Annotated in this window: 45 protein-coding genes and 1 pseudogene (1 of these 46 running past the window's edge); 19 read left to right on the top strand and 27 right to left on the bottom strand. The window is 68.9% G+C overall.

Features of this window, described 5'->3' with window-relative positions; translation table 11 throughout:
• The 5 genes from Q664_RS53310 to Q664_RS39935 form a co-directional block, all read right to left on the bottom strand.
• Nucleotides 1-622 carry the beginning of a PKD domain-containing protein gene (locus Q664_RS53310; protein ID WP_152622610.1) on the bottom strand. It extends 1,340 nt beyond the left edge of the window, so the window shows 622 of its 1,962 coding nt (coding positions 1-622); the start codon lies at nt 620-622; the stop codon falls past the left edge of the window.
• A 321-nt stretch (nt 623-943) separates the two neighbouring features.
• The gene (locus tag Q664_RS53305) at nt 944-1,777 is read right to left on the bottom strand and encodes a hypothetical protein (protein ID WP_152622609.1); all 834 of its coding nucleotides are present in this window, start codon (nt 1,775-1,777) and stop codon (nt 944-946) included.
• A 522-nt stretch (nt 1,778-2,299) separates the two neighbouring features.
• Entirely contained in the window at nt 2,300-3,298 is a 999-nt protein-coding gene (locus Q664_RS39945) for a hypothetical protein (RefSeq protein ID WP_160174606.1), read from the bottom strand.
• Between the two features lie 236 nt (nt 3,299-3,534).
• Nucleotides 3,535-4,938 carry an ELWxxDGT repeat protein gene (locus tag Q664_RS39940; protein WP_160174605.1) on the bottom strand — a complete coding sequence of 468 codons (1,404 nt, stop codon included), beginning with the start codon at nt 4,936-4,938 and terminating at the stop codon, nt 3,535-3,537.
• Between the two features lie 143 nt (nt 4,939-5,081).
• The gene (locus tag Q664_RS39935; protein ID WP_043408607.1) at nt 5,082-7,565 is read right to left on the bottom strand and encodes a GH25 family lysozyme; all 2,484 of its coding nucleotides are present in this window, start codon (nt 7,563-7,565) and stop codon (nt 5,082-5,084) included.
• Nucleotides 7,566-7,664: 99 nt separating this feature from the next.
• Between Q664_RS39935 and Q664_RS39930 the strand changes: the two genes are divergently transcribed.
• Both Q664_RS39930 and Q664_RS39925 read left to right on the top strand, forming a co-directional pair.
• A complete protein-coding gene (locus Q664_RS39930) occupies nt 7,665-8,861 on the top strand; it encodes a hypothetical protein (protein WP_043408606.1) in 1,197 nt (398 codons plus the stop codon).
• Between the two features lie 17 nt (nt 8,862-8,878).
• Nucleotides 8,879-9,433, top strand: coding sequence for a hypothetical protein (locus Q664_RS39925; RefSeq protein WP_043408603.1), 555 nt, complete (start codon nt 8,879-8,881; stop codon nt 9,431-9,433).
• Between the two features lie 59 nt (nt 9,434-9,492).
• Here the strand turns inward: Q664_RS39925 and Q664_RS39920 are convergent, their stop codons facing one another.
• From Q664_RS39920 to Q664_RS39885, 8 genes are all read right to left on the bottom strand, one after another.
• Entirely contained in the window at nt 9,493-10,503 is a 1,011-nt protein-coding gene (locus Q664_RS39920) for a helix-hairpin-helix domain-containing protein (RefSeq protein ID WP_043408601.1), read from the bottom strand.
• Between the two features lie 199 nt (nt 10,504-10,702).
• The gene (locus Q664_RS53300; protein ID WP_084610736.1) at nt 10,703-12,568 is read right to left on the bottom strand and encodes an ATP-binding protein; all 1,866 of its coding nucleotides are present in this window, start codon (nt 12,566-12,568) and stop codon (nt 10,703-10,705) included.
• Nucleotides 12,569-12,570: 2 nt separating this feature from the next.
• Nucleotides 12,571-13,413 carry a phytanoyl-CoA dioxygenase family protein gene (locus Q664_RS39910; RefSeq protein WP_043408810.1) on the bottom strand — a complete coding sequence of 281 codons (843 nt, stop codon included), beginning with the start codon at nt 13,411-13,413 and terminating at the stop codon, nt 12,571-12,573.
• 36 nt (nt 13,414-13,449) lie between these two features.
• Nucleotides 13,450-15,018 carry a protein adenylyltransferase SelO gene (locus Q664_RS39905; RefSeq protein WP_043408597.1) on the bottom strand — a complete coding sequence of 523 codons (1,569 nt, stop codon included), beginning with the start codon at nt 15,016-15,018 and terminating at the stop codon, nt 13,450-13,452.
• Between the two features lie 61 nt (nt 15,019-15,079).
• Nucleotides 15,080-15,844, bottom strand: a complete 765-nt coding sequence (locus Q664_RS39900) for an esterase family protein (protein ID WP_043408595.1) — start codon at nt 15,842-15,844, stop codon at nt 15,080-15,082.
• A gap of 69 nt (nt 15,845-15,913) precedes the next feature.
• Nucleotides 15,914-17,515 carry a PAS domain S-box protein gene (locus Q664_RS39895; protein WP_052519250.1) on the bottom strand — a complete coding sequence of 534 codons (1,602 nt, stop codon included), beginning with the start codon at nt 17,513-17,515 and terminating at the stop codon, nt 15,914-15,916.
• 51 nt (nt 17,516-17,566) lie between these two features.
• Nucleotides 17,567-20,149 (bottom strand): response regulator, encoded by a 2,583-nt coding sequence (locus Q664_RS39890; RefSeq protein ID WP_052519249.1) that lies wholly within the window; start codon nt 20,147-20,149, stop codon nt 17,567-17,569.
• A gap of 163 nt (nt 20,150-20,312) precedes the next feature.
• Nucleotides 20,313-21,569 (bottom strand): threonine aldolase family protein, encoded by a 1,257-nt coding sequence (locus Q664_RS39885; RefSeq protein ID WP_043408592.1) that lies wholly within the window; start codon nt 21,567-21,569, stop codon nt 20,313-20,315.
• Between the two features lie 127 nt (nt 21,570-21,696).
• Between Q664_RS39885 and Q664_RS39880 the strand changes: the two genes are divergently transcribed.
• From Q664_RS39880 to Q664_RS53290, 5 genes are all read left to right on the top strand, one after another.
• Complete coding sequence (locus tag Q664_RS39880; RefSeq protein WP_043408589.1) at nt 21,697-22,968, top strand: OmpA family protein; 1,272 nt, start codon at nt 21,697-21,699, stop codon at nt 22,966-22,968.
• A gap of 165 nt (nt 22,969-23,133) precedes the next feature.
• A complete protein-coding gene (locus Q664_RS39875; protein WP_043408586.1) occupies nt 23,134-24,309 on the top strand; it encodes a cytochrome P450 in 1,176 nt (391 codons plus the stop codon).
• A gap of 21 nt (nt 24,310-24,330) precedes the next feature.
• Nucleotides 24,331-25,743, top strand: a complete 1,413-nt coding sequence (locus Q664_RS53295; RefSeq protein ID WP_160174604.1) for a glycosyltransferase — start codon at nt 24,331-24,333, stop codon at nt 25,741-25,743.
• 35 nt (nt 25,744-25,778) lie between these two features.
• Nucleotides 25,779-26,162 (top strand): hypothetical protein, encoded by a 384-nt coding sequence (locus tag Q664_RS39865; RefSeq protein WP_043408580.1) that lies wholly within the window; start codon nt 25,779-25,781, stop codon nt 26,160-26,162.
• Between the two features lie 93 nt (nt 26,163-26,255).
• On the top strand, nt 26,256-26,930 hold the full coding sequence (locus Q664_RS53290) for a carbohydrate-binding protein (RefSeq protein WP_052519246.1): 675 nt from the start codon (nt 26,256-26,258) through the stop codon (nt 26,928-26,930).
• Here the strand turns inward: Q664_RS53290 and Q664_RS39855 are convergent.
• Entirely contained in the window at nt 26,921-27,868 is a 948-nt protein-coding gene (locus tag Q664_RS39855) for a phosphotransferase family protein (RefSeq protein ID WP_043408577.1), read from the bottom strand. The genes Q664_RS53290 and Q664_RS39855 overlap by 10 nt on opposite strands.
• Before the next feature lie 89 nt (nt 27,869-27,957).
• Between Q664_RS39855 and Q664_RS53285 the strand changes: the two genes are divergently transcribed.
• The 6 genes and pseudogenes from Q664_RS53285 to Q664_RS62770 form a co-directional block, all read left to right on the top strand.
• Nucleotides 27,958-28,467: an SDR family NAD(P)-dependent oxidoreductase gene (locus tag Q664_RS53285; RefSeq protein ID WP_052519245.1), complete on the top strand. Its 510-nt coding sequence runs from the start codon at nt 27,958-27,960 to the stop codon at nt 28,465-28,467.
• 66 nt (nt 28,468-28,533) lie between these two features.
• On the top strand, nt 28,534-28,842 hold the full coding sequence (locus tag Q664_RS39845; RefSeq protein ID WP_043408573.1) for an RICIN domain-containing protein: 309 nt from the start codon (nt 28,534-28,536) through the stop codon (nt 28,840-28,842).
• A 177-nt stretch (nt 28,843-29,019) separates the two neighbouring features.
• Complete coding sequence (locus tag Q664_RS39840) at nt 29,020-30,027, top strand: hypothetical protein (protein WP_043408570.1); 1,008 nt, start codon at nt 29,020-29,022, stop codon at nt 30,025-30,027.
• A 68-nt stretch (nt 30,028-30,095) separates the two neighbouring features.
• Nucleotides 30,096-31,142, top strand: coding sequence for a trigger factor (locus tag Q664_RS39835; protein WP_052519244.1), 1,047 nt, complete (start codon nt 30,096-30,098; stop codon nt 31,140-31,142).
• A gap of 56 nt (nt 31,143-31,198) precedes the next feature.
• Nucleotides 31,199-31,660, top strand: coding sequence for a hypothetical protein (locus tag Q664_RS39830; RefSeq protein ID WP_160174603.1), 462 nt, complete (start codon nt 31,199-31,201; stop codon nt 31,658-31,660).
• 114 nt (nt 31,661-31,774) lie between these two features.
• Nucleotides 31,775-31,891 (top strand): annotated as a pseudogene (locus Q664_RS62770) (ATP-binding protein); the annotation flags it as partial.
• 65 nt (nt 31,892-31,956) lie between these two features.
• Here Q664_RS62770 and Q664_RS39825 read toward each other — a convergent pair.
• From Q664_RS39825 to Q664_RS39815, 3 genes are all read right to left on the bottom strand, one after another.
• Nucleotides 31,957-32,490, bottom strand: a complete 534-nt coding sequence (locus Q664_RS39825) for an OmpA family protein (RefSeq protein WP_235217068.1) — start codon at nt 32,488-32,490, stop codon at nt 31,957-31,959.
• Nucleotides 32,491-32,580: 90 nt separating this feature from the next.
• Nucleotides 32,581-33,954, bottom strand: coding sequence for a sigma-54-dependent transcriptional regulator (locus Q664_RS39820; RefSeq protein WP_043408560.1), 1,374 nt, complete (start codon nt 33,952-33,954; stop codon nt 32,581-32,583).
• Nucleotides 33,944-36,064 carry a two-component system sensor histidine kinase NtrB gene (locus Q664_RS39815; RefSeq protein ID WP_043408556.1) on the bottom strand — a complete coding sequence of 707 codons (2,121 nt, stop codon included), beginning with the start codon at nt 36,062-36,064 and terminating at the stop codon, nt 33,944-33,946. Before Q664_RS39815 ends, Q664_RS39820 begins: the two co-directional genes overlap by 11 nt.
• 224 nt (nt 36,065-36,288) lie before the next feature.
• Here Q664_RS39815 and Q664_RS39810 point away from each other — a divergent pair, with 224 nt between their 5' ends.
• Nucleotides 36,289-36,471, top strand: a complete 183-nt coding sequence (locus tag Q664_RS39810) for a hypothetical protein (RefSeq protein WP_152622607.1) — start codon at nt 36,289-36,291, stop codon at nt 36,469-36,471.
• 9 nt (nt 36,472-36,480) lie between these two features.
• Here the strand turns inward: Q664_RS39810 and Q664_RS39805 are convergent, their stop codons facing one another.
• Complete coding sequence (locus Q664_RS39805) at nt 36,481-37,449, bottom strand: DMT family transporter (RefSeq protein ID WP_043408551.1); 969 nt, start codon at nt 37,447-37,449, stop codon at nt 36,481-36,483.
• A 63-nt stretch (nt 37,450-37,512) separates the two neighbouring features.
• On the opposite strand from Q664_RS39805, the gene Q664_RS39800 reads away from it, so the two are divergent.
• Nucleotides 37,513-37,740, top strand: coding sequence for a hypothetical protein (locus Q664_RS39800; RefSeq protein ID WP_043408548.1), 228 nt, complete (start codon nt 37,513-37,515; stop codon nt 37,738-37,740).
• Nucleotides 37,741-37,761: 21 nt separating this feature from the next.
• On the opposite strand, the gene Q664_RS39795 is transcribed toward Q664_RS39800, so the two are convergent.
• The 3 genes from Q664_RS39795 to Q664_RS39785 form a co-directional block, all read right to left on the bottom strand.
• A complete protein-coding gene (locus Q664_RS39795) occupies nt 37,762-38,460 on the bottom strand; it encodes an esterase/lipase family protein (RefSeq protein ID WP_063934846.1) in 699 nt (232 codons plus the stop codon).
• Nucleotides 38,461-38,543: 83 nt separating this feature from the next.
• On the bottom strand, nt 38,544-39,491 hold the full coding sequence (locus Q664_RS39790; protein WP_084610733.1) for an SGNH/GDSL hydrolase family protein: 948 nt from the start codon (nt 39,489-39,491) through the stop codon (nt 38,544-38,546).
• 90 nt (nt 39,492-39,581) lie between these two features.
• Nucleotides 39,582-39,971, bottom strand: a complete 390-nt coding sequence (locus tag Q664_RS39785) for a GNAT family N-acetyltransferase (protein ID WP_084610731.1) — start codon at nt 39,969-39,971, stop codon at nt 39,582-39,584.
• A 419-nt stretch (nt 39,972-40,390) separates the two neighbouring features.
• On the opposite strand from Q664_RS39785, the gene Q664_RS39780 reads away from it, so the two are divergent.
• Nucleotides 40,391-43,942, top strand: a complete 3,552-nt coding sequence (locus tag Q664_RS39780; protein WP_043408545.1) for a hypothetical protein — start codon at nt 40,391-40,393, stop codon at nt 43,940-43,942.
• A complete protein-coding gene (locus Q664_RS39775) occupies nt 43,939-44,718 on the top strand; it encodes a hypothetical protein (protein ID WP_043408542.1) in 780 nt (259 codons plus the stop codon). The genes Q664_RS39780 and Q664_RS39775 overlap by 4 nt, the downstream gene beginning before the upstream one ends.
• A gap of 10 nt (nt 44,719-44,728) precedes the next feature.
• On the opposite strand, the gene Q664_RS39770 is transcribed toward Q664_RS39775, so the two are convergent.
• The 4 genes from Q664_RS39770 to Q664_RS53280 form a co-directional block, all read right to left on the bottom strand.
• On the bottom strand, nt 44,729-45,577 hold the full coding sequence (locus Q664_RS39770) for a DUF2381 family protein (RefSeq protein WP_268811440.1): 849 nt from the start codon (nt 45,575-45,577) through the stop codon (nt 44,729-44,731).
• Nucleotides 45,578-45,638: 61 nt separating this feature from the next.
• Nucleotides 45,639-47,285 (bottom strand): serine/threonine protein kinase, encoded by a 1,647-nt coding sequence (locus Q664_RS39765; RefSeq protein ID WP_043408536.1) that lies wholly within the window; start codon nt 47,283-47,285, stop codon nt 45,639-45,641.
• A 94-nt stretch (nt 47,286-47,379) separates the two neighbouring features.
• Nucleotides 47,380-49,434, bottom strand: a complete 2,055-nt coding sequence (locus Q664_RS39760; RefSeq protein ID WP_152622606.1) for a M14 family metallopeptidase — start codon at nt 49,432-49,434, stop codon at nt 47,380-47,382.
• Entirely contained in the window at nt 49,431-51,308 is a 1,878-nt protein-coding gene (locus tag Q664_RS53280) for an LIC_10091 family protein (RefSeq protein ID WP_052519242.1), read from the bottom strand. Before Q664_RS53280 ends, Q664_RS39760 begins: the two co-directional genes overlap by 4 nt.
• Nucleotides 51,309-51,532: 224 nt before the next feature.
• Between Q664_RS53280 and Q664_RS39750 the strand changes: the two genes are divergently transcribed.
• Together Q664_RS39750 and Q664_RS39745 are read left to right on the top strand one after the other, a co-directional pair.
• The gene (locus Q664_RS39750) at nt 51,533-53,653 is read left to right on the top strand and encodes a hypothetical protein (RefSeq protein ID WP_043408530.1); all 2,121 of its coding nucleotides are present in this window, start codon (nt 51,533-51,535) and stop codon (nt 53,651-53,653) included.
• A 49-nt stretch (nt 53,654-53,702) separates the two neighbouring features.
• A complete protein-coding gene (locus tag Q664_RS39745; protein WP_043408527.1) occupies nt 53,703-54,962 on the top strand; it encodes a TCR/Tet family MFS transporter in 1,260 nt (419 codons plus the stop codon).
• 54 nt (nt 54,963-55,016) lie between these two features.
• Here Q664_RS39745 and Q664_RS62410 read toward each other — a convergent pair whose 3' ends face one another.
• Together Q664_RS62410 and Q664_RS39735 are read right to left on the bottom strand one after the other, a co-directional pair.
• Entirely contained in the window at nt 55,017-56,681 is a 1,665-nt protein-coding gene (locus Q664_RS62410) for a polysaccharide deacetylase family protein (RefSeq protein WP_084610727.1), read from the bottom strand.
• Between the two features lie 170 nt (nt 56,682-56,851).
• Complete coding sequence (locus Q664_RS39735) at nt 56,852-57,628, bottom strand: SDR family NAD(P)-dependent oxidoreductase (protein ID WP_043408525.1); 777 nt, start codon at nt 57,626-57,628, stop codon at nt 56,852-56,854.
• Nucleotides 57,629-57,671 lie beyond the last annotated feature (43 nt).

Raw genomic sequence — 57,671 nt, 5'->3', positions numbered from 1 at the left:
AGGTGCTGAAGCCCGTCGTCACCTGGGCCGCGCCCTGAGCAGATGCTTGCGTGACACGAACGGTGAAGCTGGTGGTGTTGGTGGCCGTGTGATTGTCGATGACGGACAGTCTCAGGGTGTAGGTACCCACCGTGGTCGGGGCCGTCCAGGTGGTGGAGGTAGAGGAGTACGAGGAAAGGCGCCCCCCCGAGGCTGACCAGCTGTAGGAAATGGTGTTGTCGGCATTGGCATCATGCGCGGCGGCGGCAAGCGAGACGCTGGCCCCCGGCTCCACTTCGTTGCGGCTGGCGGTCAGCCAGTCGATGACGGGAGCGATATTGGTGAAGGGAGTAGGTGCATCCACCTGCTGCAGCAGGACGTAAACAGCCGCCGTCGCCCCTGAGAGGATGTTGATGCCGGAGGCCTGGCCGCGATAGCGCAGGGTACCGCCCCCATCGAACGCCTCGGCGAAAAACGTGCGGTTGTCCCCCGCGGGGATGCCGCCCATCACCGCCTGCCATTGACCTCTCGCGTAGGAGAGGCTGACCAACATGGGCTCCATTCCCGAGCCCGTCACCGTCACCCGCATGCTGGTGATGTCCGCCGCCGAGAGCGCCTGGCTCGCAGTGGCAACGAACTCCACAGAACCCTCCTGCTCATCACCTGTCATACAAGCGGAGGCAAAGAGAACCACTGCCGCCATGCTCATCAGCGCGGCGGAATACCTGAACCATCGAAACATTTGGAAAGATCTCCACTGAGTGTGACAGCGCTTGTGATGGGCGCTTGCCATCCGTCAGCAGCAGCCCACGACACACGCTTCCCCAGGTTGAGACCCGCTCCGAGCGAGCTATGCAGCCGCTATTTTTCTTTCTTTTTTCGTATGGGTTGTATGGCTGAATGGCAGATGAGCCATGAAAGGCATGCCCGCGCCTCCGCTCCACGGCCGAGCAGACGCGCCCCCTCAGTGGTAGATGGGCAGTCCCCCCACGCACAGGGTGGCGTGGAACCTCCCGGTTCCGAAGGCGCTGTACTTGGCGTTGCAGATCTCGAGCTGGCCGGTCAGCGCCGTCGAGCCCGGTGTGATGGCGCCATCCACGGCCATCCTGAAACCCCACCCCACCACGTTGACTTCGTCGAGGAAGGAGAGGTGGCCCGTGGCACTCCCGGCGGGAGAGGTCTGTTCGAAACGGGCCGTGAGGTACGCGTAGCCGTTCCGCTTCCCGAAACAGCCGGGACAGAGCGAGCAGTAGTCATCCGGGCACCGATCCGTCTCCTCGTACTGGTTGGTATTGACCAGCGTGTCGCAGAGCCGGGGATCGTTCGAGACGATGAGTTGAAACTGCGTGGTTCCCCGGATGGGCACGAAGGCCGCGGAGCTCCAATCGATGGTCCTGGGGACCGCGCCCACGGAGACACTGCCCCGGGCGGTACCGGGCTCCAGCCCCGTCGTGGGCGCATCCGGAACAGGCGGGCAGGCGGCCTCGATCAGACAGCTCGAATCGCACAGGTCTCCATCCACGGTGTTGCCATCGTCACACTGCTCCCCCGCCTCGAGCCGGCCATTTCCGCACCGGGGCGGACACGGGCCACAGTCGAGCGTCCCCCCACAGCCATCGGAGATGACGCCACAGGTGGCGCCCGAGGCGGCGCACGTCGTCGGCCTGCAACCACAGACATTCGGCGTACCGCCTCCGCCACAGGTCTCGGGATCCGTGCACGTCCCGCAGAAGATGGGCTCCGCGCAGTCATTCAGCGTCGTTCCGCAGTTGGCGCCCTCGTCTTCACAGGTCGTCAAGTTGCAGCCACAGACGTTGGGGCGCCCGCCCACCCCGCCGCCACACGTGAACGGCGGCGTACAGGAGCCACAATCGAGCACCCCGCCGCAGCCATCCGGGAGCGAACCACAGTTGGCCCCCGCACTCGCACAGCTCACCGGGGTGCAACCGCAGACGTTCGGCCGCCCTCCCCCGCCACACGTCTGGGGCCCGGTGCACGAACCACAATCCAGAGGCTCTCCACAGTTGTCGATGACGCCACAGTCCGCGCCGCGCTCGGCACAGCTCATCGGCGTGCAACCACAGACATTCGGCGTGCCAAAGCCGCCGCACGTCTCCGGTGCCCTGCACGTGCCGCAATCGAGCACGCCTCCACATCCATCCGGCACCTCGCCGCAATTGACCCGGGCCTCGGTGCAGGTCATCGGTGTGCACCGGGGCCAGGGAACGCAGAAGCACCCGGCACACGCGACGGCGAGGACCACCGCGGCAAGGGTCGGCAACACTCGAATCGGCATGTCTCTCCCCCTCGATTTCAAGAACTACGGCGAGCCCGTTCCGCCATCCATGCCCTCCGCGTGGACCACGCGGAAGCGCAGCGCCTGGACGGACAGGGGCTCCACGGCGCGCCGTCCCAGATCATTGGGCACGAACCAGACGCCCCCTTCATCGTTCACGGCCCACAGCTCGTACTCGCCCACGGGGATGGCCCCGAGCGTGGTCACCACCCTGCCCCGCCCCGGCTCCTGGGTGATGGCCTGAGCCAACGGGACGACGAAGAGCTGGAGCGCTCCAGCGGCGATAGTGACGCTCGGATCGCCCTGCAAGCTTCCGAGAAAGGGCGTCACATCGGGCAGGAGCGGCACGATGACCTGCGCGGGCCGGCCCTGGCTGTCGAGGGGCACGGTCTGCCCGGGCCTCGGAACGAAGCGCAGGAAGAACTGGGGCCACACGTCCACCACGCCGTCCCCATTCACGTCATCCGCCGTTCCATCCCCATCCACGTCCGCGAGCCGGACGAAGAACCGGGGCGCATCGCCGCGCAGCAGCCCGAAGCCCTCGCTCCGCACGTTGAGCGAGACGATCGCCGTGGACGAGTCCGTCAGGGTGAACACCCCCTCCGTCCCCTGCTCCACCACCTGGAACGCGGGAAGCGGGCGATTCACCCGGCGAGGCAGCGCGAGCTCCACCGGCAGCGTCTGCCCCGGCTGCACGTTCAGCTCGACGGAGGACTCGGGGACCCAATCCCCCGCGCCGGGTTGCGCGAGCACGTCCACGGTGAGATCCGCGTCGCCATTGGCATCGAGGAAGCCCCACAGCCGGTACACATCGGGGCCCACCGCCGAGAACCCGAAGCGCGCGTCCCCGGCGGCCAGGCGCACCTCGGGGACGGCGGCCACGTACTGGGGCTCGCCCCGCTGCTCGGGAGGCGCCTCATCCGGGGCGAAGAGGAACAGGTACGCATTGCCCACGGGAGGGCCGGCCAGCGTCACCTGGCCCTCGACGCGGGCTTCGCGCCGGGGCTCCGAGGAAGGAGGCACGGAACAACTGGCGAGCACGAGCCCGAGAGCTGGAGCGAGGCCACGAAGAACGAGGGGAGACACGGCGCCACTCTACCCCGGGGGCCACTCCACGGTGGTCCTCCCGGAGCTTCATGTGGCTCGGCGAATCAGTTCCACCTCGCCCATCTCAGAGAACCCCAGAGTTCCCTCGGACCCCACGCGACCTGGAAGAACTGGACCGAGGAGCACCAGGCCGTGCACCCCACGCCAGTGACTCAGCGCTGCGGACAATACGAGCCCGTCTTCATGGACCAGAGCGCGTTGTCCGGAGTCTCGCCGGTCGCCGTGAGGAAATAGACGAAGCCCCCCGCGCGGACGAAGGACGCGGCCGGTGCATCGAAGAGTCCCACGCCGGCTTCTATCGGCGCCGAGCCACTGCCGGGAACGATGTCCGCCACCCGCCGGGGCCGGCCGTCGAACACCTTCCAGGGCTCGCTCCCGTGCACGCCGTCATCCGCCACGAAGTAGAGCTTCCCGTTGCCCGTCGCGAGCCCGTACGGGAACGAGGACGGCGCTCCAGGCTGGATGTCGATGAAGAGCCGGGTGCCCGTGGCCGTGCCATCCGTCTCCCACAACTCGCGGCCGTGCACGCCGTCATCCGCCACGAAGTAGAGCCTGTCCCCCAGGACCGTCATGTTCGTCGGGATCGAGCCCGCATCCCCGGGCCGGATGTCCACGAACAGGTGGGTGCCCGCGGGCGTACCGTCGCTCACCCATGGCTCGAAGCCCCGGGGCTCGTCCTCGGCGCTGGCGGTGAAGAAGAGCCGCCCGTCGAACGCGGTGAGCCCGAAGGGCGGGCCGATCAGCCCGAAGTTCCGCAGCAGCACCGCGCTCCCCGGAGTGCCATCGCTGCTCCACAGGCGGGAGGGATCCCCCGGCGCCAGCTCGTCGGTGAAGAAGAAGACCCGGTCTCCCACCGCGGTCAACTGGGTGATGCCGACACCGCTCCCCGAGGCCCGGAAGAGCTCCACCAGGGCTCCCGAGCGGGTGAGCCGGAACAGCCGGGACGTGTCCGGGTCCGCCACCGTCGCCCCCCTGAAGACGAGATCCCCGCTCGCCGTCTCCACGCTGCTCGAGGGGAAGCTGCTGATGACGAGAGCGGGAGGCGTGCCCAGGATGCGACGGCTCCCCGCGGCAGTGCCGTCGGTGAGCCACAGCTCGTCCCCACTTCCGGGGATGGGCCGGAGGGCGAGCAGCCTGCCCCGGTACTCCCGCAGGGGATGGGCATTCGTGAGCTGCGGAACCTCCACGGGATGCGTGCCGGACGCCGTCCCGTCGCTCCTCCAGAGAACACCGTTGGAGGAGAAGAAGAGGAGCCCCCGGGCCTCCGTGAGCGACCGAGGGCCCATGGGGGCTGTGATGGGCGCGATGACCTCGACCCTGAGCGTGCCGGACTCCGTCCCATCGCTCTTCCAGAGGGACCAGTCCGTGGAGCTCGCGACGATGAAGAAGAGCTGGTCACCCACGGCGACCATTTCCTCCGGCCCCCGGATGCGTGAGATCTCCAGCACCCGCGTGGCCGGAACGCAGTCAGCCGACGCCAGCGCCTCGTCTGCCTCGCACCAGGTGAGGCCCAACGCCAACAACATCATCGGTAGCCGTCTGAATCCCACTCGCATGGTCATCCCTCCGCCGGGGCATGGAATGCCCCGTCCAGCAGGGAAGCTGTAGTCACGCGAGGAGTCCTGGCACCCGCGCCAGAAGAGCAGCACGGCGCCATTCAATGAACAGAAGCCTTGTCCGTTTGGAGAGGGGCTCCAGATCAGTCCAGGAGGTTCGCCAGGCCCGCGTACGTATTGGTCCCGGGGATGCCATCAATCGGACCCACGTAGCCGCCCCGGCTCGCCAGGGACTGAAGCGTCTTGTAGGTGTTGGTTCCCGGTACGCCATCGATGGGCCCCGTGTACCCGGCGCCACTCAAGAAGGTCTGGAGGCCCTTCCACGAGTTCACCCCCAGCGCACCGTCGATGGGGCCCATGTACCCGCCCAGGCGCGCGACCCGCTGGAGCGCCGCGTACGAGTGGGTTCCCATGACGCCATCGATGGGACCCGTGTAGCCAAAGCCTCGCAGCATGGTCTGCACGCCCTTCCAGGAGTTGGTTCCCATGACGCCGTCGATGGGGCCCGTGTAGCCGCCCTTCGCCGCGAAACGCTGGAGCGCCGCGTACGAGTGGGTCCCCATGACGCCATCCACGGGTCCCGAGTAGCCGTAGCCAGCGAGGACCTGCTGCATTCCCTTCCACGTGTTCGTGCCGGGAACGCCGTCCACGGCGCCCGTGTACCCGCCTGCCTTGGCCAACCGCTGCAACGTCACGCCCTGCGCGTTGGTGACGGGAGGCACACCGCCGCCCGACCCGTTCAGGTACGCCTGGATGCCGTTGTACGTATTGGGCCCGGGGATGCCATCGATGGGCCCCGTGTAGCCACCGTCCTGGGCAAGCAGTTGCAATCCCTTGTAGGTATTGATGCCCGGAACGCCGTCGACCGGCCCGTCGTAGTATCCCAACTGGCGAAGGATCTTCTGCACGCCCATCCAGGTATGGGTTCCCGGAACACCATCCACGGGGCCCGTGTAGCCACCGCGCTGGGCCAGCTTCTGCAGGATGATTCCCTGTTCGGTGGTGATGGTGGGCGCACCACCGCCGCCCGAGCCGCCTCCGGGGATGGCCGTCGGCGGAGGAGACGTCGCGCCATCTGGTGGCTGGGACAGTCCGGTGAACGCGGACAGCTTCGCCACGTTCAAATCCAGGGGAATGCCATTCTGGTTGCCGGACGAGGTGTACTGATGAATCTCCCACGCCGGGAAGGCAGACCCGATGTTGGGATTGCCCGGCGTGCCCGTGTAGTGGGCGATCCACAGCTTCGAGCCCACTGCCTTCGTCTGGGTCCAGGTGTTGGACGTGAGCAGGCTCGAGTAGGTGTACAGGAACGGAGCCTTCCCCAGACGGTTCTTGACCGCCTGCATGAAGGTCGCGGTCATCGAGTCGTTCCAGAAGATGCCATCGTCGATGGCCTCGTTGTCGAGCACCAGGAGATCTCCCGGCCGATGGTCATACAGGTGGTCCATGAAGTACTGGGCGTCCGCCGCGGGGTTGGTGGAGCCCGCCACCCAGTAGTGCCCGACGATCAACCCGGCCGCGCGAGCCCGGGCGACCTGCTGGGCATAGTACGGCGCGACGTACGTGGGAGAGACATTGGAGCCACCCGCCTTGACGATCGCGAACTGATAACCAGCGCTGCGAATGGCGTTGAAGTCCAGATCACGCTGGGTCGTGCCGACATCGATTCCATAGACGCCGCTCATCCCCGTCGGCGCGGGGGTCCCGGGGCTCTGGGCCAGCCAGTGGGTGAGGCCCAGGTAGGTGTACTGACCCGGGTAGCCATCCACGGGGCCCGTGTACCCGCCCAGCTGCGCGAGCCGCTGGACTCCCTTCCACGTGTTCTCACCCGGGATGCCGTCGATGGGGCCGGAGTAGTAGCCATGATTCGTGATGACGGTCTGGACGCCCTTCCACGTGTTGACTCCCGGCACGCCGTCCACCACGCCCGTGTAGCCACCTCGCTGGGCCACGCGCTGGAGCGTCTTTCCGTCCTCGATGCTGATCTGGATTCCCCCGGAACCACCACCGGTGCCGGTCCCTCCGCCACTTCCGGTGCCGAGGATGTTCCGGATCAGGGGCGCGGGATCGCTGACGTACTCGCCAAACGCACAGCGATCCGTGGAGCCTCGGGTCATGTGGAGGTGCGGCCCGCTCCACGCCGACCCGTGATCATCCCCGTAGCCGGCCACATAGGCGATGATCTCCCCCTGCTGGACGTAGGCACCCACGGAGACGCGTGTCCGGATGACGTGGGCGTACCCGGAGTAGTCGCCCGGCGCGGATTCCACGGCGATGGTGTGGCCCACCACGGAGGAGTACTGGACGCGGCGGACGTAGCCCGAGCGCAGCGCGGGAATCCCCGTACCGGCACTCGCGGCGATATCGAGGCCGCGATGGCCAGCGGGGCCGTAATAGGGGCCCGTGACTCCGAAACGGCTGGTCCACCGGCTCTCCGCGTAGAACGACTGCACATTGGACGGAGCGGCGAGCGTCTCTTCCGCGGTGGCGGTGTCGGGACTCCCGCCCTGCTGCCCCTCCAGCTCCATCCCCCCACAGCCCGCGAGGACCGCCAGGACCCATACCCACTTCACCGCGGTCGGAAAGAAACACTGCACCAGGCTTCTCGAGGTGAACCTGTCGCTCATACGTCTCCAAGGTGCTCGAACAACGGACCCGGGATTGTCGGGACGTCCGTCGCGGAGTTGCGCCGAAATTCCCAGATTCTTGGGATAAGCTACCGCGCCATGCAGCACACGATGTGGCTCGCGCTCGCGCTCCTCCTCCTCGCCGCGGCTCTCGCCGGGCTCCTCATCGCGTGGCGGCTCCGCCCGAAGCCCGCCCCCTGCGAGCCCCAGCGGTACGACGCCACGCCGCAACCGGGGACGTTCGCGGTGCGGGCGCTCGAGGCCATGCCGCCCATCGTCCGCGACACGCCCGTCCTCGACGCCCAATCCCCCGCCTGGCGCGACGCCATGGCGCAGACGGGCCTCCGGTTGCGCCGCGCCGGGGTGCGCCACGTCGTCTTCGTGCACGGCACCTTCGTGGGCCATGATCCCACCCAGCTGCTCTCCGCGCTCGAGGGGCCCCTCTCGGCACTGGGCCCGGGCCTCATGCCGTCCCTGCAACGCCTCTCCAAGCTCCCGAGCGATCGCGTCCTGCGCGACCTGGGCAACTACACCCCCGAGTACGTCTCGCTCTTCCAGAAGTCGCTGGGCATCGACATCCCCACCACGCGCTTCGTCTGGAGCTCGGCCAACAACCATGTCGCCCGCCTGCGCGCGGCCGTGCAGTTGCTGCGGCTGCTGGCCACCTCGGAGCTCGGCAACAAGCGGGCGCTGCTGCTGGGGCACAGCCACGGCGGCCAGGTGCTCGCCCTGCTCACGCAGCTCGTCTACCCGGCGCGGACCGCCGAGGCGCTCTGGCAGGCCGTGCGCGACGCGGGCGAGCCCACCGAGGCCCTCCAGGACATGGCCCGCACGGTCGCCCGCGCGCGGCTCGACATCGCCACCTTCGGCATGCCGCCGCGCTACGGCTGGGCCACCGGCCGGCAGTGCCGCGTCCTGCACGTCATCAACCACCGGGGCACCGAGCCACGCGGGAGCACCGTCGCCGGAGTCCTCCACACGGAGAACGGCGACTACGTGCACCAGTGGGGCATCGCCGGCTCGGACATTCCTCCGGGCAGCACGAAGGAGCGGGAGCTGGCCGCCCGGCTCGATGCCATCCTCGGCGAGGGCTATGACGTGAAGGCGTGGCTCAACCACGTGCGCCACGGAGCGCGCGTGCCTCGTGACGGGTTCAGCTACCTCGTCGACTACGGAGACCGGGGCACGGGCGCCCTCCCCAACTGCCTGGCGACCTGCTTCGGGCACGGCGTCTACACCAGCTACGACGCCATGCTCTTCAACTCCCGCCTCCTCGCGGACCACTTCTACCGGTAGATGCTATGGAGGGGCCGATGCGAAAGCTTCTCATTCCAGGCCTGGGCCTGCTCGGGCTGGGTCTGCTGGTGCTGGCCCTCCGTTTCGGAGCGCCGGCGAACCAGCAGGCTCCATCGGCTCCACCCAGGCTGGACCACGAAAGAAAGATGGCGGTGATGAACGACGAGGAGTTGTTGGGGAAGGCGCTGCATGTGGCGCGTGAAGCGGGTCTCCTCCTGCTGCGGAAGCACGGCGCCGTGCTCCCGTTCGGGCTGACCCTGGACTCCGCGGGCGACAACCCCAGGACCTTCTTCCCCCGGGATCAACTGCCTCGCGCCTCGTGGGACGAGCTGCTCGAGGCCACCATCGGGCATCTCGAGCGAAGCGCTGGCTCGGCGGACGTCGGGGCCATCGCACTCGTCACCACGCTCGAGTCCGGAAGCGAATCCGGCCTGGGAGTCCAGGTCGAGACACGCACCTCGTCGCTGTTCCTGGTGTACCCCTACAGCGGAAGCGGGCAGAGCTTGCGCCTCGGGGAGCCTCAGAAAGCCGAGGGCGTGCTCGTGGGACCGATCCTGGCCCAGGACGACTGACCAGCGGAGAACCGCCACTCCGGGGGAGGGAACTCCCCTCGCCCCGGAGCGCGGTGCGATCACTCGGCCCAGTAGGTGCCGGTCAGCAGGCTGAAGCCGTTCTGCGTGTCGACGAAGATGGCGACGCTGTGCCCGCTCCAGGGATCGTTCGCGTAACCGTAGTAGCAGCCCTTGAACGTGCGGCCGGTGATCCGCTCCTCGAGGTTCGCCAGACCGGCGGCGCGCTGGGGGAGCTGCTGGTACGGGTCGGCGTAGTTCAGCGTGGACAGGAACTCGGCACGCACCTCGGCGGCGTCAGCCAGGTACGGCCGGACGGTCGCGCCAGACGGGACGCTGGTCGGCTCGAGCCCGAAACACACCGGGGCACTGTAGTTGTAGCTGCCGTTGCCCGTCACCTCCTGCCACCAGTCGAAGTGGCGGGCCATGTACGCACCGCCGTGCCCACGATCGCCCACCGCGTTCGCCGCGGTGATGAGCGCCTCGAGGGGCCGGCTCAGCGTGGCCGAGTTCCGGATGTTGCGCAGGCTCACATCGCCGATGCCCGCGACATTGGCGATGGCCTGCACCGACGTGAACGGGCGCTGGTTGAGCAGGTTCACGGCGCCGTTCCACGCATCCGGCAGCACGTCATGCAGCTCGGAGTCGTGGATGCTGTTCACCAGCGAGACGATCGCGGCCGCGTCATCCGTGGACAGCGCGAGACCGTCCAGGATGCCGATGCAGCTGGAGGGAAGGTACCCCTTGGCCCGGGCTCCGGCCGCGAGCTGATCGAGACGGGTCGGACCGACCAGCCGGACGGAGGAGATGTCCGCCAGGGACACGAACGGAGAGATCGCGCGGCGGGCGACGAGGTTGGAGACGACATCGCTCGGCAGGTACGCATCCAGCGTCGCATAGGACGCCGTGTTCGCGAACTGGAGGATGCCCTGGCACTCCGGGGACACGTCCACGTCCGTGGTGGTGAGCGCCGCCTGCTGCTGCGCGAGGGGCTCGTTGGACTGCTCGAGTTCAGCACCACCGCAAGCAGTGAGCAGGCTCGCGGCGAGAAGGGCGGTACCAAGATGACGCATGGGGGGCTCCTCATGGGGGGGACTGCGAGGGGAAGTACCTCCATACACCACCCGGCTGACAGGTGTCCCCCGGATTGGGCCCAATCCACGGGTCACCCCGATTCCACGAATACGGAACGGAGAGTTCACGGACGTGTTTCATGTGTCCGGTCCGCCACGGAGATGTCTGTAGCGAGGAGCTCGCCGCGCTCGACCGCCGTCAGCCTTCCTGATTCGGGAGCGCGGGGAGCTCGACGAGGAAGGTGGCGCCCTGGCCAGGACCGGGGCTGGTGCAGGTGAGCGCGCCGCCCAGCTCCGCCGCCGCCAGGGCGCTGGTGTGCAGCCCGAAGCCGTGTCCGCTCTTCTTCGTCGTGAAGCCCTGGCTGAACAACCGCGGCAGGTTCTCCGGAGAGATGCCCACCCCGTTGTCCGTCACCTCGATGCGCAGCACCTCCCCATCCGCACTCACGGAGATCCGCACGGTGAGCCGCTTGTCCGGGCGGCCACTCTCCTGGAGCGCATGCCGCGCGTTGCTCAGCAGGTTGAAGAGGATCTGCAACAGCTTGTGCCGATCCACCAGCACCGGAGGCACCTCGGCGTACTCGCGCCGCACCTGGATGCCCTCCTTGTCGAGGGACTGGGCGTGCAACCTCAGCGCGTCATCCAGCAGCCGCGCCACCTGGATCTGCTCCACCACGCCGATGAAGCGCGCGTTCTCCTGCTGCATGCTCACCACGGACTTCATGTGCTCCACGCTCTCGCTCAGCGACTTCACCTCCGTCATCAGGGCCTCGCGCTCCAACACGAGCCGCTCGGAGACGGCGATGATGTAGGGAGGGAGCTGCCGCCCCCGCTCGTCCTCGGTGAGGAAGGAGCCCAAGCGCGGGAGGTGCTCCTTCATCAGCTCCGCGGCGCGGGCCAGCCCTGGCACGCGAGAGGTGCGCAGCCGCTCACCCACCACGCCCACCGACACGTTCACGCTGTTGAGCGTGTTGCCCACGTTGTGCAGCACCCCCGTGGCCACCTCCGCCATGCCCGCATGGCGCGAGACATCCAGCAGGCCGCGGTGCAGCTCGGCCAGCCGCACCTCGGCCTCCCTGCGCGCGGAGATGTCCCGCGCGAAGAACGTCACGCCCACCACCCTCCCCTCCTTGTTCAACAGAGGGCTGGCGATGGTCTCCAGCGTCCGGGACCGGCCCTCCAGCAGGAACTCCACCTCCGTGCGGTCCCGCTGCCCCGTCAACGCCTTCTTGAAGAGCACCAGTAGCTTCGACCAGGGCTCCCGGGGCACGGGCGGAAAGAGCGGTGCTCCCGGGGGCAGCTCACTGCCGGTGAGCGTGGAGATCAGCTGGAGCGCCGGCCGGTTGGCGGCCACCCGGCGGCCCTCCGTGTCCACGGACATCACGAAGTCGTCCGTGCTCTCGATGAGGCTGATCAGCTTGCCCTCGCTCTCGCGCAGCGTCTCCATGGCCCGCGTCAAGGCCGCATGCGCCTGCTCCCGAGAGGAGCTGTGCAGCCAGAACAGGCCCCAGCCGATCAACAGGGCCAGCACCGAGGAGCTGTTGCTTCCCAGGGAGGTCAGGATGGCGAGGAGGGGCGGCTTCGAACCGAAGCCCCAGTGGTAGAGCTGATGGACGGGCCCCACGCCCAGGCAGACGATGGCGGTGAAGATGAAGCCCAGGCGCCCCCCCAACAGGTAGACCGCCAGCAGAGGCACCAACATGACCGTCGCATGCGAGACGACCCCCCGGTCGCTCGTGGAGATCGTCACCAACAGGACGGCGCTCGTCAGGATCCCGCACGTCAGCAGGGCCAGGTTCCGGAATGAGCGCCCCATGCGCACCAGGAGCAACACCAGGGCGTAGCTGGCCACCGCCACGAGCGCCACGGCGGCCACCGCCCGGCGCCCGGCGATGGGGGAGGATCTGAGATTGATTGAAAAGAGGAGGTTGAGCAGCAGCATGCTCAACGCGGTGCCCACCAGCACCCGGTACTGTCTGAGCTCATCGGGCGGCAGTTGGCGCTGCCGGGGTGTCAGGAACACATCCACCCCGGCGATCAATCCTCTCCGCAGGAGGTGAAACATGTTCAGCCGTTCGCGAGGGAACCGAAGCCCCGGGGCGGCATCGTGGGTACGCGGTGCAGCCAGTTGTCCTCGGGGTAGCGGGCCGTGCCATCGATGAGGTGGACCGAATAGGCGTGGCGGCTCTTGGAAGAGGTATTGGCGCCGCTCTTGTGGGGCAGCAGCCCGTGGAGCACCACCAGGGTGCCCTTCTCCACCTCCAACGGCACCATCCCCTCCTCGGGCAGGGGCGTGGGATCCAACACCTGGAACGCCGTGCCACCCCCCGGGACGCGCACGAAGCGCTTCTTCAAGCCCAGCGTGTGCCCGCCCGGCAGTGCCCACAGGCAGCCGTTCTCCAGCGTGGCGTCCTCCAGCGCGAACCAGAAGCCCAGACAGGTGGACGGCTCCGTGTACAGGAACGTCGAGTCCTGGTGGCAGTTGACCTCACCGCCAATGTGGGGCTGCTTGAAGATGTACATGGACTGGAGCAGCAACGGCTGCTTCAGGCCCAGCTCCGAGGCCAGTCCCGCCAGCTCCGGCGTGCGGGAGAAGCGCTCGAAGAGCGGATCCAGGTCATGCAACGCATGGCCAATCTTGTTGATGGACAGCGTCTTGTCCTGGCGCAGCGAGCCATCCGGCCGGAAGGCGTTCTCCTCGAAGAAGAAGCGGATGCTGTCCCCCGAGGAGAGGAAGTACTCGTCCGAGGTGCGCGTCTGATCGTTCGTGGTGAAGATGGAGACCGTCTCCGGTTGGAAGCCGGCCACCAGTTGCTCGGCCCGGGCCTTCAAGGCGTCACAGGCCGCCGCCGGCACGAAACCGGGAAGCACGAGGTAACCCTGCCGCGCGAAGTCTCTGGCTCGATCCATGTCCACTCCCATGGACGGAAACCTACCAGAACGTGCTCAGGAGCTACACGAGAGCGCCGAGCAGCCCGGCTTCGAGCGCGCCCACTCGGGCCGCTTCGCCGCGTAGGCCTCGCGGCCCGGTTGCTCCTCGTACGGCCGGCGCATCACCTCGAGCAACGCGTGCACCTTGCTGTCGTCGCCCTCGTGCGCGGCGTCGATGGCCTCCTGGGCGAGCCAGTTGCGCATCACGTACTTCGGATTCACCGCGTCCATCCGCCGCGCCAGCTCCGCGGGCGGTGCCTCTTCACTCCTCGTGCGCTTCCACCACGCGGACAGCCACTCGAGCACCCGGGCCCCATGCGCCTCCGGGACAGGCCCGTAGAAGGCGTCGCGCACCGGCCGCGGCAACTCGCGAGGAGCCTCCGGCAGGGTGGCCACCTGGGACAGGCCGCGGAAGAAGATCGTCATGTCCGTCTCGTGCGCGGCGAGCCAGGCGAAGCACTCGTTCACCAGCGCGACATCCCCCTCGCGCTCCAGCGAGGACAGCCCGAGCTTCGCCGCGAACCGCCGCGCCAGCTCGGCCGAGAAGGTGCGCTGGTACTCGACCAGCCCCTCCTCGACCAGCGACTCCTGGTTCTCGAGCAGCGGCAGGATCGCGACACCCAGCCGCTCGACGTTCCACATGCCGATGTTGGGCTGGTTGCCGTAGCGGTAGCGGTGCTCCATGGCGTCGGTGGTGTTGGGCGTCCAGCCGGGATCGAAGTCCTCCAACCACCCGTAGGGCCCGTAGTCGATGGTGAGGCCGAGGATGGACATGTTGTCGGTGTTCATCACCCCGTGCACGAACCCCACCGCCTGCCAGTGGGCGATGAGCCGGGCGGTGCGCCGCGCCACCTCGCGGAAGAAGGCGGCGTAGGTGTCCTTGCCGGGCGCGCCGAGCTCGGGGAAGAAGTGCTTCAGGGTGTAGCCGGCCAGTTGCGCGAGCAGCCCCAGGTCCTCGCGGCTGGTGCAGAGCTCGAAGTTGCCGAAGCGCAGGAAGCTCGGAGCGACCCGGCAGACGATGGCACCGGGCTCGGCCTCGGGATGGCCGTCGTAGAACATGTCCCGGATGACCGCGTCACCGGTGGCCACCAGCGACAACGCGCGGGTGGTGGGCACCCCCAGGTGGTGCATGGCCTCGCTGCAGAGGAACTCGCGGATGGAGGAGCGCAGCACCGCGCGTCCGTCCCCCCTGCGGGAATAGGGCGTCCGGCCCGCGCCCTTCAGTTGCAGCTCGTACCGCTGGCCGTCCGGGGCGAGCAGCTCCCCCAGCACGATGGCGCGGCCGTCTCCGAGCTGCCCCGCCCAGTTGCCGAACTGATGCCCCCCGTAGTTGGCCGCGTACGGCACCATGCCCGGCCACAGCGCGTTGCCCGCGAGCACCCGCACGAACTCGGGGGCCCGCAGCGTCTCCTCGTCCAGCCCGAGCAGTTGCACGACCTCCTTCGAGTCCGCCACCAGGCGGGGCGCCGACACGGGCGTCGGCTGCACCTTCGACCAGAGGGCGCCCTGAACCTGGCGCGGCCGCGCATCCTGGAGCGGATCTCCGGGGGTCGACTCGATGAATCGGGACGTGAAATGAGGCATCCCAGATGCATGCCTTCCCTCATCCACCGATGCAACGAATAGTTTCCAGGCGAGGGAGGGCTCAGTACCCGAGCCGCTCCGCCATGTAGTGGTCCAACTGCCGGTACCACGTGGGCCAGTCGTGGGGCATGTCGTGGCCCCAGATGTCCAGGTTGTGGGGGATGTCCCGCTGGTGCAGCAGGTGGCTGAGGTGCTCGGAGTACCCGGGGTTCTCCCACGCGCCGCGGCTCGTCACCAGGTGGATGCGGCTGTGGTGCCGGAGCAGCTCCAGGCCATGGCCCTCGGGCAGGTTCGGCACGTAGGAAGCGGGGTTGTTGAAGTAGACGTCGTCGCTCCAGTAGCCGTGGAGGAAATCCGACTGGAGATCGTAGAAGCCACCCAGCCCGAGCAGCAGCTCGAACTGATCCGGGCGCCGGAAGAAGGCATTGGCGGCATGGAAGGCGCCGAAGCTGGCACCCGCCGCGCCGATGCGCGCGTGCTCGTTCCCCAGGCACCGGCGGATGTGCGGGACGACCTCCTCCTCGACGTACTCCGAGAAGCGCGCCTGGTTGTGCGCCTTCTGGTGGAGGGGTATGCCCTCGTTCATCCACGCCCAGGGGTTGATGCTGTTGATGCTGAAGATCTGGACCCGGCCGGCGAACAGGTGGTGGGCCACGCTCTGGATGAGCCCCATGCGCTCGGCCTCGAGGAAATCCCCTCCGGCGGTGGGGAAGAGCAGCAGGGCCGGGCCCCAGTGCCCGTAGCGGGCAACGGGCATGTCCATGCCCAGCCGGTGGCTGTACCAACCGAAGAGCTCTCGGCGCAGGTTCGGATCAACGTTTGACATGGAGGGGCTGATTCCAGAAGAACCTCCCGCAGTAAAGCCGTTTCCCCTGGACGTGGAGTCTTCGCCTGATCAGCGGAAGGCGGGCGGGGTGCCGGTGAGCTCGTGGAGGGTGAAGTAGAAGGTGGCGCCCTCCCCCACCCGGCCCTCGCCCCACACCCGTCCCTTGTGGCGGCGGATGATGCGCTGCACGGTGGCCAGCCCCACCCCGTGGCCCTCGAACTCCTGCTGCGTGTGCAGCCGCTGGAACACACCAAAGAGCTTCTTCTGGTACTCCATGTCGAAGCCCGCCCCGTTGTCCCGGACGAAGTAGACGCGCCCGTGCCCCGTCCCCGGGAAGATGCCGAACTCGATCTCCGCCACCGGCTTGTCGCGGGTGAACTTCCAGGCGTTGCCCATCAGGTTCTCCAACACCAGGCGCAGCAACTGGGCGTCCCCGCGATCCACCAGCCCGTCCCGGATCCGGAAGCGCACGGTGCGCTCGGGCACCCAGCGCTGGAGCTGCTCGGCGACGGTGTGCGCCAGGCCGGACAGGTCGACGTCCGTCTCCACGAGCTCCGCGCTGTTGACGCGGGAGATCGCCAGGATGCCGTCGATGAGCTCGGCCATGCGCTGGGACGAGGCGCGGATGCGCTGCAGGTAGTCCAGGCCGGTGGTGTCGAGCGTGGCGGAGCAGTCCTCGGACAGCGCCTGGGTGAAGTTCGAGATGCTGCGCAGCGGAACGCGCAGGTCATGGGCCACCGAGTAGGCGAAGGACTCCAGCTCCCGGTTGGAGAACTCGAGCTGGGCCGTGCGCTCCCCGATGCGCTGCTCCAGCTCCGCGTTGAGCCGGCGCACCTTCTCCTCGTCCTCGCGCCGCTGGGAGATGTCGGTGATCATGGCCAGCGAGCCCAGATATCCGCCGCTCTCGTCCTGGACGGGGCAGGCGGCGACCAGGGTCCAGACGGGCGTCCCATCCTTGCGCACGAGCCTGAAGTCGTCGAGGAGGACGGCCTGTCCCTCGTTCTCCTGCGTCATGAGCTCCCGGACGGTGCGGGAGAGCTCCGGCTGGTAGACGAACTCGAGGAGGTGTCTGCCCAGCATCTCCTCCGGCGTGTAGCCGAGCAGCGAGGCCGCGTACTGGTTGACGTAGGTGGTGCGCCTGTCGGCGTCGATCATCCAGACACCCTCCTGGGCGGTCTCCAGCATGAGCTGGAAGCGCAGCTTGGTGCGGAGCTGGCCGGCCTCGGCCTGGCGTTGATCGTGGGTGTCCTTCAGGTTGGTGATGGCCCCCAGGAGCCTGCCCTGGCTGTCGCGCACGGGCATGGACCTCACGCGGAAGTGCCGGCCCTCCGGGTGGGCGGCATTGCGGATGAAGAGGTCCACCTCGGGCGGTTCCTCGCCCTGGAGGCTGCGGTAGAGCGGAAGCTGCTCGGCGGGGTAATGCGTCCGGGTGTCCGGGTAGAAGAGACCGTACCGCTCGCTCCAGATCCTCGGGTCGTAGTGCGTGAACCCGGGGCCGAGGATCCTGCGGGCCATGTCATTGGCGTAGAGGTTGCGGCCCTGGGCGTCCACCACGAACAGGCCATCGGTGGAGTTGCCGAGGATGGCGCGCAACAGGGTCTCGTGCTCGGACTGGAAGAGGCGCTCGGCGACCTCGTCGGGCGGCAGGTCCGGGTTGGAACGGGCGGTCATGGGATGGGGCGAGCATAACGAGCCCCTCTCGGGGATGTCATCCACCGCACATCACCGCCCGCCTGCCCCTCCATCCGCCGCTCGATGCGAGGCGCCCACCTGTGCCAGCGCTCCCTTGAGCTCGGGGAGCGCGTAGGGCTTGGGCAGCAGCACGGCGCCCGTCACCTCCCCGCCCGAGCTGACCACCGAGGCGCCATGGCCCGAGGCGATGATGACCCGCAGTCCGGGGTGATGGAGGACGGCCTCGCGGGCCAGCTCCACGCCAGACCTGCCGGGCAGGCTCACATCCGTGAACAACACGTCGAAGCCACTGGAGCCGAGCGCCTCCTGGGCCGCTTCCGCGCTCGCCACGGCCCGCACATGGTGGCCGAGCACCTCCAACAGCTCGCAGGCGGACTCCCGGATGTCCGCGTCGTCCTCCACGAGGAGGATGCGCAGCCCGTCCGTCTTCGTGGGAGCGGTCCCCGCCTGGACCTGGGAGGCCAGGGCCGTCCGTGAGGCGATCCGCTGCTGGCGGTTGCGGAGCATGTGGCGCAGCTTCCGGGCGAGATCCTCCCGGCGGTAGGGCTTGCTCAGCAGGCTGACGCCGGGATCCAACCGCCCCCCATGGACGATGGCGTTCTCCGTGTAGCCCGAGGTGAACAGCACCTCGAGGTCCGGGAGGAGCGCCTTGGCCTGCCGGGCGAGCTCCGGGCTGCGGACCGGGCCGGGCATGACCACGTCGGTGAACAGCAGATCCACGGGCATGCCGCTCTGGATGACCGCCAGCGCGCTCTGGCCATCGGACGCCTTGAGCACGCGGTAGCCGAGCTCCGTCAGCAGCTCCACCACCGTGGCGCGCACCTCGGGATCGTCCTCCACCACCAGGATGGTCTCGGTGCCTCCCTCGATGGGACCCGTCACGGGCTCGGAGACCGCCACCTCCGCCTGGATCGAGCGGGGCAGGTAGATCTTGATGGTCGTCCCGTGCCCGACCTCGCTGTAGAGCTTGATGTGGCCACCCGTCTGCTTGACGAAGCCATACACCATGCTCAGGCCCAGCCCGGTGCCGCGGCCCTCGGGCTTGGTCGTGAAGAACGGCTCGAAGGCCCGCTCCATGACCTCCGGTGTCATACCGCTGCCGGTGTCGGAGATGGCCAGCATCACGTACTGCCCGGCCACGACGTCCTGGTGCAGCAGGGCGTAATGGTCATCGAGCATGGCATTGCCGGCCTCGATGGTCAGCCGGCCCTCCCCGTCCATCGCGTCGCGGGCGTTGATGGCCAGGTTCAGGATGACGTTCTCGAGCTGGTGGGGATCCGCGAGCGTGTTCCACAGACCGCCGGCGATGACGGTCTCGATCTCGATGCCCTCGCCCAGGGCACGCCGCAGCAGATCTCCCATGCCCCGCACCAGCCGGCCCAGGCTGATGACCACCGGATCCAACGGCTGCCGCCGGGCGAACGCGAGCAGCTGGGCCGCGAGCCGGGCGCCGCGCTCCACGGCGCTGACGGCCGTCTCCAGGCGTTTCTGCGCCCGCTCATTGTCGGCGATGTCCCGCTGCAGGAGCTGCAGGTTGCCGCCGATGACCTGGAGCAGGTTGTTGAAGTCGTGCGCCACACCACCGGTGAGCTTGCCCACCGCCTCCATCTTCTGGGACTGCCGCAGCGCGACCTCGGTCTGCCGCCGCTCGGCCTCGCTCTCGCGCAGGGCCCGGGTGCGCTCGCGCACCAGCTCCTCCAGGTGCTCCCGGTGCTTGCGCAGCTCGTCCTGGGCTCGCTTCTGCTCGGTGACATCGTGGCCCTGGCAGAAGATGCCCGAGACCGTCCCGTCGGGCTCGAGCACGGGCTGGTACACGAAATCCACATACGCTTCCGAGGGCGGCGCGCCGGGCTCCTGCTGGATGAAGAGCTTCTCGCCGCGGCCGACGACCGGCTCCCCCGTCGTGAAGACGCGATCGAGCAGCTCGAAGAAGCCCTGCCCCTCCACCTCGGGAAGGGCCTCGCGCACGGATCTGCCGAGGACCTCCCGGTGGCCGATGAGCTGATCGTAGGCGGGGTTGGTCAGCTCGAAGACGTGCTCGCGCCCCCGCATGAACGCCATGAAGCCGGGCGCCTGCTCGAACAGCCGGCGCAGGAGGCGGCGCTCGTTGTCCAGGAGGGTGTTCGTCTCCTGGACGATTCGCGCGCGTTGGAGGACGCCCGCCTCCATCTGCTCCAGGGGAGCGGCGCTCACGGCCTGCTTGAGCCGCTGCAGTTCCGTCACGTCCACCGTGTGCTGGAGGATGAAGGCCACCTCCCCCCGCTTGTCGAGGATGGGGGTGTGGGTGGCACTCCAGTAGCGATCCTCGACGACCACGCCCTCCGCCGTCTCGCGGGGCACCCGGTAGAGGATCAGCGCCAGGGTATCCGCCATCCGCCGGGCCAGGACCCGCTCGAACGACGCCTGCAGCATGCGCGCGTTGGCGTTGTGGGGGTCCTGGGGATCATGGGGGAACGCATCGATGACATGGCGCCCCACGAGATTCTCGAACCGGCTCGCCGTCACCCGGAGGTAGGCCTCGTTGGCCGCGACGTACCGGAGCTCGCGGTCCAACACCATGTAGGGATTGGGAGAGTGGTTGAAGAGCGCCTTGAAATCGAGGGTGTCGGACATGGTGGGGGGGGCGACTCGGCCGCGAGACGATGGATACACAAACAATCGTCGGGACGCGATTCCAACTTCTAGGGTGCACGAGAAGCATCAGGAAAGTTCACAAAAGAACCCCCGCTCCGCGAGCGGCCTTGCATCCGGGCACTCGGCATCATGCCGGTGGGGCTCACGCCGGTTCGAGCAGCCGGAGGAAGGCCCGCGTGGCCTCCGCGTCGTCGAGCCCCGCGAGCTCCTCACCCACCTGCAGCTCCGTCTCGGCAACCCCGGGCACCCGCGTCTGGCTGAAGGCGTTGGCCACCCAGATGCCATTCTCCCGGGCGATGCGATCGCGCTGGCGGCTCAGCGCCCTCGGGTCGCCGCTCAGGAAGACGCGGAACATGTTCGTCTGCACGGGCCGGGGCAGCACGGTGAGCCGGGAGTCCGCCGCGAGCGCCTCGGTGAGGGACTTCGCGCGCTGCACGTAGCCGGGGATGCGGGCCAGCGCGTCGTCCAGGCGCATGGCCGCCGAGGCGGCGTAGGGCCACATCTGGAAGATGTTGCCGCCGTGCCGGTGCCGCCACAGGCGCGCGGTGCGGATGAAGTCACGGTTGCCCGCCACCATGGCCCCGCCCAGCGCGCCCACCATCTTGTAGAAGGACACGTAGACGGAGTCGAAGCCGCGGCAGATGTCCGCGTAGGAGCGCCCGTAGAAGGGCTGGCTCTCCCACAGGCGCGCGCCGTCCATGTGGAGCTTCACGCCCTGCTCGCGGCAGGTGCGCTTGAGCTCCTCCAACTGCTCCCACGTCTGGAGCTGTCCTCCCAGCCAGCGCACCGGCAGCTCCACGCTGACGACGTCCAGCGGCTCGCGCGCCTCGCGCACGTCGCTGGCGAGCACCGGCCGCGTCCAGGGCGAGAGCAGCACCGCCCGCAGCCCGTGCAGCACGGCGTAGCTGTCGTTCTCGTGCAGCACGTGGTGGGACGAGGGGTGCACGCCCACGGTGCGCCTGCCCCCGGCGTCCGCGTACATGCGCAGCGCGATGAGCTGGCCCATGGTGCCCGTGGGCATGAAGCACGCGTCCTCGAAGCCGAGCAGGCCCGCCACGCGCTTCTCCAGGGACTGGACGGCGCCACCATTGCCGTACACGTCCCCCGAGAGGCCCTGGCGCTGCACCCACTCACCGATGCGCACCAGCTCGGCGCCCTCGTTGCCGGGGGCGGAGCCGGCCGCGAGCGAGGCGCGGCACCCGCGGCGCAGGCGCTCGAACTCCTCCCGTGTGGGGCCGGGCGGCGTGGCGGGGGCCGCGCTGGCCGCCGGAGCCTCCTTCTTCGGAGCGGGGGGAGTCTTGGGCGCGGCGGCGTGTGCCGTGCCCTTGAGGAGCGTGGAGCCGGCCAACAGGCCGGAGAGGGCGAGGAACTCGCCCCGGCTGAGATCGCGGTGGGCCATGGGGAAACACCTCGGGGTGTTCCCCTACCCTACACGAGATTCCCGGCCGCCAACCGGGCAAGCCTGGGAAGTGGGGAGGAGCCGTTTTGCGTGAGATGCTACGCGGCAAAGGTTCGACCCCCCCTCCTTGGACTCCCTGCTGAAACCCGCTGTGGTCGCGTTGGTGCTCTCTGTCGGCGTGGTGCACGCCGCGGAGCCGCCATCCGTCGACCAGGTGCGCGCGGAGCTCGACCGGCAGCTGAGTGAGATGGTCAACACGCCGCCAGCGGAGATGCGGCTGCTCTTCGTGGGGTTGGATCCGGCGCAGTACCGGCTCGACGAGGTCCACTTCACGCTGGATGGAGAGCCGCTCCCCACGCCGCCGGTGGAGCGGATCGGCTCTCCCGGACCGCACGTGCTGGTGGCGCGGCAGCTCGCGGATGGGCCGCACACGCTGGTGTCCAACGTCGTCTACATGGACGCCTCGTGGAACATGTTCAGCCAGACGTCCGGCCTGCTGTGGAACCTCACCTCCACGCTCAACTTCCAGACGCAGAACGGGCTGCGCGTGGACGTGACGGCCACCGCCGCCGTGGTGCCGGAGGCGAAGGATCCGCGGCGGAAGGTCAAGCTGGCGCACGGCGTGAACATGGAGATGATCGCGAAGCTCGAGGACGTCGCGCTTCCCGAGATGCCTCCGCCCCCGGCGAAGAAGGCCGAGGCACCGCGGCCGGAGCCGCCGAAGGCCGCACGCGATCCGGTGCCCACGCCAGCGGCTCCGGCCCCCACGGCGCCACAGCAGAAGGCGAAGCTGCTGGTGCGGGTGCTCTCGAGCCTGAAACCCGTGGCGGCCACGGTCTCGCTGCGCGGGGCCACGACGCAGCAGGTGTCCTTGAAGAAGGGAGCCCAGGCTCCCGTGCAGGTGGAAGTGGCGCCGGGCGACTACGTGGCGGACGTCCTCGCGCCCGGCCTCCTCGCACAGACGCGCCGGGTGCGGCTCGAGGGAGGCGCCGCGCAGCCCCTGGACTTCGCGCTGGTGCGCGCGCCGAAGAAGGCGCTGAAAAAGGACGAGAACGGCCGGGTGGAGCTGCCCAAGCCCCTGCGCTTCCCCGAGGGAAAGCCGGTCCCCCTGCCGGACAGCGCCAGCCTCTCGCAACTGGTGGATCTGCTCGTGCGCAACCCCACCTGGAAGCTCCGCATCGAGGGCCATACCCACAACCAGGAAGGCGACGAGGGCGCGCGCGAACAGCTCTCCGAGGCGCGGGCCCGCGCGGTGATGGAGCTGCTCGTGAACGCGGGACTGGAGCCATCGCGCCTCGAGACGGAGGGCTTCGCCGACTCACGGCCCAAGGCGCCCAACTTCACCGCTCGCGGCCGGGGACTCAATCAGCGCGTGGAGCTGCTCGTTCTCGAGCGTTAGCCCGATCTTCCATTTTGGAAGACCGGCCCGGTCGATTCGACCGATGACGCCAGGACGTCATCCACCTCCGTGGGCGCGCGCTCCTCTGAAATATCGAGGCGATGAGCACTGGCCCGTCATTTGCCCTCTTCCGTTCCCACAACCCGTCACACGAGGAACGGAACCATGGGCCAGCCGCTGAACCTGATGACCCCCGAGGTGAGAGCCAATCCCTATCCGCTGTACGCGGAGCTCCGGCGCGGACCGGTGCGTCAGGTCGAGCCGGGCGGCATGTGGGCCGTCAGCCGCTACGACGACGTGGTGACCGTCCTCAAGGATCCCCGGCGCTTCTCGTCCGAGGGCCTGGGCCGGAGCTTCCGGCCTCCCTGGTTGGAGCGGAACCCCACGGCGGACTCACTCGTCATGAAGGATCCGCCGGAGCACACGCGCCTGCGGGCCCTGGTCAGCCGGGCGTTCAACGGCGCGGCGCTGAGCCGCCTGGAGCCCAGCATCCGCGCCATCGCCGAGGAGCTCGCCGACTCCGCCGTGCGCCGCCAGGAGGTGGACTTCATCGCGGAGTTCGCCCTGCCCCTCCCGGCCCGCGTGTTGAACCTCTTCTTCGGCCTGGAACCCGCCATGGCGCTGCGCTTGAAGCAGTGGGCGGATGATCTGGTCAGCATCCCCGCCAGCCAGCCCTCGCCCCAGCGCCAGGAGCAGATCCGCCACAGCCTCCAGGAGATGGAGCGCTGCTTCAACGCCCTCATCGAGCAGCGACGCGCCCGGCCTGGAGACGATCTCGTGAGCGAATTGCTCCGGGGTGAGCTGACCCACGAAGAGGTCTTGAGCTTCCTCTTCGGCTTGGTGCCGGCGGGCGTCGAGACCACCGTGTACCTGCTCGCCAACACGATGGTGGTGCTCTCGGAGCATCCGCGAGAACTCGAGCGGGTGCGCGAGAATCCCGCACTCATTCCCCAGCTCATCGAGGAAGTCCTCCGCTTCGAGCCCCCGGGGCAGAGCAGCCTGCGGCTGACGACAGAGGACGTGGAGCTCTCCGGCGTCACGATTCCCCGGGGCTCCATCGTCGTGGCCCTGGTGGGCGCGGCCCTGCGCGACGAGAGCCGCTTCCCCCAGGCGGACCGGTTCCTCCTCGATCGCGAGAGCCAGAGCGCCCTCGCCTTCGGCCACGGGCCCCACTACTGCCTGGGGGCGATGCTCGCCCGGCTGGAGGCACGCCTCGGCCTGGAGGCACTCTTCTCCCGTATCCGCGGCTTCTCCCTCGAGCGGAAGGAACTCGACTGGTCCCAGTCGATCATCGCCCGGGGGCCTCGTGCCCTGCCGCTCCACCTGGAGCCCCTCCGGTAGATGCGCCAGGATACGGCACACATGAGCGACATCGCCTTTCTGTGCCACCCCACCGTGGGCCACCTGAACACGCTGTTGTCCACGGCACTGCGGATGAAGGAAGACGGGCACCCCACCCGCTTCTTCATCCCCGGAGGGCCGTCGCTCGGCTTCCGGTTACGGCCGGACATCCTCAACAACGTGGTGGACGTGCCCGCGAGGGTGGAGCGCGCGGGCCTGCCACTGGAGCGGCTCCGCCCGGCGCTCGGCGTCATCTTCCACGCCATCCGTCTGGCCCGGAGCAGTGGCTACGAGGAGAGCCGGATCGCCCTGAAGCTGTTCACCGCCGGGGTGGAGGCGACCACGCGAGACATCCTCCGGCGGCTGGAGCGGCGGCCCGCGGACGTGCTCGTGGCGGACTTCGCCTTCTACCCGGCCCTGCTCGCCGCCGAGACACTGGGCATGCCCTGGGTGGCCGTCTACCACAGCGGTCTCCCGTTCCGGGGGCCGGGCATCCCTCCCTGGGGCAGTGGCCTGCCGATCGGCACGCAGGACGGTCCCGAGCTGCGGAGCGCCGAAGCGGCCGAGGCGGAGCTGCTCGCCGAGCTGACCCGGCGGGTGGGCAAGGCCCGGCGCGCGTTCGGTCTGGGACCAGCGCCGGAGGATGTCCTGCGCGCCCCCGCCTCGCCCTGGCTCAACCTGGTGGTGAGCCACGAGGCCATCGAGGCGCCTCGCACCAACCTGGGGCCGAGCACCTTCTACATCGGTCCCTGCTTCTCCACGCGGCGAGGCACCGACGAAGAGGGCTTCCCGTTCGACAAGCTGCGTGCGGACGCCTTCAAGGTCTACGTGTCGCTCGGCACCGTCTTCAACGACAAGCCCGAGGTGTTCCGCACCATCCTCCGGGGGCTCGACGTGCCGGGCGTCCAGGTGGTGGTGAGTGGAGGAGCCGCGTACCCGGCGCTCGCTTCCGGTCCCCTGCCCTCCAACGTGCTGCTCTTCCGCCGCGTGCCCCAGGTGGATCTGCTCCCGAAGGTGGACCTCGTCATCGGCCATGGAGGCAACAACACCACCAACGAGACGCTGGCCGCGGGCAGGCCCCTGCTGGTGGTGCCCGTGGGCGGCGAGCAGCACGACAACGCGCGACGGGTGGAGTACCTCGGCGCCGGACTGTTCCTGCCCATGGGCTCGCTGTCCGAGAACGGGGTCCGCCGGGCGATGACGCGGCTGCGCGAGGAGCCGGGCTTCCGCACCCGGGCCGAGGCCCTGCGCCAACAGCTGGCGGACACCGAGGGCACGGGAACGGCCTCCGCCCTCATCGCCCTGTTGGCCAGGCGGCGCGCTCCGGTGCGCCTCCCCGAGGGAGCACCGCGCACCCTCACGCGCGAGGGGCTGGTGTCACTGCTCACGTTACTCGAGAACACCTCGGCCGGCGCCACCTCACGTTCCGCCTGAGGCCCGGGGGCCGGTGGGGTTAGGCTGCACGCCCCATGAACCAGGATCCCGTCACGCTCGTCGCCGCGCTCCGCAACGCCCTCGAGGACACGGGGCGCGACTTCTCGTCGATGCCGTTCTTCGTCAGGCCGATGGTGCGCGGTGGCTTCGCGAAGCGCACCGGGCAGAGCCTCGAGGATTGGCAGCGCCTCGCCTCGGCACTCCTCTCGGAGGTGAAGCCAGACACCGAACCCGCCCGCGTGCGCGAGCGCCACCCGCGGCTACGTGAGCAATTGGCGCAACTCGCCGAGAACTACCGCACCGCTCCCGAGCGGGCCTCGAAGGGAATGGGAGCGCTCGCGGGAACACTCCAGCGCGTCCAGGAGAGCTCCCGGCGCCGCGAGGAGGCGGTCCGCGCCCTCATCTCCTGGCTCGGATGAAGGCGACGGAACCTGGATGCACATCACACTTTTTCAGGATAAGATGGATTTCCAGAATCCGTTGTTCTACTCGAGTTCTGGAGAGTCCCCCCGATGCCGCTCAATCCGATACGTTCTTCCCTCTGTGCCTTGCTGACGGGGTTGGTGCTGGCGGCCTGCGGGCCCGTGCCCGAGTCACCGGAGGTGCCGGAAACCCTCGGCGTGGCCGAGGCCGCCATGTGCTCCAGCTCGGCCGTCACCAGCCTGACCCTCTCGGGCATCAGCACGTATCAGGGGGAGATGGCGGGTGCTGGAACCTATGCGGTGTCCTACCCGGCCAACGCCGTGTGGTTGGTGTTCTCCATCGATGGCGTCGAGCAATCGCAGTCGAGGGTGGACGGTGGCACGGGCACCTGGTCCTTCAGCAAGGCACCTGTCTCCTGCGGCACGCACACCTTCACGGTGACGGCCAGGCCCATGGTCGTCTCCAGCAACGGGACCTGGACCATCTGCTCGGGCAATCCGGGCCAGACGATTTCCCGGAGCGTTACCGAGCCCTGCCCTGCTGGAAAGAAATGTCTGATCGAAGCCCATTCCTGGGAATGCGGAGCCTGGTGCCAGGCGGGCTGCATGGACAACTACTCCTACTATTTCACGACGGATTGCAACTCCATCTCCGACTGTGCGGGTCAGGAATACCATTCGTCGGGAAGCAATGACTACCGGCCCGGCGGAGGCATCTGCGACTACACCTACGATCAAGTCCCTATCGCCTGTGACTATCCGTAGCCGGCATCCAAGGCATCCCCGAGCGCGCTGAGCGTGCGCGATGCGGCCCGGGTGTAGGCCTCGCGGCCCGCCGTCACGCCGTACTCGAGCTCGTCGGCGGCATGGAGGACGGAGAAGAAGCGCGCCCGGGCGGCGAGCCGGGCGACGGCGGCGTCATCGAGCGCGCGGCCCTTCCGGTAGGCGGCGAGGCCCGCGGCGAGCAACGGCTCGCCCCGCCAGGCGAACAGGCCCGCCAGGTCGGCCCCAGGGTCTCCCAGCGCGACATCCCCCCAGTCGATGACGCCCGTGAGCCGGCCGCCCTCGACGAGCAGGTGCTCGGGGAAGAAGTCGTTGTGCAGCAGGACGGGCGCGGTGCTCGGAGGCGGCGGATGCCGGAGCAGCTCGAGCGCCCGCTCGCGCGTCCGCGCGTCGAGAATGGCACCGAATTCCAGAAGGCGCGCCTCGCACTGCCCGGCCCATTCCACGAGTCCCCCTTTTTCGTCGGCCTCGACGCCGAGCCGGCAGGCCTCCTGTGACGGGAAGGCGTGGAGCACCGCCAGGAAGGTGCCGAGGGTCTCGCCGTATGAGGACACCTCGAAGGCGTCCTCCAGACGTTCCAGGCCCGTCTGGCCCGGCAGGCGGGGATAGCCGACGAAGCGGTGCGGATAGCCCTCGCCCGGCTGGCCCAGGAGCCCGAACCGGGGGACCGCGAGGGGAAGTCGCGGTGCGAGCAGCGGAAGGAGGGCGACTTCCCGGTCGAGTTGCTCGACGACCTCGGCGCGTTTGGGGAAGCGGAGGATCCACTCGCGCCCCTGGCGGTCGCGCGCCGTGTAGACCCAGCTGTCCCAGCCTTCGTTGAGGTAGCGGATCGAGTCCAGCTCCGCGCCTTGCGCGCGGACGAGCCGCAGGACGAGTTCGGGCGTCAGCTGGAGGTCACCTTGCTCCCAGGGGGTATCCATGTGGAGCCGATATCAGGGCAGAGGAAGGCCGCCCCTATACTCACCCGGAACACGAGAACCCGCGGTCCGGGAACCGGAGGAAGCGCGTCATGTTGGCGGAATCGCTCAAGGGGAAATCAGTCATCGTCACCGGCGCCAGCAAGGGCATTGGAAAGGGGATCGGCCGGGTCTTCGCGCGGCACGGCGCCAAGGTGCTGGTGGTCGCGCGAGATCTCCAGGCGGCTGAGGCGACAGCGCGGGAATTCGTCGCGGCCGGTGGCACCGCCAGTGGCTTCTCCGCGGACGTGACCCGGCTCGAGGACATGGAGAAGATGGCCCGGACGGCGGCCGAGCGTCATGGCGGGCTCGACGTGCTGTGCGCCAATGCCGGCATCTTTCCGCAGGTGAAGATGGAGGACATCCGGCCAGACGCTCATCGTGGATGGCGGTCAGGTCCTCCCCGAATCGCCGGACGCGTTGAAGCAGATGTAGGGCCTCGGCCTGCTGAATTTCCACCTCCTCGTCCCGGGCACACGGGAGGTGACCGCGAGATGCCCCCGGGCAAGAATCGGCTCGGGAGTGCCTTCTCCCTGAATGAAATCCACGCGCCCCCGTCATGAAGGGCACAGGGTGAGCGGGCGGCGAGCGCCTCCCTCTCCTGGAAACCTCAAACAGGGAGAAGTCCCATGCTGGCACTGGTGCCCACGCGGGGCGGCTACCTCATCCGCAGCCGGCTCAACGGGCTCGTGCTCGACGTGCAGGGAGCCAACAAGGCCGCGGGCACCCCCGTCATCACCTGGGAGGCCACCGGCCAGCCCAATCAGGTGTGGCAACTCGTGCCTGGCCGCGGCCGCGGCACCTACTACATCCAGAGCCAGCTCAACGGCCTCGTGCTCGACATCGAGGGCGGCAAGACGGATGGCTCGGGGCGGATCATCACCTACCCCATGAAGCGCGACGGGGCGGACAACCAGCTCTGGCAGCTGGACCTCTGACCAGGCTTCCCCGGCTGGCGATCAGCCTCCCCGAAGAAGCGGGGCGGCTGACCCCCGGGCAGGCATCCATCCCACAATGCAGCACAAGACGGGGAGTTCGCGGACCAGCAACATTCTCCACGGGCTCGCGATAATCTGGGGTGACGGTTTTTCTCTTCGATTTCCCTGGAGTTCTCCATGGCCCCCCGCATCGGTGATCCGCGGCCAGTTCCCCAGCAGCCCCAGCCCACGAGCACCCGGCCGGCCACCCCGGCGGTGACCCCTCCCGCGGCGAGGCCCGCCGCGCAGCCGCAGACCGCCGCTGGCAACGCGCAGGCGCAGCAGCAGGATCGGTTCGATGGGCCCATCAACCTGATCGGCCGGGCCGCCAACGCCGTGAAGAGCGTCACGGACACGGTCCTCGGGCTCGCGACGAAGACCACCAACGGACAGCGGACGTTCGGTCCCTTCAACCTCGGCAGCCAGCCCCGCTCGACGGTGGAGCCGCTGAACACGCGCGGGAGCCGCGCCGCGAGCGTGCTGGGCACGGCGGCCAGCGTCGCGCAGCTTCCGGGTGCCGCCTACACGGCCGTCCGGGACGCCCGCAACTTCATCCAGAACGCCACCGCGGAGAACGGCATCAAGGCGGCGGGCTCCGGGGCGAGCCTCGTCTCGACGGCCGCCAACGTGGCCAAGGGCGCCATCGAGACGGGCAACCTGATCCGCAACTTCCGGGGCATCCGCGACGCGGCCGCCCAGACCATCCTCCAGAGGGCGCCGGATGCCGCGCGCTCGGTGGTCAACCGCGTGGCCGGCGAGGCCGCGCAGCAGGTGCTCGATGGAGCCTCGCGCCAGGTAGCGCGCGGCGCGGCGGCTCGCGTGGCCACCGAGGGCCTGGAGGCCGCGGCCCGGGCGGGAGCCTCCGCCGCGCGTGGGGCCGCTCCTCACGTCCTGGCCGCCACCGCCGGCAGGGCCGCGTCCCGGTTCGTGCCGGGCCTCAACGTGGCGATCGCCGCGGCGGACACCGCCGCGTTCGGGGCGGAGGTGGCCAACGCCTTCCGCACCGGCGATCCGAACTGGGGCAAGCTCGCCACCGGCGGCATCACCGCGCTGGGCTCCATCGCCGCCGCGACGAACATCCCCGTGGTCAGCCAGGTGGGCGCGGCCGTGTCGACGGTCTCCAGCCTCGTCGGCTCGTTCTTCTAGCCGCCCCGGCACTCTGGACCTTCGGCCCCCGCCTCGGGTGTGTTATCGAAGGTCCAGAGCGAGGCACCATGGACGAAATCAAGGGGCTGCTGAACAAGATCCCCGCGGCGCTGGCGCTGGACAACGCGCCCGTGAAGCTACCGGAAGTGCAGGCCCCCTCCCTCGAGGGACTCACCGCGGAGTTGTCCCCCCGGCCCATCACCCAGGACGATCTCCTCGAGCGTCTGGCGGAGCTGGTGCGCGGGCAGGCGCGGCGGCGTGACCGCACCGGGGAAGAAACCGTGGCCCTGGGTGACGAGGTTCTGCTCGACACCATCGGCTATGCCCAGGGGCGCATCCTCCCGTTCTCCGTCCGGGAGAATGGGTGGGCCCTGGTGAATCCGGATCCCCTGTTGCCCGGCTTCTACGAAGCGCTGGTGGGCCGTCAGGTCGGGCTCTCCGTGGACATCGCGCTCACCCTCCCCCCGGACCATCCGGTCGAGGCGCTGCGCGGCGTTCCGGCGCGTTTCCTCGTGGATGTGAAGCAGGCGCGCGAGCTGACGCTGCCGGACCCCGGGTCTCCGGAGTTCATCGCGTCGCTCGGGCGTGGCGGCACGCTCCCGGAGGTCATGCGCCACCTGGGCGAGGAGCTCGCCAAAGAGCGCCTGGATGAGGCCGAGCGCGAGGCCCGGGAGCAGGTGCTCGACGTGCTGGTCGAGCGCGCCAGGGTGGAGGTGCCCACGGCGCTGGTGGATGAGGAGATCCGCCGCCGCTGGGTCGAGGCCGAGCGTCCGCTCCTCCAGCGCAAGGCCTTCGAGCCCGACGAGCTCCAGCAGGCGCTGGACGCCTGGCTCCAGGATCCGCTCACCCGGGCCGATGCCGCGCGGCGCCTGGGGATCGCCCTCGTGCTGGCCGCCATCGCCCGGCGGGATCGGATCCAGCCCCAACGCGAGGCGCTGGATTCGATCGCGGAGCTGCTGACGGGGCCGGCGAAGATCCCCCGCGAGGAGCTGAAGCGGGTGCTGCGAAGCGATGCGGCGGTGCAGGAGCGGCTCGCCAACGTGATGATGCAGCTGGCGGCCCTCGATCACGTCATGTCGAAGGTGAAGCTCACCGCGCCTGGCTCTGGCGCCTGACACCTCCAGCCATGGGCCTTCTGGAATCCTGGATGTTCCGCGGCTGGCCACGCCCCGTGCAGCCAGCCTCGCTCACGCTGGACCTGGGCTCGGCGCGCATGGGGACCATCGCCCTGGGGGCGCCCGCCCGCCTCCTGGCGGAGAACCTGGGGCCTCCCGTCTCCTACTGGCTGATGCGTCAGCGGGGGTGGTGGCTCTATCCGGAGCGTGGCCTGTCTTTCGAGGTGAAGAACGATCGCATCATCTCCATGGCCATCGTCGTTGCCCAGCCGGAGACGTCCCTGCTCCAGCGCTTCGTGGACCGGTTCCAGCCCTTCTCCGGGCTCGTGCGCCTCGGGCATGGCACGGAGCGCACGTCCAATCTCCAGGAGCGGACGTTCCGCGAGGCCCTGGGAACACCCGTGGAGACCGAGCGCGATCGGGAGGCGCTCGCGCTGACGTTCCGCGTGGGTGGGGTGCACGTGGAGACGGAGTTCCTCCCCAACGGACGTCTCAAGCACCTGGCGCTCTTCCCATGATGCATGCTCCACTACCCGCCCCCAGGTCGAGATGTACCTTCGTGCTCCAGCCCGGGAGCGGTTGTCCAAGCTGAGGGGGGGCCGTCGAGGCGACCGAAGCCGTGTCCGCCTCGACTCTCCGTTTCCCGCCGCATCGTGCGGGCCCATGGCGGAAACATCGAGGTGGTGAGTCAGGAAGGTGTCGGCTCGACCTTCCGCGTCCGGCTGCCGCCCCAGCGTTCCTCCGCGTAGTCCACGGGGCCCGCCCGCGCGCCTCCTGGCTCAGGGCTGCTTCGCCTGCTGGGAGCCGGGCGGTGCTAGCGCGCACCCACCTGGGCCTGCTCGGACAGACGGAAGGAGAACTCGGCACGGCGGTTCTTCTCCACGGCGCCCTCGTTCGCCGGACGCTCCTCACCGTAGGACACCACGGCGATACGCTGAGGCTCGACGCCCAGGCGCACGAGGTAGCTCCGCACGATGCCGGCACGGCGATGGCCCAGTGCCAGGTTGTACTCGGTGGTCCCCAGCTCGCACGTATGTCCCGACACCGTCAGCCGGACGCCCGGACGCTGGCGCAACGCCTGCGCGAGGCGCTCCAGCCTGTCCTGGTCCTCGGTCGCGAGGGTGGCGGAGTCGAGCGAGAAGTAGACCGGCGCGGCCTCGAGCGCCTCCGACGCCTCGTCGGCGTTGGAATGGCCATCCCGCCCGTTGTTCGCGGTCGTCGTGGACGGCGTGGACGCGACCGGCGGACCCGAGGGGGTGGGCGTGGGCTGGGTGGTGAGGGATTTGGCCGCGCAGCCCGAGAGGCCGAGCACCAGAACGACAGACAGGAGAGAGCGATTCAGGGTCATACCCAGACACATGAGCAAGGCCCATGCCGTCCAGGATGTCCCTGGGAAGCATGCGTGCCCATGCTTCCGGGACTGGCAAAGCGCAACGTTTCAGCGTTGCGAAATGCCGCCGTCGGCGCGCTCACGCCTGTGGATGGTGGAGACATCGATCCCCAACAACTCCGCCGCGCGCGTCTTGTTGCCTCCGCACCGGGCAACCACCCAGGCGATGTAATCACCCTCCAATTGCCGGAGTGGCACCACCTGCTCCTGCGCCGCCGCCAGCGGATGCATGTCTGGCACACCCGGAGAGGCATGGAGGCGCAGCAGGGAGAGGTCCACGGTGGGCTGGCTGCCGAGCACCACGAGGCGCTCGACGAGGTTCTCCAGCTCGCGCACGTTTCCTGGCCACGGCATGCGCGCCAGCTCCGCCACCACTTCCGGAGCCAGCGAAGTAACGGGGGAGCGTGGGTTGCGCGCACGCGCCTGGGCCAGGAAATGCTCGGCCAACATGGGAATGTCCTCCCGGCGCTCGCGCAGCGGGGGAATCCGGAGCGACACGACGTTGAGCCGATAGAACAGGTCCGCCCGGAAACGGCCCTCCTTCACCCGGGCCTCCAGGTCCTGGTGGGTGGCGGCGATGATCCGCACATCCACGCTGCGCGCTCCATCCGCCCCCACGGCCCGCAGCTCACCATCCTCGAGCACCCGCAGGAGCTTCGCCTGGAGCTCGGGAGGCATGTCTCCAATCTCATCGAGGAACAGGGTGCCGCCATCCGCCTCGACGAACAGGCCCCGGCGCGCCGTGGTGGCACCCGTGAAGGCGCCCTTCACGTGGCCGAAGAGCTCGCTCTCCAGCAGGGCATGCGGCAAGGCGGTGCAGTTGACCGCCACGAAGGGCCCCTGCCGCCGCGCGCCTTCCGAGTGGAGCGCCTGGGCCACCAACTCCTTTCCGCTCCCGCTCTCGCCGCGCACCAGCACCGGTGCGTCCGACTGCGCCACGCGCTCGACGAGCCCGTAGAGGGTCCGCATGGCCGCGCTGCGGCCGATCAGCGAACCAAGTCCACTGCGGTCCGCCGCCTGACGCTTGAGCGTCTGGTGCTCGACGCGCAGGCGCCGCTCCTCCAACGCCCGCTCCACGTAGAGCAGCACCTCATCCAGCCGGAAGGGCTTGGTGAGATAGTGGTAGGCGCCCCGCTTCATCGCCTCCACCGCGCTCTCCACCGCGCCAAAGGCGGTCATCAGCAACACCGGGAGGCAGGGATCCACCTTCCGCGCCTCGGCGAGCACATCCAGCCCGTCGACGTCCTTCATGCGCAGGTCGCACAACACGACGTCGTACAGGCGGGTCCGGAGCCAGGTGATGGCCTCCTCGCCGCTGGCCGCCACGTCCACGGCATGGCCGGCGTCCGTGAGCGGATCCTTCAACATCTCTCCCATCTCCACGTGGTCATCCACCACGAGGATCCGAGCGCTAGACGGCATGGTGTTCCTCCCAACGCGGGGCAGCCACCGGCCACCGCAGCGTGACGCAGGTGCCCCGGCCCGGCTCACTGTCGATCTCCACCTGCCCCCCATGATTGCGGACGATCTGCGCCACCATGGTCAGGCCCAGGCCCGTGCCCTGCCCCCGCTTCTTGGTGGTGAAGAAGGGATCGAAGACCTGGTGCAGGTGCTCCGGAGCGATGCCGCAGCCGTCGTCCTCCACCCGCAGCTCGAGCAGGCCCGGGGCCTCCGAGGCATTCCCGGACACCCGCGAGGCGCTCAGCCGCACCTGGCCTCCGGCGCCGCACGCGTCACAGGCGTTGAGGACGAGGTTGAGGAGCACCTGTTGGAGCTGATCGGCGTCGGCCGCGAGCGGGGGCAGGTGCTCGGACACCTCGACGTGAAGCTTCACGCGCCGGCGCTCCGCTTCGATGTGCATCAACTCCCGCAGCCCGTGCACGAGCGGGGCCAGGAAGACAGCACGTGCCTCCGCGGGCTGGAAGCGCGAGAAGTCGAGCAGCTGCCGGATGGTCCGGCTGACCCGGTCGATCTGCTCGATGATGGCGCTGAGGCCACGGCCCTGGGGGTGCGCCGCGCCGCCGAGCTTCCCCAACATGTACTCGGCGCGGCCCCGGATGATGCCCAGGGGCGTGCCAATCTCGTGGGCCACGCCCGCGGCGAGCACGCCCACCGTGGCGAGCTTCTCGGCCCGCAGCAGCTGGTCCTCCAGCATGCGCACGTTGCTCAGGTCCTCGAGCACCAGCAGGGTGCGCACGTCTTCATCCCCATGCTCCAACGGGACCGCATGGACGTTGTAGTGCCCCTTCTCGTTGAAGAGGCTGAGCGGCTCGGCATGCAGGCTGCGCACATGTCCGTCCCCGAGTGTGGCCGCCACCAGGGAGACGAGCCGCTGCACCACGTGCGCGGGCGCCGCGGGAAAAGCCTCGACGAGCGTGCTGCCCAGGGCGGTGGAAGGCAGCCGGGCCCTCAGGGCCTGGTTCACGGCGCTGATGCGTCCCTCCGCGTTCAGCGCGAGAACACCCGTGGGGATGTGATCGAGGATCTTCTGCGTCTTCTCGTGGAGGTGCGCCAGGCGGGCGGCGTGGCGGCGGCTCTCGTGCAGCGCCACGGCCCGGCGGTTGGCGAGCACGACGTAGGCCCCGAAGGTCAGGAGGAAGACGGCCACCAGGAGCGCGGCGAGCGACAAGCGCAGCACCAGCATGCGCTCATGGGTGCGCAGCGCTCGCGTGGAGGAGAGCGTGGCGACCGACCAGGAGGCCTCGCTCCGCATGCGGATGGGCTCGAAGGTGGCCACCACGTCGGCCTGTCCCATGCCGAGGCGTTTCGCCTCCGCCTCGCCGATCCGCAGCGTCCCGGCCTCCCCCGCGCGCATGCGGGAGACGAGCGTGTGCAGGCCGGGCACGAGGCCCTCGCCCCCCTGCCCCAACCGTTGGTGCCAGTCCGCCAGCTCCGGGTCGCTCAAGGGCGCGGGGTGCCCATGGAACCCGAGCAGCAACAACCGGGTGTTCTCGTCCGTCGTCACCAGGCGCAGCGGCGCGAAGAAGGGCTCGGTGTCCACCAGGAAGGCCACGGCTCCCCCGCCCCCGGGAGCCTCGCCGGGAATCGGGGTGGCGAAGACGCGCATCCACTTCGAGGCGCCATCCGCCAGGGGCCTCGAGGGGGTGATGCGCTCCAGTGGACCCGCGAGCGCCAGGCGCGCCGTGTCCGCCAGGGCGGCGGCCTGGGCCGGATCACGTGGCATGCGCTGCGCCCGGCGATCCACCAGGTGCAGCAGCTCCCGGCCATCCGGCGCATGGACGGCGATGGCCCTGTACTGCCCCACCGCCTCCAGCAGGGCCCGGAGCTCGCGGCGATGCTCCTCGGCGGAGCCCGGCTGGGCGAGCAGCTCGCCCGCGAACCGCAGATCATCTCCGAGATCCTCGAGCGCCTCGGCGACACCACGCGTGGCCTCCTCGAGCTGGGCTTGCCGCTCGCGCCCGAACTGCTCCACCAGCGCCTGACGGTCGCGTTGGATGAACCAGACAGCGCCCCCGGCGACGCTGGCCAGGGCCGACAGCAGGAGGAGCAGGGGGAGAAATGAGCGAGGCATGACAGGAGAGGGAGGCACCAGCCGGAGTCCGCGGATGATGGCAACGCAAGTCCGATGCCAGTCGTTCCCGGCTGTGGAGCCTCCCGCCCCTACCGGGGAACCGCCGCACAGCGCCATGCCGGGCTGGCACTTTGCCAGGGGGAAGGGAATGGGAGGCTGCCCGGAGACCGGGCACACAAGGGAGGCGTCCTCGGGTAAAGGAATTTCCAGGAGTGGAGGAAGAGATGACGCCAAGCCTGAGAGGACAACGCGCCGCGAGCGCCGCACTGCTGGGACTGGTGACGCTCGTCACGGCGGGCGCGCTCGTCGCCGTCACCACCTGGATGGGGCGCGACAGCGAGCCAGGCCAGGGCTCGACGTTCTCCGTGAGGCTGCCCGCCACGGATGCCCCCCGGTCCTCCCGATGAATCGGCCGCTCACGTCTGCACCGCGGCGGGCTCCAGTTCGGCGGCCACGCTGACGCGGCTGTAGAGCACCATGCCCACCACGATGAGCCCTGCCCCCACGAAGCTGAACGCGGAAGGCCACGACTCGCCCAGGAAGAGCACGCCCAGCAGCAGCGCGAAGAGCAGCTCGGTGGCCTGCGTGGCCTCCACGGCGGACAATCCCACCGGGTTGTTCGCCGTCATCTGGGCGGCTCGGAAGAACAGCGTGGTGGCGATCACTCCCGAGGAGAGCGAGACCCCCGCCGACTGCACCACCTGCCCCACCGGAGGCCACCCCACCCGCTCGTATCCGTAGGCCGCCACGCCCAGCCAGAAGGGCAGGCTCCCCAGCGTCATCCCCAGCACCCGCTGGCTGGCATCCAGGGAGACGCCCTCTCGCTCCAGGTGCAGCATCACCCGGCGGTTGCCCAGCGGGTACGCGACGGCGGAGATCACCACGAAGAGCAGCGCCAGCCAGGCGCTCGCGGGCATGGCGAGCTGGAAGTGCCCCAACTGCATGACGAGCACGCCCAGGACGATCAACGAGCCCATGCCCACGGCCTTGAGGGGGATGCGCCGGCGCGCGTCGGTGTAGATGAATGGCGACAACAGCGGACCGGCGAGCACCGTGAGCTGGAAGGTGCCGGCAATCAGCCACGAGGGCCCGTAGTCCGCCGACACGGTGAGGAACGCGTAGAAGACGCCGAAGCCCACGCTGCTCCAGAGCAACCACTCGCCCGGGTGCCTCCTCAGCTCGGCCCCCAACGGCCGCAAGCCTCCATGGGCCGCCACCAGCACCGCCATGAGGGGCAACATGATGAAGTAGCGCAGCGACGCGCTCCAGGCCCAGAACCCACCCTCCGCCGCCATGTTGCGGTTGAGCACGTAGGTCATGGTGAAGAACAGCGCCGAGGCCAGTCCGAGCAGGATCGCCAACAGGGCCGAGGAGGACTTTTTCATGGGGTGACGTGCACGCGGAAAAACCCTGGTTATCATGGGTTGCCCCGTTCCAAGGAACCCCCCGTGAGCTCCATCCTCATCCGCGTGGTCTGTGGTCTGCTCTTCGCCGCGATGGCCCTCGGGGCCCTGGTCCACCCCCCCGCCAACCTCAACCAGGGTCTGGGCATGCTCCTGCCGGGGGCCATGCTGCTGAACTACGCCATCAAGGGCCCGCGCCGCTCGACGATTCCGAAGAAGCCCGCGCCGGCCCCCGCCCACACGCCTGGCGACTCCGGGACCACCCAGGTGTGAGACACCACCCGGGCGGAGGGCTCAGGGACCGCCGGGCGGCAACACGACCGGCAGGGCCTGGAAGTCCTCCGGACGCTCCACCGTGAGGGCCTCCTCCACCGAGCGGAGGACCCGCCCGTCGCGCAGCATCAGCGGGTGGAGGATGACGGGGAAGGTCCGCTCCCGCGCTCCGGCCAGTTGGGAGGAGCGGGCCGGGATGATCATCAGATCCAGCGGTGTCCAGAGGGTGAAGACCTGGACGTCCCCGAAGGGCGCCTCATCCGCGGCGAGCCCCCGCAGCAGCTCGCTGTTCGGCCGCATGTCGCGTGCGCCGGGGTTGGCCCGCAACCAGCCCATGAGCGTTCCCGCGTGGGGACCGGAGATGGACACGAAGCGGCGCACGTGGTTCCGCCCCTCCAGCCGCTGCAGGTAGTAGCGGCTGACGAGCGCTCCCATGCTGAAGGCCACCACGTCGATCCGCGCATGGCCCGTCCGCGCGCGCAGGCTCTCGGCCGCCCCGGCCACCTGCTCGGCCATGACGGAGATGGGAGCGTCCCCGTTGTTGGGCTTCAGCTCGATGATCCGCACGTCCTGGAAACCGGCTCGGGCCAGCGCGTCCGCGAGCGGCGCCAGGGTCCTCGCGTCGTCGTCGATGCCGTGCACCAGGAGCACGGGCACCCGCTCGGAGGCAACGGCGGGGGATGGCGCGGTGGCTGGGACACGTGCGGAGGCGGAGGTCATGGAGATGGCTCCGCACGAGCATGTCGCCATCGCCAGCAGACACGCAACCAGGCGCGTCACCGGAGTGTTTCCGTTCCCGTTCCTCATGGATAGCAGAGGGCCATGGGTATCGAGGTCATCGGCGCTTCCGATACGGCGTCGAACTCGCGGCAGACCGCCGGCTCCCGGGTACGGGTCTCCGTCTCCACGGGAGGGGCAGCCGAAGGAGTCTCGGAGGGCGGCGAGGCCGCGGAGACAACCGGGACCTCGGCCACGGTCGCCGGCTTCGGGGTGCCGGGTTTCGGCTCTCCGCCCCCGGGCCCGAGCAGTCCGATGACCGCGGGGTGGACCCTGGTGGCGAAGTACCGGCCGCCCGCCAACGTGAAGTGGACCCCATCCTCCATCTTCAGCCGCATCGGCTTGCGGAAGCCCTCGACCCGGGCCTCCTTCAGGAGGCCGCCCTTCGCGTCGGTGAAGAACGGCTTCGTCTCGAGGTACTTCGAGGCCTCATGGGCCGACACCGCCTCGCGCAGGATGCGCCGGATGATGCCCAGCTTGCGCTCGAACTTCGGCAGCCCGGTGTACGGCAGCTCGACCCAGAGGATCTTCCGGCCGGGCGCATGGAGGACGCCCAGGAAGTCCACGACGCGCTGACGGTACGCGTCCTCCCAGCCCGTGGCGCCCCACTGGACCTTCGCCTTGCCCTTCTCGTCCGTGAGCCCCTGCCCGTCATTGCCGCCCATGATGACGACGACGACATCCGGCCGGTGGCGCTCGACCTCCTCGCGCCCCACCGCCATCCAGTCGAAGAAGTCCGGGCGGGCGAGCCCGGTGGAGGACTTCGCCCGCCGCATGGCGCGGGTGCCCGGGTGCTCGTTCAGCGACTTCTCGAGGTACTCGCCGAAGCTGGTGACGATGAGGCTGTCCCCGAGCAGCAGCACCGTCCGGGCCGGAGGGGCTTCCGGCTTTCCGTCCGGCGCCGGGTCCGCCCGCACCACTCCGGTGGACAGGACGGCGAGGCACACGAGCACACGAGCGAGGTGGGTCTCCATCTCGCGCGCAAACTACCGCGCCCGTGCGCGACTGAGAACAAATCGGCCTGGCCCTTCCCCGCCCGCCCGGTGGAGGAGAGACCGGGCATCTCAACCCGGGACACTCATGAAGAGCATCCGCGTCAGGAACCGGAAACCCACCCGCTCATAGATACGTCCGGCCTCCTCGGTGATGGTGCTCAGGAACAGCACGTCCACGCCCCGCGCGAAGGCCTCCTGAGCCACGAGGGACGTCACCGCGGTACCGAGTCCCCGCTTGCGGAAGCGCTCGAGCGTCGCCACGCCGCCGAGCTCGGCGATGCCTTCCCACGGTGGGGTGAACGTGCCGACCACGGCGGGCTGCCCCTCCACATCCCCCACCACCGCCCTGCCCTCCCGGAGTTCCTCCAGCGTCTCGGAGACATCCTCCTCCGAGGCCTCATAGGGCTCGCCCGGCGCGAAGGCCCGCCGCGAGGTATGGTCCTCTCCAAGCTCGGCCAGTACCCCGAGCTCTCATGGGCGCTATGGGAAGGTGACCTCTGGGATGTTGAAACCTCCATTCCAGAGGGTTGGCATCACGGGCTATCTTCCCGGGTGGTTGCCGTTTCAAGGGGCCCCGCATGGCGAAGGACCACGCACTCGTCGCCCGGAAGCGCCCTGACGGGGACAGCCTCAGCACATTCCTGATGGCGCTGGCGCCCTGGGAACACAGCGGGTGGGCGCCGAAGGAAGGATGGGGAGGGAACGGGCGTCGGCCACATTGGGCTGGAGGGCTCCAGACCCTCCTGCTCGCAAGCTGCCTCGTGGCCAGCATGAGCGCGGCCGGCGAGGAGTCGAGACGCGTGAGGGTGACGCTCTCGGCCGACGCACCTGCGCGGGCCAAAACCCCCAGTCCCCGCCTGGAAGACTGGAAAGGCGGCGTGCTCTCCCTCCGGGTGATGGACCCCGGCACCCTCGTGGTGAAGGCAGGCGATGAGGTTGTCGCCGCAGGTGGGCTGCTCTGGGGGGAGGGCACGCGGCTGCGGGTGGAGCCGCTCATGGGCCACCCGCCCGCACCGCTGCCCCGGCTGGTGAGCCCCGAGCCGGGCCGGGAGGAGGTGGAGGTGGACGTCCCGGAGGCAGTGGGCGCCGGAGAGTTGCTCACCCTCACTTATGACTGGGGTTGGAACCACAAGGCACCCTTGGAGCGCACCTGGCGCCTTCCCCCCATGGAGGACATTCCACCCGAGTGGCTGGAGGACGAGCAGGTTGAATCGGAGCGGGAGGACACGCCCGAGGACGGGGAGGATGGCGCGCTCACCTTCCTTCCGGCCCAGGAGGCTTCCTTCCCCGTGCAGATGGACCCGGAGCGGCCCGAGCTGCTCTGGGTGGCCGGGTACGCCTCGCGTGAGGACATCGCCTCGCGTCTCTTCGGGGATGGCGCGGCGGCGGGCGCTTTCGACCTCGTGCCCCGTTCACCTCCCTCCAGCGCCGCTGAAGGACTCCAGGTCTGCGTGCGCGTGCGCCACCCGCCAGCGCTCGTGCCACAGGTGCTCGCCCCCCTGCGCAGTACCCTGGAGGCGCAACTGGAGACGGATGTCGCCTGGAGCCGCTCCCAGCTCTCGGCGGGCGCCCTGGACAGGGCCGCGGCCGCCGCGCTGGTGGAACGCGGCCTGCGCTGGGCCCAGCGCTCGGACATTCCTGATGAGGCCGGGCGGAGCTACTTCGACCGCTACCTCCAGGCGCTCGGCCCCTGGCGGGACGAGGACTGGCCTTCCCTGGGCGAAGCCGCCGAGCCCCTGCGCAAGGCCGTCGCCCTGCGCTCCCAGCGCTTCCAGACGAGCTACCGCGTCACGGATGGCTCGCCCGTCCTGGCTCCGGGCAGCGTGGTGGGCCGCTTCTATTCGTCCGACGGCTCCAGCGTCCAGGTGCGCGCCCTGCTGCTGCTCACCGAGGAGACGTCGCTGGAGCGGGCGGAGCTGCGGGTGCGCAACGCTCCCCGCGGAACCCCGCGCGTCATCCTCCCCGGGAAGGACGGGCTCTGGCGGGGCTACAGCGCCGAATTCAACACCACCCCCGGAGCTTCCGAGCCGCTCGAGAGTCCCGAGGGCAACATCTACTGGTACTACCCGGGCACGCTCCTCATCCGCCCGGGGGACTGGCGGCCGGGGCTGGGGGCCGGTACGGGCGGGTTGGCCGCCCTGCGGCGGGAGCTTCTCCAGACAGCCCTCGCCACGGCGACACCGCAAGCGCCCCAGCCGCTGCTCGCCCTCGACCATGACGTGCTCTCCCTGCTCACCCCGGACGAGCGACTGGGCGTCTTCGACACCCTCCTCACGGGCCCCGCGCTCATCTCGGACATGAGGGAGGACGCGGTGCACCTGCTCACGCGGGTGCTGCTGTCCACGCCGGACGGAGAGTTCCCCCCTCTGGAGCGCAAGCTCACCTCGAGTGGGGCGCTGGAGAAACTGCTCGGCAGCAGTGCACCGGACAACAAGTTATCGCTGGGACAGGCCTTCACCCAGAAGGCGCTCGCCTCCTTTCCCCTCACCCTGGACGTCCTCGAGTCCCTGCCTGGCTTCCACCTGGGACGAGAGGGCGAGACGACGCACCTGCTCAACGTCCCCCATGGGCGGGTGTCCACGGTGTTGGTGGCGCCGGAGGACTGGGAGCCACAGCAGGGCGTGCGTCTGGGAGCCGAACCCGCTCTGCCCGGAGAAGCGGTGGGACCCTCCAAACGCACGGCCCTGTACTTCCAACCGGTGCAGCAGGAATTCCAGGCGCGCTACTTCTCCTCCGTGGACGAGCTGCCCCGCAGCCGCGCCCTGCACCCGCTGGAGTGGGTCCGGGTGGAAGTCCATGGGCCGCGGCCTCGCACGCACCTGATGACGGCCATGGAGCTGGCCCTGCTCGCCTCCTCGCCGGACGCGTCGCTTGTCTGGTCGGCGGTGAGCCGCGTCAGCGAGTTGCACCTGGTGTACGGCGCTGTGTCCGCCCTGACGACGGCGCCCCTGTGGACAGGCGTGCCAGCCTCCGCCGCGCGGGGCGGCACGCTGGCGGGGGCGCGCACAGCGGCGGTGCGCCTGTTCGTGGGCCGCATCTCACTGGTGGCGGTACTGGCTGGAGTGGACACGTACCGGGACGAGCTGTCGCGGACGCCCGAGGGACGGGCATTCCTCGCGGTGCACGACCTGGCCCTGGTGGTGATGGCTGGCCGGGACATCCACCAGCTGGCCACCTCGGGCATCGGACGCGAGCTGGTACACCGCAGCAGGCTGGCGTTGAGCGCGGCGGGTGCCCGGGCCTCGTCCGGCCTGCGTGAGTCGGTGGAGTCCGTCCAGGCCCTGGTGAAGACGCTGGAGCGGATGCTCGCCGAGGGCAAGGTCGTTGCGACACCGGACGGACTGCGGTTTTCCCTGCCCGGCGGTGCCGAGGCCTTCAAGCAGGCCTTCTTCGCCATCCGCGGGGAGATGGCCGCCGTACGGGCCCTCGGCGGCATTCGCGGCGCGGGGCTCGCGGCAGACGGGGCCGAGAAGACGCTGGAGGCGCTCAAATTGCTGGCGGCGGAGAGCCAGGAGATGGCGCTCGCCTACGGCGCGGTGGCACGGCGTGCAGCGGCGCTGCCGGCCGACAAGGCCCAGGCCTACCTCGCTGCCGTGGAATCGCTGCGCGCCTCCTCCCGCAGCAACGTAAGACCGGCACTGGCGCAACTACTCAAGCGTTCAGGCTCACGAAGCTTGACGGATCCACATGTCTTTCTGAGGGAGGCGGAGTGGCTCGTCAGTCACCCGGAACTGGAAGCCGAGGCAGTGGCTACACTGGCGGGGAAGGCGTGTAGGGACAAAGTGGACCTGGGCTGGCTGCGCTCAACGGGGCTGGCCCTGGAGTACCTCAACTTCATGGGCAGAAACGAGAAGACGGCTTGGAAACTGTTCCAGCAAGCGGCAGCGGAACCGTGGAACTTAGCGGTGCAACGGCGGGCGCGTGAGCAACTCCGGGGCATTGCAATGGAGATGCTCACAGAGCGCAATGCTCAGAAGCTATTCCCGGGCTTCCGGCTCACGGGACGACAGGTGCCATTGGAAGGGGGGCACGTCATCGACAATGAGCTAACGGCGATGCTTGGCTTGCGGCTTCAGCATGGAGTGGAAGCAAAGGGCTGGAACAAGGAAAGGTGGCGCATGGCGCTCAATGCGTGGGATGCCAAGCAAGGTACGGAACCGATCAGCGAACAGCAGGCTGCACTAGCAGATCAATTGAAACACCTGCTCGAACAACTCGCTGATGCGGCGAAGGCGCCTCGAGGGTTGCCGTTCCTCGTCATCACAGACAAGCTCAGCGGGCCGACCAAAACCAAGCTGGACATTTTCCTCGGCAAACATGCACGAGGCACCAAGCTCATTCAAATAGAGGAGACTCAAATTCTGGAGCAGACGAAGCAGTTGCGCGCCGCATTCAAGCTGCCCGAGGCTCTGACCGGGGGTGCACCATGAGCCGGTGGCCTCTCTGGGCGGTTCTGGCTCCAGGCGAGCCCGCACAGCTGGAGAGCCGCGCCCTGGCCATCGCGATGCCGGACTGGGAAGAGGAGGATGGAGACGAGCCGCCCTTCGAGGTCATCCCCGGCAGTGGCCGTTACCACGCTATCGTGGGGGTTGACCCCATCGACATCGGCGCCGAGATGCAAATCGCCAAAGCCCTGTCGCTCGAATGTGATGAGCCCGTGTACTCGATTGAGCGCGCCAACGACCCCTGGACCGTCATGTCCTGGCGAAGCGGTGCACCTGATGTGTTGGAGGTGAGCCCAGACGGCTTGGCGAAGTCTCTCGGCTCACCACTGCCCGGCGGCGGGAAACCACTGAACCACGCCGCGGCAACGCCGTTGCGGCATGTCGCCTTGGTGGAAGGCGTCCGGGCCTACGAGGCACATCGGGCGCTGGAGGATGATTACGGGAGACCACTCCCTCCGGGGCGATACCACCTGGAGGACACACCACGAGGTCTCCGTGTCTCTAGCGGAACGGGCGACATAGGATTCGCTGATGTGAACCTGTCCGAGCGGCTCCCCAATGCAACTGTCTATGGAGTGATGGCCTCCCCAGGACTGGACGTCTTCGTTGTCAACAGACTTGAAGGAGGCGAGTGCATCGGGCAATTTGCGCAGCCGCCTCGGGAGGATTCATTCATGCCAGTTGTCAGCGACATCAAAGGCGAGAGTTCGCCCGAGCGGATCCTCGCGGCGCTGGGCATCCCAGCGGAGTGGTTCCGGTGAGCATGAGCGCTTATGGGAAGGTGATGTCTGGAATGTTGATGGCGCGAGGCCCTGCCTCCCACAGGCGCAGCGTGACGTTGCCTTGCGGCTCTCCTCGCAGGGCCGGCGCCTCCACCACCACCCGAGCTGTCTTGCCTGGCGGAATCGTCGTGGCCTCCCAGGAGAGCCCTTCCATCGGCACGCCGTTCACGGACAGAGCGGCCCCAACAACCGTCCACGGCGTCGTGCCAGCGTTCTCCAACCAAACATCCAGCGCGACGGTCGTGTTCGAGCGGTAGCTCGCTCCGCGCCTCACGGTGAGCTCGCTTTCCGCGTAGCCTATCGGGCTCTGGAGAAATTCGCGGGACTGGATGGCCTCTCGCCCCAATGCTCGGCTGATGATGAGCCGCCGGAGTGCACTGGACCGATTGAGAATGGCCTCTGCTCGCGCAAGTGCCTCGCGCAGTTGCGCCGTCCTGGCACGCTCCTGGAGCAATTCCCGCCGAAGGGATTCCCGAGTGCGCTCGTCGCGGGACACCTCCACCTGGTGCGTCGCCTGCCCCGAATGGCCCACCAGCATCAACGTGATGCCGCTCGAGGAAGGCTCCCCCTCGAAGTGCACCGTGAGCCGCAGCCGTTCCCCCGCGACCATGTCTGGCGGCGGCATCAACGTGAGGAGCCGACGGTCACGGAGGACCTGCTCGAAGCGAACCTCGTCCTGCAGTTCCACGATCGCGGGAGCGTCGAAGCGCAGGTTCGTTGCCAGGCCAGGGCTGACACAGATCTCCCGGGCCCCTACCGGGGCGGCCAGCTCAACACGCTCCACGGTCTCACACGCCCCGGCGCCAGGCGGTGTCCGCGGTGAACCCTGGAGCAGCACGAAGACCAGGAGCGATGGGGACGGTAGTAGCACGGTACGAAGCCTCCAGATGAAGATCTGATCACTCGAAGCGGCGGACCGGAACGACGCTCACGGAGGAGAAGATGAGCGCCACATCGCCCTTGCTGCCGGGCTCCTTCGGAAGGCCCAGGTCCGCATTCCGCACCATCTCGAGACAGATCGGCAGCACCTCTCCAGTCGGGAGACGCACCTGGGTGAAGCGTGCATAGACTCGGTCCTTCCCGAAGAAGACGCGTCCGGTGAAAAGCGATTCATCAGGGAGCGTCCCCCAGTCACCGATGCTCTCGGTGGTGATGGGCCCTTCGCGCACCGGGTGAACCCCAATCTTGTCGAAGGGCGGGAACGCGGCCCCGTGCCACCCGAACATGTCGAAGCGCTTGTGAGTCTCGGCAGCTCCAGGAGGACACTCCGCCGGAGGGGGCGGGCGCGACTGCGGCCCACTGACGCAGCCGGGTGAGCCGGCAACACAACCGGCGGCAACCAGGGTACGGATCGTCTTCTTCATCTTGGGCTCCTCACTGCTCGTCGCGGCGGCGACAGGCGCGGGCGGGAGTGCCGCGCCGGGCACAACTTCCGTCTTCTTGGCCGGGGCCACGACTTCCTGGCCGGAGGTGCCCCGGGGCGTTGCGGAAGAGGTGGGTGACGCCTTGCGTGGGGTGAGCCCGGTTACAAGCAGCAGGAGGGCCACGGTGAGAACGAGCCCGCCAGCAACCCACCACCACCGGGGCCACTGGCGTCGGGGCTCTCCCGGAGCGGGGGATGGGGAACTCTTTTCCTGGCCGCTTCTCGGAAACATCGGCGTGCGCCAGGAGGAGTCCGCCTCGGTGCACACCACCACCAGGTCCTCCGCGAGTGCCTTCGCATCCGGGTAGCGGTCCTCGAGCTTCTTCTCCAACAGCCCCATGCACACGTCGCTCAAGACCTGGGGCACACGCGGGTTGAGCTCATGCGGGGAAGGCGGCGTCTCCTCGAGGATGGCCCGATTCAACCCGGGGTTGCTCCGGTCTCCGAAGGGGAGCGTGCGCGTCAGCAAGCCGTAGATGACGACCCCCATGGCCCACAGGTCATCTCCCGGTGAGAAGGGGTAGTGCTCCCCCTCCCACTGCTTCGCGAAGCGCAACACCTCGGGGCTGCGGTACTCGGCGGTGCCCGGTGGTAGCCGCATCGTCAGACGGAGTGCCCCCTCCTTGAGGCCCGCCGCGCCAAAGTCCACCAGCACCGGTTGCCCGTCCGACTCGCGCACGACGATGTTGGCCTCCTTGATGTCGCGGTGCACCACGCCCGAGGCATGTACATCCGCCAGCGTGAGCGCCAGGGGCAACAACACCCGCATCACCAGCTCGAGCGCGGAGGGATTCTCCTCTGCCGCCCAGACGTCGAGCGTGCGGCCCTCGACGAGCTCCAGGGCCAGGACGAGGAAGCGCGGCTCCTCCTCGGGCCAGAGGCCATAGCCGTGGAAGGTCACCACGTTGGGGTGCCGCACCAGGCGCAGCGCGGCGGCTTCCCGGTCACCTCGAGGGTGGATGGCCACCAGCTTGACGGCGTAGGGATTCCCGCTCCGCCTCGCGCGGTACACGGTGCCGAAGCTGCCGGAGGCGATCGTCCCCTCGATGGTGAAGCCAGCCACCTCCGTGCCAGGGGGGAGCTCAGGCACCGCCCCCCACAACTGACCGTCTTCGTCCAGCATGTCGCGTCCCTCCGCAAGCGGCGGACGCTACCAGAGAGAGGAGTGGGCGGGCCCTGACCTCTGGGGTTGGGCATGGGATGGGGGAGGTTCGGCTTCAGGACGACTCGGTGAGGGCGAGCACCACTCGCCCCGTGCCCACGTCGACGGGTTGCGACACCGTCCTGCCCGACGCGCTCGTGGCCTTCACCGTGTAACGCCCGGCCGCCGGCAGGTACGTGTGGAACACTCCGGACTCCGGGTGCGCCGTGAAGCGCTCCCCGTTCGGCCAGCTCATCTCCTCCACCGCCACCGTGACCGGCCCCTCCTCCCGGAAGGACTCCGGCACCCTCACCGTGAGCGCCGGTCCATCCAGGAAGCGATCCATCAACACCTGCCAGAAGCCTCGCGCTCCCTCCACCATCGGCGCGAGCGGCCGCTTCGGCCCCGGTGACACGAACGGCAACTCCACCAGGTACGCCAGCGTCCCGAAGCTCCAGTAGAACCAGTCCTGATCCGTCCCCGCCACCGGATAGAGGTGACGCACCGCCTCGTAACGCCTGCCTCTTGGCAACGGCGCCACCGCGTCGATCATCCCCGGCGCCACCGCCCACGCCGCCGAGGGCTTGGGCTCGCGGGCTCCTTCCACCGTGTATGGCACGAGCAGCCGGCTCGCCGCCGCGTGGTACGACACCATCGCGACGAAGCGCCACGCCTCGCCCAGCTTCATCATCGCCCGCACCTCGGGCTCCGAGCCCGCCGCCGGCCCTCGATAGAACGGGGTGCGCGGATCCTGGCTGTTGAAACGGTCCTCCACGCTCCCCCACTGGAAGGGGTAGTTGCGGTTGAGATCCACGCCGTACTCGAACAGCCCCAGCTCCACCGCCTGCTCGTCCTTGTACCGGTTGGTGCGCCCGCGCTCGGTGGACACGTGCCAGTACCCGTGGCTCCCATCGGGATTCACCAGCGGAACGATGACCACATGGAAGGTGCGCAACCAGCGTGCGACCCGAGGGTCCTTCGCGTTGTCCAACAGCCAGCGGGCCGCGTCGAGCGGCAGCTCGGGCGTCACCACCTCGTTGGCGTGGGTTCCGCCACACAACAGCACCGCCGGACGGGAGTGGTCATCCAACGCGTCGCCGATGAGCAACGCGAGCATCGGCCGGTCCTCGTGCGTACGGCCGATCTCGATGATGCGCGTGCGCTCCGGAGCCCGTGCGGCGAGCGCCCTCATCGCGCGCTCGATGAGCTCGGGATCCTTGATGCCCTCGACGAAGCCCTCGCGCACGGGCGCCCTGCGGGCCCGCGCCAGGCGCGCCCCGAAGGTGGCTTCCATGAACCGGTACGGAACCCCGGGATGCAGCTCGCGCACGCGGACCTGGCTCGCGCGCAGCAGGTGCACACCGAGCTCGCTCGCGATGTACACATCCGCGTCCGCCTCTCGCGCGACACGGCGCAGGTGACGGCGCACATCTGGCTCGAACTGGAAGCCCCGCTCGACACGCACGAGCCACTCGAGCGTCAGGCCATCACGTGCCGAGGCCTCCTGCGGCGGAGGATCCGGCACGAACACGGACACCCGCACGTCCGCGGCCTGATTCCGGTGCGCGTACACGCCGAGCGAGCCCCCGGCGAACGCCGCATCCGACCAGACAAGGCTCGCGAGCTCCGCCTTGGTGCGGGCGTCGTATACGTGGACCGCGAACACCGGCCCGGCGAGGAACAGCACGACCTCGAGCTCCGGCGCCTTCGCGAGTCCAGGCACCTTCGCGCGCACACCACTGTCATCCGAGCGCGTCCCGTCATAGCGCACGAACCCCACCGTCTCCTTGCGCCCATCCACGTAGAGGCCGTAACCCGTGAGCGCGAACAGGGGTTGGGTCGCGCGCACCTTCGCGCGGAAGAGGATGGCCAGATCGGCCCGGGCCGGGTTCAGGATCCTCGCGCGTACGAAGGGGGCCGGGGACGCGGCCTCTTCCTCCTGGATGAAGTAGTTGCGGAGCGCCCGCGGAGTGGTGAGCGCGAGCGCTTCGCCCTCCGCCTTCCATTCTCCGATGCTCTCCGCCGACTTCCACGCGACCGGGTGCTCACCCCGGGGGATGGGGTAGCCCGCCCCTCGCGCGAGGCCCGCGGCGAGCAGCACGGCGAGGACGAGCGCCCCACCGGACCTCAAGGACTCGCCCCCGCGACCACGGAGCGCATGGACGAGGGCACGCCGATGTAGCTCAGGAAGTCGATGTACCGATCGCGCCGGGGCGTCTTCTCCGTGTCTTCGGCGGCGGCGGTGGTGGTGGTGGCGAAGAACGCGCCCACCTGATGGCGGTCCTCCATGAAGCTCCAGACGTTCGCGTACCCCGGAAGCGCCAGGTGCTCCTGCGCATGCAGCCCGCCGTGGACGATGTAGTGCCAGTACGAGTCCGACTTGTGGAACTTGCGGGAGATCAACGTCCGGAGAATCACGCTGCGCTCGTCGAAGGGCAGCTGGCGCACGTTCTCCCGGTACTGGGGAGGCAGTTGCTTCCACTGCTCCTCGGCGTTGGACGGGTAGTAGACGCGGATGGGCACCCCCAGGGAACGGGCGGCGCGAGCAATGGACGGCAGCGCCTTGTCCGTGAGCATGTTGCCCTTGACGGCGATGATGCGCCCCTGCTCGAACAGCAGGCGCACGTAGCGGTAGTTCTCGTCCGTCTGGAGCCAGCCGAACCCCTGCGTCCAACGCGCGGGCTTCAACTGGCGCGCGTAGTTGGCCCACAACTGCCTCCGCGCGCGCTCGAACACCCCGGTGATGGCGGCGCGCTCCTCCTTCGGCAGGGACGCCCACTCCTCCTCGATGGCGGCACGCGTCGCCTTCGCCTGCTTGTCCGTGAAGGCCTCGACGAAGTCCTCGCGGGTCGGCGCCCGCTTCACCACGGCCCTCAGCACGTGGTGGAGCCGCACCACCGTCGGGTCATAGTCGAAGAGCCACGCCCACTGGCTCCGCGCATGCGCGATGTACGAGTAGCCCTGATCGGCCCCGAGCCCGACGTAGCCTCCCCCCACGTTCTTGATGGCATCGCCGAAGAGGTATTGGAGCACCTCGTTCGACTTGATGTAGCTCATGGGGTCGCGGCAATCGACGCGCGCCTTGCCCACGCGGCCACAGAGGGGAATCTCGAAGACCTCCGTGTCCTCGACGACGGCGAGCGCCTTGGCCCGCTCCTCCTCGCTCGGCGGCTTGGGGTCCGCCGGCCGGGCCAGGGGCTCCGTCATGAACCGGGGCGGCCACGCGGACAACTGGGGCTTCGTCGACGCGCAGCGGAAGCTCAGGCGATGGAGCCCGCTCGTGGGGCGCTCGCCCCGCCGCCAGGAACCGCGCAGCATCTCCTCGGGCCAGTACCAGGAGCCGCCCTTGAGCACACGCTGGGTGTAGCCCTTGCACGGACGCGCGCCATCGCACGGACCTTTCGGGTTGGCGCGCAGGCACGCCTCCCCACACGCCTTGTCGCAGCCGTTGTAGCAGGGGGTCCACCAGTCCTTCACCCACTCGTACCCGTTGCCCGCCATGTCGTAGAGGCCATAGGCGCCGGGCGGGTAGCTGCCGGGCCGCCGCGTGGCGTCTCCCGGGCAGCCCTTGTAGTTCGCCTTGTCGCACGAGGGTGCTTCATTCCCCCACGGGTATGTCTTCCCCTCGGGCCCGCGCGCGGCCTTCTCCCACTCGGCCTCCGTGGGCAACCGCTTGCCCGCGAACACGCAGTACTGGTGCGCCAGCTCCCAGGTGACCGGCACCGCGGGCAGCTCGGGCCGCTGGAAGCGCGCGTAGTACGGCGGGCGCTTCAGCTTCGGGCACGCCCCCGCTCGCTCGCACCGGTTGTAGTCGGAGATCGTCACCTCCTTCGCATCCAGGTAGAACGTCTCGACGAACACCGGGTGCCGGGGCTTCTCCGCGGCCGTGTGATCGTCGGCGCCCACGATCGCCTCGCCTCCCTCGATGCACACCATGCCGGGGGGCGGCGTCTTCTCGCACGGCACCGCCGTCACGAGCCACAACAGAACCAGTTCGAATCCCATCGCGGGCGATGCTACCCGCTGCCCTCCCCCCTCCGCGAGATCTCTTCCCCACAGGTGGGGCTCCCACCCCACTCCCGAAAGACAGACAGGGCATGCTGTATGGTTTGGCGGAAGGGCGCTCGCTCCCCCGCTCGCCGCTTGTCAGCCATTGCGCGAGGCAGATGATTTGGCCTCAAACAATGTCGAGAATAAAACAGACCCATTCCACCCTCCTGTCCTGCCTCATGGGCGTCACGTTGTTGCTCACGGGTTGCCTCGCGGCCCCCGATGAGCTGGAGCAGACGGAGCAGCCAGAACCCTTCCAGGAGTCGGACCGGGAGCTCGCCCCGGCCATCACCCTGCCCATCGAGATCCTCGGGGCCGAGGGCGTCACGAAGAGCGTGACGGTGGACTTGACGGCCCAGGACGCGCAGCAGCCCCTGCGGCTCTGGCTCCAGGTGTACAACCTGAGCTACGCGAACAAGGGCAGCGTCCGCTTCAACTCCGGCGCCTGGCTGCCCCTGAGCAACACCACGGTGACGGTCGAGGGGCTCGGGAAGAACTACGGAGGCATTGGCGGTGCCTTCTCGACGCTGAAGCTGAACCTGGGCGTTCCCGCCGGGGCGCTCGTGGCCGGATCGAACCAGATCTCCTTCCGGTTCAACACCTCGGACGGGCGCTCGATCGGCTACCGGGTGCTGAAGCTCAACCTCCTCCGGGCCGATGGGAGCCGCATCCTGCCGGACTCCCTCTTCGTGCAGGAGGACCCCAACACCTGGAAGCCCCCGCTCACGGATGCCTTCTCCATCGCCGAGGGCGAGAAGCTCTGGCGCACGCGGCAACTGGTGCGCTCCGTCAAGAACCCCACGGCCATCCGGGCCCGGTGCGCGGACTGCCACACCCAGGACGGACGGGACTTGAAGTATTTCAATTACTCGAATCTCTCCATCATCGAGCGCTCGAGGTTCCATGGCCTGAGCGAGCTGGAGGGCCAGCGGATCGCCTCGTACATCCGGAGCCTGCTCGTGGCCAACCCGGGGCGGCCGTGGAACCCGCCCTACCAACCGGGGCCGGGCCTGGACTCCAAGCCCATCGAGCACTGGGCGGCGGGAGCCGGAGTGGACGCGGTCGTGGAGCAGAACCGCGACATGTTGCGGTACATGTTCCCGGCGGGAATCACGAAGGAAGCCATCTCCACGGCGAAGAACCTCAGTGCCCGCGAGGTGCCCATCTTCTTCCAGCTTCCCGACTGGAATCACTGGCTGCCGAGCATCCATCCCAAGGACGCCTGGGGAGAAGCCTTCGTCAATGACAGACTCAACATGGCCTACAACGGCGAGGGCACCGCGACGCCCACCGAGTCCATGCGGTCGCTGGCCGCGCGGGTGAAGGCCTCCGGCTACAGCCAGTACCGCAACCTGCTCTACTACCCCATTGGCCAGTGGAACATCCGCCTCTTCGAGTTCCTCTCACCCAGGTTCCCGAGTGCCACCAACGGGCTGACCCCCGAGTACTCGCAGAAGGTCTACTCCACCGCGCTCTGGCACGTGGTGAAGACGTGGGAGCTGATGCAGGAGTTCGGTCTCGAGGACAAGGTCCGCCTGCTGTATCCCTCCTCGCGAGACACCCGGGCATGGATGGCCAACAGCACCTTCGATACCTCGCCGAACATGCTCAAGCTTCCAGCCAACAACACGGGCATCAAGGACAACAGCCCGTTCATGTTCACCTATTTCTCCATGGGCTGGTACCACCTCTCGCTCGTCCTCTTCAATGGCAACCATTCGGATGGAGCGGACCGCACCTCCCAGCGGCCCATCGACTGGGGTTATGTCCCCGGCGCCATCAAGGGGCTGAGCCGGACTCCCGGCGGCACCACACCCGTCCAGGGGTTGGTCGCGCTCTACCTGGCCAAGGGGATGCAGACCGCGGACAACACGCTCAAGCCCAACGCGCCCTATGGGGCCGGATGGAGCCCGAGGACCTCGGGCGACCTGAGCCGCTTCGTCGTGACCGATCTCATGCCGGGCTGGACCGACATCACCAACACGGAGCGCACGGCCATCCTGCAGGTCTTCCTGTCCACCTGGTGGGACAAGACCCGCCAGTACAGCGTCTCGGACTGGTGGAATGGGGGCGGCGCGACCAGGACCGAGGTCATCAACGGCTTCCACGACGGCACCCTGGGCAACCGGCTCTACTTCATGCTGCCGCGGTTCAAGTACCACGGGGTGGACCCCACGCTCGTCAACACGATCGCGGACTGGGCCCGAACCGTCTGGCCCCAGGGGGATTGGGCAAGGGTCAAGAACGCCACCTGTGCACCTTATGGACCCTACATCCAGTGCACCAGCGACGTGACCTGAGGCAGGGGGGATCTCCCTCCGCCCGGGAAAGTGGTAGGAGTCGGCCGCCATGAGTGAACCGACCGTCCCCGCGGGCCCGCGCCGCGCCACGCTGGCCTTCATCTTCGTCACCGTCCTGCTCGACATCCTGGCCATGGGGATGATCATCCCCGTGCTGCCGAAGATCGTCGTCTCCATGCTGGGCGGGGATACCGCGCGGGCGGCGGGCATCTTCGGCGTGTTCTCCACGGCCTGGGCGCTGATGCAGTTCATCTTCTCGCCCGTGCTCGGCGCCGTCTCGGACCGCTATGGCCGGCGGCCGGTGATCCTCCTGTCCAACTTCGGGCTGGGGCTCGACTACATCCTCATGGCGCTGGCGCCGACGCTGGGCTGGCTGTTCGCGGGCCGGGTCCTCTCGGGCATCACCTCGGCGAGCATCAGCACGGCCAGCGCCTACATCGCGGACGTGACGCCGCCGGAGAAGCGCGCGGCCAGCTTCGGACTGATCGGCGCCGCGTTCGGCGTGGGCTTCGTCCTGGGGCCCGCGCTCGGCGGCGTGTTGGGCGGCGTGGATCCGCGCCTGCCCTTCTGGGTGTCCGCGGGATTGAGCCTGACCAACGCGATGTACGGCCTGTTCGTCCTGCCGGAGTCGCTGCCACCCGAGCGGCGCAAGGCCTTCGAGTGGCGGCGCGCCAACCCGGTGGGCGCGTTGAAGCTGCTGCGCTCGAACGCCGAGGTGCTCCGGCTGTCGAGCGTCAACTTCCTCTATCAGCTCGCCCACGTCGCACTGCCCAGCGTGTTCGTGCTGTACGCGAGCTACCGCTTCGGCTGGGACGAGCGCACCATCGGGCTCACCATGGCGGGCGTGGGTCTCAGCTCCGGGCTCGTCCAGGGAGCCCTGGTGCGGCCCACGGTGAAGAAGCTCGGGGAGCGGCGCGCCCTGATGCTGGGGCTGTTCTTCGGCGCGTTGGGGTTCATCATCTACGGCCTGGCCCCCACCGGTTTCGTGTTCTGGCTCGGCGTGCCGGTGATGGCGCTGTGGGGGCTCACCAGCCCCGCGGCCCAGGGGTTGATGACCCGGCGCATCAGCCCCTCGGAGCAGGGCCGGTTCCAGGGCGCGCTCTCGAGCATCATGGGCATCGCGGGGATGGTGGGCCCCGCCATGTTCACCCAGACGCTCGCGTACTTCATCGGCCCGGGGCTCGGCTGGAACCTGCCCGGTGCCCCCTTCCTGCTCGCCGCGCTGCTGCTGGTGTGCGCGATCGGCCTGGCCGGCTGGGCCACGAGCCCGCGCGAGCAGGCCGCCGCGGTTCCGACCCCCGCCCCCTGAGGCCTGCTCGCCAGGCGCGGCTTCGTGCCCCGGCCTGGGCCGAGTCGGCCCGCTTCAGCGAATGAGGGCTCGGTCTCCAGGGCCCTTCGGGGTGTCCTCCTCGTCCGGCGGTGCATCCTGGACTCGCGGGCCGGCGGACTCGTCCAGCCAGGCAGGCTCCTCCTGCTCCGCGGTGAAGGGTGTAGGCGCGAGCCGCACCAGGGCGAAGTCGTCCATGATGGCGAACCCCACTGCGCGCAGTGCCAGCCCCACGCTCAGGTGCGTGGCCCCCGCGGGCAGCGGCGGTGTCACCCATTCGCCGAGAACATAGGTCGTGGGGCTCCTGGGCAGGTCCGGCCCCGCGGCCCAGGTGGTGATCCAGGTGCCCATGGCAGTGCGGTAGGCGGCAACGAAGGCGGCGCGCGAGTCGGTCTTGTACCAGGCGGATACCCGGTAGGAGCGCCCGGGCGTCGCGACGGGTGCGCACGCACCGGAGTCCTGGGACACCACCAGCCTCCGGTCCCCACTGGTGTAGCTGGAGATGCGCGGCCGCTGAGCCCAACCGCCGGTGTGCGCATCCGTCGTCCGCAGCCAGCCTCCCGAGGTGGTGCCGCGATTCTGTCGCGTCCAGCAGTCGGGCACGTTGTCTCCATTGCTGTCCGCCTCGAGCGAGGGGTTGGGCAGCGGGATGACCACGACCGGAGTGCCAGCATCCGTGCCCGCGTCGGGGACACCGGCATCGGGGACACCGGCATCGGCTCCAGCGTCCGGTGTCCCCGCGTCCGGTGTCCCCGCGTCCGGTGCCCCCGCGTCCGGTGTCCCCGCGTCGAACGGAAACGTCCCGCCATCGCTCCACAGGGGGGGTCTCACCGGCCCACCGACGACATCGTGCGTGGTCATCACGAAGGTGCCTCGAGAGGTGCGCAGCGCGAGCCAGGAGAGGAGCTCGTCCAGCCGTGTCTCGGGAATGTCGTAGTCGTCGGAGCAGGAGGCCGAGCCCGGGCAGATCCCATGCATGGAGATCATCATCCAGCCGCCACCCGCGGCCTCGACCTGGAGCACCAGGCTCTGCAAATCCGCGAGCGTCCAATCACTCTTCACGGAGGTGGGGGTGCGGATGAGGAACGGATCCGCGGGCGGGATCGTCTCCGCGACTGGACAGCTGGAGCAGCCATCCGGGTTGCGGATGCCGCCCACGGCGCGTGCGTTGTTGAAGTTGCACTCGATGACGAGTTGCCGGGCCGTGAGCGAGTCCGAGCTGAAGGGATACGCGAACGAGGTCACGGGAAAGCCCAGGCTCATCAGGGTGGCACGGTCGTCGCAGATCTCCCTGCGCGCCACCTCGATGGGTACCGTATCCAGGTCCGTGTGGTTGAAGGTGTGGCTTCCAATCTCATGGCCCGCCGCCGCGAGCGCGCGCATCTGCTCCAGGGAGAGGTAGCCACTGCGGTCAATGCGGCCACTGCTCATGTAGAAGGTGGCCCGCATCCCGTATCGATTGAAGATCTCCCCCACCTGGGCCTGATTGCTGACGGAGTCCGCGAAGGAGAAGGTGACGATCGTCGAGCCAGGGGGAATGACGGCCGGGCCGGGCGCCAGATCATCCTGGCCCAGCCCGGGAGAATCGTCTCCCGGTGGGGCGGAACTCCAGACGCAGGCCCCGAAGAGCAGGCCCGCGAGCGCGACCACGGACAGGACACGGCGACCGCGCCACAACGAAGAAGGAGGGAGTGGATGCATGGGGCGAACAATGTCTGCGCTCCACTCGACTTCCGGCCATGACCCGAGGGTCCGGACTCATTGCATTCCACCCACCATTTTCTCCAACCGTGGGGCGCGACTCCCCGTGTGCCCCTGCGTCTGGAAATGCCTTCCGCGCTCCCAGGCGCCTGGGGTTTGGTTTCCCTTGCTCATGTCTCGTGCAGGACGCGGCCTTCCATGCCGCCGGCCACGGTGACGACCTCGCCCGTCACGTGGCCGGAGATGCGGTCGGAGGCCAGCGTCACCACCACGCGCGCCACGTCCTCGGGACGGCCCACCTTGCGCAGCGGCATGGTGCGCGTCACCCGGTTGATGAACGCCGGGTTCTCCAGCTTGTCCTTGTGGCGATCCACCGCCGTCCACCCCGGGCACACCGTGTTCACCCGGCCCAGCGGCGCGATGCGGGTGATCTCGTTCTTCAGGCTCTTGAGGAACCCGCTCGCCAGCGCGCCCTTCGCCGCCGCGTAGTCCGAGTGCCCCGCCTCCCCGAACAGCCCCGCCGTCGAGGCGATGATGATGATGTTCCCCGTCCCCGTCTTCTCCACGTGGCGCAGGAAGGCGCGGCAGCTCAGGAAGACGCTGTCCAGGTTCTCCGCCAGCGTCCGCCGCCACCGCTCCAGCGACATCTGCCACACGCCCTCGTCCGGCGGCGGCCACACGCCCGCGTTCGCCACCAGCACGTCCAGCCGGCCCAGCTCCTTCACCGCCGCCGGCACCATCGCGTCCACGTCCGCCTCGGACGTCAGGTCCGCTCGCACCGCAGTACCGCCCAGCTCCTTCGCCAGCGCCCGCGCCTTGTCCTCGCTCCGGTGGTAGTGCACCGCCACCTTCGCCCCCTCCTCCGCGAAGGCCCGCACCACCGCGCTCCCGATTCCCCCCGCCCCACCCGTGACGAGCACTCCCTTGCCTCGAAGATCCGTGTCCATGGGGCTGCCCTCTAGCAGAGGGAGAGGGGGGGGCGTCCAGACA

Origin of the sequence: Archangium violaceum Cb vi76 (assembly GCF_000733295.1) — a bacterium.
Classification (GTDB): Bacteria; Myxococcota; Myxococcia; order Myxococcales; family Myxococcaceae; genus Archangium; species Archangium violaceum.
This window is presented reverse-complemented; position numbering and strand designations above follow the sequence as displayed.

Excerpts from the sequence above, each read along its gene's own strand:
- Q664_RS39820 (WP_043408560.1), bottom strand. The coding sequence starts at position 33,954 with ATGCCGTCTAGCGCTCGGATCCTCGTGGTGGATGACCACGTGGAGATG.
- Q664_RS62410 (WP_084610727.1), bottom strand. The coding sequence starts at position 56,681 with ATGCATCCACTCCCTCCTTCTTCGTTGTGGCGCGGTCGCCGTGTCCTG.
- Q664_RS39745 (WP_043408527.1), top strand. The coding sequence starts at position 53,703 with ATGAGTGAACCGACCGTCCCCGCGGGCCCGCGCCGCGCCACGCTGGCC.
- Q664_RS39840 (WP_043408570.1), top strand. The coding sequence starts at position 29,020 with ATGGCCCCCCGCATCGGTGATCCGCGGCCAGTTCCCCAGCAGCCCCAG.
- Q664_RS39790 (WP_084610733.1), bottom strand. The coding sequence starts at position 39,491 with ATGGAGACCCACCTCGCTCGTGTGCTCGTGTGCCTCGCCGTCCTGTCC.
- Q664_RS39885 (WP_043408592.1), bottom strand. The coding sequence starts at position 21,569 with ATGGCCCACCGCGATCTCAGCCGGGGCGAGTTCCTCGCCCTCTCCGGC.
- Q664_RS39805 (WP_043408551.1), bottom strand. The coding sequence starts at position 37,449 with ATGAAAAAGTCCTCCTCGGCCCTGTTGGCGATCCTGCTCGGACTGGCC.
- Q664_RS39925 (WP_043408603.1), top strand. The coding sequence starts at position 8,879 with ATGCGAAAGCTTCTCATTCCAGGCCTGGGCCTGCTCGGGCTGGGTCTG.
- Q664_RS39735 (WP_043408525.1), bottom strand. The coding sequence starts at position 57,628 with ATGGACACGGATCTTCGAGGCAAGGGAGTGCTCGTCACGGGTGGGGCG.
- Q664_RS39875 (WP_043408586.1), top strand. The coding sequence starts at position 23,134 with ATGGGCCAGCCGCTGAACCTGATGACCCCCGAGGTGAGAGCCAATCCC.
- Q664_RS39910 (WP_043408810.1), bottom strand. The coding sequence starts at position 13,413 with ATGGATCGAGCCAGAGACTTCGCGCGGCAGGGTTACCTCGTGCTTCCC.
- Q664_RS39905 (WP_043408597.1), bottom strand. The coding sequence starts at position 15,018 with ATGCCTCATTTCACGTCCCGATTCATCGAGTCGACCCCCGGAGATCCG.
- Q664_RS39845 (WP_043408573.1), top strand. The coding sequence starts at position 28,534 with ATGCTGGCACTGGTGCCCACGCGGGGCGGCTACCTCATCCGCAGCCGG.
- Q664_RS39940 (WP_160174605.1), bottom strand. The coding sequence starts at position 4,938 with ATGCGAGTGGGATTCAGACGGCTACCGATGATGTTGTTGGCGTTGGGC.
- Q664_RS39930 (WP_043408606.1), top strand. The coding sequence starts at position 7,665 with ATGCAGCACACGATGTGGCTCGCGCTCGCGCTCCTCCTCCTCGCCGCG.
- Q664_RS53300 (WP_084610736.1), bottom strand. The coding sequence starts at position 12,568 with ATGTTTCACCTCCTGCGGAGAGGATTGATCGCCGGGGTGGATGTGTTC.
- Q664_RS39775 (WP_043408542.1), top strand. The coding sequence starts at position 43,939 with ATGAGCCGGTGGCCTCTCTGGGCGGTTCTGGCTCCAGGCGAGCCCGCA.
- Q664_RS39865 (WP_043408580.1), top strand. The coding sequence starts at position 25,779 with ATGAACCAGGATCCCGTCACGCTCGTCGCCGCGCTCCGCAACGCCCTC.
- Q664_RS53290 (WP_052519246.1), top strand. The coding sequence starts at position 26,256 with ATGCCGCTCAATCCGATACGTTCTTCCCTCTGTGCCTTGCTGACGGGG.
- Q664_RS39750 (WP_043408530.1), top strand. The coding sequence starts at position 51,533 with ATGGGCGTCACGTTGTTGCTCACGGGTTGCCTCGCGGCCCCCGATGAG.
- Q664_RS39825 (WP_235217068.1), bottom strand. The coding sequence starts at position 32,490 with ATGACCCTGAATCGCTCTCTCCTGTCTGTCGTTCTGGTGCTCGGCCTC.
- Q664_RS39935 (WP_043408607.1), bottom strand. The coding sequence starts at position 7,565 with ATGAGCGACAGGTTCACCTCGAGAAGCCTGGTGCAGTGTTTCTTTCCG.
- Q664_RS39815 (WP_043408556.1), bottom strand. The coding sequence starts at position 36,064 with ATGCCTCGCTCATTTCTCCCCCTGCTCCTCCTGCTGTCGGCCCTGGCC.
- Q664_RS39855 (WP_043408577.1), bottom strand. The coding sequence starts at position 27,868 with ATGGATACCCCCTGGGAGCAAGGTGACCTCCAGCTGACGCCCGAACTC.
- Q664_RS39890 (WP_052519249.1), bottom strand. The coding sequence starts at position 20,149 with ATGTCCGACACCCTCGATTTCAAGGCGCTCTTCAACCACTCTCCCAAT.
- Q664_RS53280 (WP_052519242.1), bottom strand. The coding sequence starts at position 51,308 with ATGGGATTCGAACTGGTTCTGTTGTGGCTCGTGACGGCGGTGCCGTGC.
- Q664_RS39920 (WP_043408601.1), bottom strand. The coding sequence starts at position 10,503 with ATGCGTCATCTTGGTACCGCCCTTCTCGCCGCGAGCCTGCTCACTGCT.
- Q664_RS39835 (WP_052519244.1), top strand. The coding sequence starts at position 30,096 with ATGGACGAAATCAAGGGGCTGCTGAACAAGATCCCCGCGGCGCTGGCG.
- Q664_RS39895 (WP_052519250.1), bottom strand. The coding sequence starts at position 17,515 with ATGACCGCCCGTTCCAACCCGGACCTGCCGCCCGACGAGGTCGCCGAG.
- Q664_RS39900 (WP_043408595.1), bottom strand. The coding sequence starts at position 15,844 with ATGTCAAACGTTGATCCGAACCTGCGCCGAGAGCTCTTCGGTTGGTAC.
- Q664_RS53295 (WP_160174604.1), top strand. The coding sequence starts at position 24,331 with ATGAGCGACATCGCCTTTCTGTGCCACCCCACCGTGGGCCACCTGAAC.
- Q664_RS39765 (WP_043408536.1), bottom strand. The coding sequence starts at position 47,285 with ATGCTGGACGAAGACGGTCAGTTGTGGGGGGCGGTGCCTGAGCTCCCC.
- Q664_RS39795 (WP_063934846.1), bottom strand. The coding sequence starts at position 38,460 with ATGACCTCCGCCTCCGCACGTGTCCCAGCCACCGCGCCATCCCCCGCC.
- Q664_RS39810 (WP_152622607.1), top strand. The coding sequence starts at position 36,289 with ATGACGCCAAGCCTGAGAGGACAACGCGCCGCGAGCGCCGCACTGCTG.
- Q664_RS53285 (WP_052519245.1), top strand. The coding sequence starts at position 27,958 with ATGTTGGCGGAATCGCTCAAGGGGAAATCAGTCATCGTCACCGGCGCC.